Below are 56,170 nucleotides of genomic sequence, written 5' to 3'. Positions count from 1 at the left end.
TCGCGAAGAAGCGATAGGCGACATCAATGGTGATGCCCTGTTCGCGCTCGGCGGCGAGGCCGTCGACCAGCAGCGCGAAGTCGATCTCCTGCCCTTGCGTGCCCAGACGCTTGCTGTCGGCCTCCAGGCTGGCGAGCTGATCCTCGAAGATCATCTTGGAATCGTAGAGGAGGCGGCCGATCAGCGTGGACTTGCCGTCATCCACCGATCCGCAGGTGATGAAGCGCAGCAGCGACTTGTTCTGGTGCTGGTGGAGGTAGCTGGAAATGTCGGACGCGATCAGCGCGTCGGGGCGATAGGAGGCCATCAGAAATAGCCCTCCTGCTTCTTCTTTTCCATGCTGGCCGCTTGGTCATGATCGATCGCGCGGCCTTGCCGCTCGGAGGTAGTGGTGAGCAGCATTTCTTGGATGACCTGCTCCAGCGTCGAAGCTTCGCTCTCCACTGCCCCGGTCAGCGGGTAGCAGCCAAGGGTGCGGAATCGCACCGAACGCTCCACGGGCGTTTCGCCAGGCTGGAGGCGGAAGCGGTCGTCGTCGACCATCAGCAGCATGCCGTCGCGCTTCACCGTTGGGCGCGGAGCCGCAAAGTACAGCGGCACGATCTCGATCTGCTCGGCGAGAATGTACTGCCAGATGTCGAGCTCGGTCCAATTGGACAGCGGAAAGACGCGGATGCTCTCGCCCTTGTTCTTGCGGGCGTTGTACAGGCGCCAGAGCTCCGGGCGCTGGTTCTTCGGGTCCCAGCGATGCGAGGCAGTGCGGAAGGAAAAGACGCGCTCCTTGGCGCGGCTCTTTTCCTCATCGCGCCTGGCGCCACCAAAAGCTGCGTCGAAGCCATAGTGATCGAGCGCCTGCTTCAGCCCCTCGGTCTTCCACAGATCGGTGTGCAGCCCGCCATGGTCGAAGGGATTGATGCCGCGCGCGAGCGCGTCGGGGTTCTGGTGGACAATCAGGTCCATGCCGGCCGCCTGTGCGGCACGGTCGCGCAACGCATACATAGCCTGGAACTTCCAGGTCGTGTCGACGTGCAGGAGCGGGAAGGGGGGCGGCGCGGGATAGAAAGCCTTGCGCGCCAGGTGCAGCATGACCGCGCTGTCCTTGCCCACCGAATAGAGCATCACCGGACGCTCCGCCTCGGCGACGACCTCCCGCATGATGTGGATGCTCTCCGCCTCCAGCCGCTGAAGGTGGGTGAGGGCGGGTAAGGAAATCGGTTCGCGAGGGGCGCTATGCGCCGGAACGGCCTGGGACTGCAGCATGCCGCCGATCTAGGAACTGGCCCGAACAGCGGCGATCTAGTTTATGTTTAGCTGGCAATACTCGCAGGCAGTTCCGGCGCTTTGTCGCCTGTGCGCTCAGTCGCGCTTGGGCTTGCCTACCCCCACCAGAGTCAAACCAGCGCGCTCGGCTTCAGCGGGCGGATAGATGTTGCGCAGGTCGACCAGCAGCGGCGTCTTGAGGACGCCAGCCATGCGCTTGAGGTCGAGTGCGCGGAACTCGTCCCACTCGGTGACGATCACCAGTGCGTCAGCGTCCTTGGCGGCCACATAGGGGCTGTCGCAGAAGTCCACGTCGTTCAGCATCGGCCGGGCCTGCTCAACGCCTTCGGGGTCATAGGCGCGGACCTTGGCGCCCGCGTCCTGCAAGGCGGCGATGACCGACAGGCTGGGCGCGTCGCGCATGTCGTCGGTGTTGGGCTTGAAGGTGAGGCCGAGCACGGCAACGGTCTTGCCATGGGCGTCGCCCCCCATCGCCTTGATGACCTTGCGACCCATGGCGCGCTTGCGCGCGTCGTTCACTTGCACGGTCGCTTCGACAATGCGCTGTGGCGCTTCGAAATCTTCTGCAGTCTTGAGCAGCGCCAGCGTGTCCTTAGGGAAGCAGGAGCCGCCATAGCCTGGGCCGGCATGGAGGAACTTGCCGCCAATGCGGTTGTCCATGCCGATGCCGCGCGACACCTCCTGCACATCGGCGCCGACTGCTTCGCACAGGTCGGCAATTTCGTTGATGAAGGTGATCTTGACTGCGAGGAACGCGTTCGCAGCGTATTTGATCAGTTCGCTGGTGCGGCGGCCGACGAACACCACCGGTGCGTTCTGGTTCAGGCTCAGCGGACGGTAGATCTGGCGCATCACTTCGCGTGCGCTCTCGTCGTCGGTGCCGACAACGACGCGGTCGGGCCGCTTGAAGTCCTCGATCGCCGCGCCTTCGCGCAGGAACTCGGGGTTGGACACGACCTTGGCGCCGCTCTGGGGCGCAACCTCGGCAAGGATGCGTTCGACTTCATCGCCGGTGCCAACCGGGACGGTGGACTTGGTGACGATGACGCTGGGCTTGGTCAGGTTTTCGGCGATTTCGCGCGCCGCGGCGAACACATAGGACAGGTCGGCATGGCCGTCGCCCCGCCGGCTCGGCGTACCCACCGCGATGAAGATCGCATCGGCATCCTTGACCCCTTCGGCGAGATCGGTGGTGAAGGACAGGCGGCCCGCACGGACATTGGATGCGACCAGTTCGGCAAGGCCTGGCTCGTAGATCGGCATCACATTCTGATGCAGCAGCTCGATCTTGCGTGCGTCCTTGTCGACGCAGACAACGTCATGGCCGAAGTCCGAGAAGCAGGCACCGGAAACCAGGCCGACATAGCCCGTGCCGATCATCGCAATACGCAACGCAATTCCCCTTGGGGTGAAGGATCAGTGCGCCCTTAACGAACCGATGCCGCAGGGCAAGGGGAGGCGCAGGGCAGGAACCTGCCAACCTTGGATATCGTTGCACACGGGCAACAAAAAAGCGGCCTTTCGGCCGCTTTTCTCAAGCCCGGAATAGGACCGGTCGTCGAGGGGCTCCGTTAGGAACCACGACGCACCGGCCCGAGGCGTATGCTTCAGAACGGACGGATGTCGTCGCCGCCGCCGTCTTTGAAGAACGAGAAGAGGAATGCGAACATGAAATTTCTCCCATCGAGCGCCCCGTGGTGCGCAGGAACATCGTTAACGCGGCCTTAACCCTATTTCAATCAGGGTTTTTGCGGAGGAAGGGAGCGTTCGCCCGCTCCTTTGCGACTTAACGGTTCCTTCAACGCTGCGATTGTAGGGAGTGGGGCATGTCTCGCGGGCCGTGCACATCGTCAGACCTTGAGGAGGCCGATCCGGCAATTGGACGGCAAATCATGAAGTTGGTTGCGCCATGTCCGCCGGCGCAGATCGACGAGGGAAGCGCCGCAGCCATTGAACATGTGGATCGCCCTTTTGCCGAGACCGCTCCAAGCTGTCTTATACAGGGACCTGGGGCGGTGAAGAAAATCGCCGTGCCGCATCGTTACCGAGCGCTTTGCTTGTTCGAGATCACCAACTTTGTGATCCTGCGGCGGCATCTTGGCCGGGAAGAGGCCGAACGATTGATACCAAGTTTCATCCGAGTCATCGCGGATCAGAGTCCCGACATCCGTCTAACCGCCACCGGCCGTGCTACCGCCGAGCTGTCATTCGAGTGCGATGATCCCGAACATGCATCCCGGACGGTTGATCTGCTGAGAAGCTGCTTGCCCCTGATGGGGGTGGGCGGAGGATCATATCCGGTGAGCACTCGTTTCGGCCTGGCGGTTGCGCCCGGGCGAAACTGCGACGAATTGCGCCTGATCGAAGCCGCGGAAGCCGCGCTCGACGAAGCCCGATCGCAGGATCCCATTGTGGTGCGCGATCTCTCTTGTGCTGAGCTAGCCTTTGATCGCCTCGCGATGATGCGTGAACTGCCGCGTGCGATTGCGCGCGGGGAGATGTTCATCCACTATCAGCCAAAGGTGCATGTGCGGCGGCAGAAGGTTGCCAGCGCGGAAGCCTTGCTGCGTTGGCATCACCCCACGCACGGGCTGATCGCTCCGGGGGATTTCATCGGCGTCGCCGAGGAAGCGGGCGAGATCGGCGCGCTCACCCTTTGGACTATGCGGCGCGTTATCGAGGATCAGAAGCGGCTTGCCGCCGCAGGGCACGACATCCCGCTGTTCCTGAACATCTCCGGCATGCTGCTGGCGGATGCCGCCTTTGTCGCTGAGGCATGCGAGATCGTGTCAGGAAGCGACGCCAAGCTCGGCTTCGAAATCACGGAGACGGCTGTGATTCGCGATCCCGAAAGCGCCATTCGCCACTTGCAGAATTTTGCGCGCATCGGCGTGCAGCTTGCGATCGACGATTACGGCGCTGGTCTCTCGTCCCTTGCCTATCTCAAGCAGTTGCCGGCGCGTGAATTGAAGATCGACAAGATGTTCGTTCTGCAGCTCACCTCGAGCAATCGGGATCCGCTGATCGTCCGATCCACCATCGACTTAGCGCATGCTCTGGAAATGGAAGTGACTGCCGAGGGTGTGGAGACGCCATCGGCGCTGGCTCTTCTCAGTGTGATGGGGTGCGACATGGTGCAGGGCTTCCTGATTTCGCGGCCTGTGGCGCTCGATGCCCTGCTCACGTTCCTGCATGAAGACGCGCACCTGACGAGCGGGGTTGGGGGGCTGTCTCCCTTTGCGCGACCCGAAAGCTTCTGGAAGCGCGCGTGACGCGCTGGGGCTTGGTCCTCGCCCTGGTTGCCGCTGTTGTGGCAAGTCCCAGCCGCGCAGCGCCGGGCCAAGCCGAGAAGGCCGTGGAAGCCACCATCGCGGCGGCCAAGAGCAGCATGGTTGCCGACCCGCAGCAGGCACTGTCCCGAGCGCAGGAGCTGGAGTTGCAGGCGCGGGGTCTTGGTGACCGCCGGGAGCGTACCGTCGCGCTCGCAACCGCTCGGTGGCTTTCCGGCGAGGCCTGGCTGCGATTGAACGAAACCGAACGGGCGGGGCCTTTGCTGGCCGATGGACTACGCCTCCTCGAATCTTCTGGGGACTATCGAAAACTCCGTGGCGACTTGCTGATGAGCCAAGGGGCCTTTCTGGCTGGTTCTGGGAAAGCGGCGCAGGCGCTGATGAATTATCAGGCGGCGCACCGCATCTTCTCTGCTGCTGGCGAGGGCAGGAGTGCCGCGATCGCCTTGCAGAATATTGCGATGCTGTATTCTGCGGCGAACGACTTTGCCAGGGCTGAGCGCTACTATCTTCAGGCGGCACGGACCTATCAAGGCGATCCGCTGCTTTTGCTGTCGCTGCGGAATAATCTCGGCAGCTTGTTCCTTCGGGCAGACCGGTATGCGGATGCCGAAGCGCAGTTTTTGCGGGCCTTGGCCTCGGCGCGTACGCTGAAGGATAGCGCCCTCGAAGTGCGAGTCCTCAGCAATCTCGCCCGTGTTCAAATAGACCTGGGAAAGTTGAAGCCAGCACAAAGCACTATCGATCGGGGTCTGGCCCTCATCAAGAACGCGGACTCGGTAATGCGACGTCAGTTTCTCGTAAGTGCCGCATGGCTCTCTTATGGACGGCGAGAACCAGTCCGCGCTACCGAGCTCTTGCGTGAAGCGTTCGACGGTGTAGATATCACCACTACAAACGCCGATTACAGAGTTGCGCATAGCTACGCGCATAAGATCTTCAGAGGAGTCGGCGAACCGGCGCTGGCTTTAGCGCATCTTGAAGCGTTCAAGCGGCTGAACGACGAGGCTGCCAAGGTGGCGATCACGACCAGCGCGGCGCTGATGGCGGCCCAGTTCGACTATCAGGGGCAGCAGCTCACCATCGAGCGGCTGACCAGCGAGCAGTTGCGCAAGACCGCCGAGTTCCAGCGTACCTTGTTCCTCAGCCTCGGCGGGGCGACGCTCGCGGTGATCGCGATGCTGAGCTGGGGGTTGATCACCATCCGCCGCAGCCGCAACCAAGTGCGCAGGGCCAATGTGGTGCTCCACCACACCAACGTGGCGCTCGAAAAGGCGTTGGCAGCTAAGACCGAGTTCCTCGCCGCGACCAGCCACGAGATTCGTACCCCGCTCAATGGCATCTTGGGGATGACTCAGGTGATGCTCGCCGATCCGGCTCTCGCGAGCGACGTTAGGGAGCGGGTCGGGCTGGTGCACAGCGCGGGGCTGACGATGCGCACGTTGGTTGATGACATCCTTGATCTCGCCAAGATGGAAACCGGTAATCTCGCCGTCGATCTCCAGCCGATGGATCTTGGCGTTACGCTGCGGGAGGCCACCAGGCTCTGGGAAGAACAAGTGACTGCCAAGGGGCTGACGTTCCGTCTGGACCTTGGCAAGGCTCCGGGCTGGATTCTCTGCGACTCGGGCCGCGTTTCGCAGATGCTGTTCAACCTCCTGTCGAACGCAGTGAAGTTCACCGCCACTGGTAGCATCACCGTGCGTGCGCTGGACGACAGGGCGGGCAGCCTGCGGCTGGTGGTCGCGGACACCGGCATCGGGATTCCCGCGGATAAGTTCGAAGATGTCTTCGAATCCTTCCGCCAGGTCGATGCCAGCACGACGCGCAAGTACGGTGGCACCGGCCTTGGCCTCGCCATCTGTCGCAACATCGCGGAAGCCTTGGGTGGTAGCATCCAAGTCGAAAGCATCGAAGGCGAGGGGACGCAGTTTATTGTCACTTTGCCGCTGATCCCAGCTACGGCGCCTGCGCAGGAACAGGTGAAGCCTGCGTCTCCGGTACTGCTGGTCGACCGCAACCCTATCGCGCGCAGCATGATGCGTGCCTTGCTGCAGCCGCACGGCCTGCCTCTGGAATGTGCTGCCGGCTTGGAGGAGGCGCTGGCGGGGCTGCGAAACGGCAATGTCGTCGCGGTGGTGATCGACCAGGTGGTGCTGACGGCCCAAGCGGGCGGCGCCGTTGCCGCCGTCGGAACGCTGGCCGCAGCGTCGAAAGACCAGCCTATTATCGTTCTGCGATCGAAACTTGATCCCGACGCGGCGGAAAGCCTGATGCAGGCCGGCGCGAACCAAGTTCTTGAAAAGCCTATTGCGGCAGAGGCTTTGGTGGCGGCGCTTTTGCGGCAAGGCGGGCAGGGCGCGGATGGGGAAGCCCACGGCGCGCTTGTTTCGCGCGCCGCCTAGCGCAATAGCGTCCATCAAGACAATCAAGAACAAGGTCGCTTTCGTGAACGCTTCACCCGCTGTCGCCTGCCAATGAACATCCTTTTCATCGAGGATGATCCTATGAACCGTCGCGTCGTGAAGGACATGCTCGACGTGGCCGGCGCTACCATGGCCGAAGCGAGCTGGGCCGAGGAGGGACTCGGCATGATCGACGCCGAAACCTTTGACGTGGTGCTGGTCGACCTGCGCATGCCCGGCATTGATGGGTTTGAGACGATTCGCCGTATCCGGGGGCGCCCCGATGCCAAGGCCGAACTCCCGATCATCGTCGTGACGGCAGACACTGCGCCGGATCTGTGGGATCGTTGCATCGCGCTGGGCGCCGACGACATCCTGTTCAAGCCGGTTGCCATGGACGCGCTGTTCGACTCGATCGGGCGTGTGCTGGCGATCCGTGGCGGCGGCATGATCGCCTGATCTCGTCACGGGCCGGCGCGGCTGCGCCGACCTGCGTCAGAGGGCAGAGATCGCTGGAGATGGGCTCGATTGCGCCAGTCTTTTCTTGAAAACAACAGCGGGTGCTGTTACTTGCCCGCCCACGACGCCGGGGCCAAGGTTCCGGCGACCCTTGCTATTGGTTAAGATCGGAGCTGTACGGCCTCATGCAAATCATCGTTCGCGACAACAATGTCGACCAGGCGCTGCGGGCGCTCAAGAAGAAGCTGCAGCGTGAAGGCGTCTATCGCGAGATGAAGCTGCGCCGTCACTACGAGAAGCCCAGCGAAAAGCGTGCACGCGAGCGTGCAGCAGCTGTGCGCCGCGCGCGCAAGCTCGAGCGCAAGCGCGTCGAGCGCGACAGCGCACGGTAACATCGTTGCGCGTTCCCGCGGTCCCCATAAGGAGCCAGCGGGTAATGTGATGAAGTTGAGCGGCGGACGCCGTGTTGAGGAAATGACTCATGTCGGTGACCGCCGTTCCGCTCCAGCCCGTCAAGCGTGCTTACAAGGTTTGGCTGTGGATCGGCGTGCTCGCCGCCGTGTTGCTGGCAGCCGGCCTTGCCTGGGTCGGTACCCGGGAGCAGGTGGTTGCCAGGGGCAGCAATGAGCAGTTCCTCGCCTGGAACAAGAACCAGGCTGGCGTTCGCACCACTGCATCGGGTCTTCAGTATCAGGTGCTGAAGGCAGGTACCGGCCCTACGCCGGCGGACCAGGACGGCGTGTCGCTGACCATCCGTGGCAATCTGCGCGACGGCAGCGAGTTCCAGCCGAGCGCACCAATGCGCTTCCAGGTCGGGCAGCCTATGATCCCCGGTTTCACCGAGGGTGTGAAGCTGATGCGCAAGGGCTCGCATTATCGCTTCTGGTTGCCGCCCAGCCTTGGTTATGGCGCCGAAGCCGGTGCGCAGGGCCCTGGCAGCGAACTGGCGGACAAGGTGCTGATCTTCGACGTTCAGATGAGCGATCTGGTGCCGGCCGCTGTGATCCAGCAGATGATGATGCAGCAGATGATGCAGCAGCAGCAGCAGGGCGCGCCTGGCGCAGCTCCCGGTGCTGGAGCACCGGCAGGCCAATAAGACGTAGGTTACTTCAGAATGGCTTGGAGAGCCGCCGCTGCGAAGCGGCGGCTCTTCATTTTTGTACCGCGCTCAAGACCCAGCGCTGGCTGCCTTCAAATCCCATCGCGGTAAGCTTGCCGGAGCGATAGGCACCGGTGTCGAGGGCAATACGGTTTGGGAGTTCTTCGACATCCGGCACGATGGTGTGACCATGCACGATCACTTTTTCAAAAGGCGCTGTGACGTCCAGGAAACCTTCGCGAATCCAGCGTAGGTCCTTTGGCCGCTGCGCGGCAAGCGGCTCGGTCGAGCGGATGCCGGCGTGCACAAAGGCGTAATCACCCAGCACGATGATATCGTCAAAGGAGGTGATGAACGCCCGGTGTTCAACCGGAACGCGCGCTTGGAACTCCGTCAGCAGTTCGGGATAGTCGAGCGCGCCATAGCGCTCCTCCGAGATGCCATAGCTCAGGATCGTCTCGCGCCCGCCAATTTTGGTGAAGAAGCGCAGCGCCTTTTCATCGCCCGCTGCGGCCGCCAGGAAGACCTCCTCATGGTTGCCGAGCAAAAAGCGGGTACGCTCAGGCGCGCGCCGCTGCTTCAGGCCTAGGAGATAGCTTACGACCTGCGCCGACTCCGGCCCCCGGTCTACCAGGTCTCCCAGGAACAGGATCGTCGAGTCCATCGGCGCGCGTGCCGCATCGTCTTCCTCGATGGTACGGATCAACTGCTGAAGCAGGTCGAGCCGACCGTGGATATCGCCGATTGCGTAAAGGCGCTCGCCTGCAGGAAGGGAGGCTTGTGGCGCCTTTGTCGACGAAAGGCGTCGGGAGAATAGTTTTTTAAGCATCTGTAACAAGGACCGCGATCTGTCGATGCGTCATGACCATCTATATGGTGCGCAAGGTGCTTAAACGAAAAGTGGCGGCCGTTAGGCCGCCACTCATAAACTCGATGTGTCCGAGCGCTTAGTTGCTGTCGGAGTCGTCGTCGCCGTTGTCAGCTACGACAACCGCACCTGCAACAATCGCCACGGTGGCGATCACGCCGATGATGGCTGCGGAAGCAACGTTGCTTTCCTTCTCGCCCGCGGTCGAAGCGCGCGACAGCGAAAGCTTGGCAGCCGGAGCGGCCATGACGGGTGCTGCTGCCAGCGTAGCGACGGCAGCTGCCGTGAGAAGCTTAGTAAACATGATTCTACTCCCTCTTAGAGCTCCGGTGCTCTCGTTCGAGCCGCCTATGACATAGGCCTTCTCAAACAACAACACCTCTGTTTCCCAAGCCAACCAAGAATTAGCCTGCCGTGACTTAGGCGCAACACTGGTCCAGGCGCACAGAACGCAAGTTCAGGAACGAAGACCAGCATCACAGGCGTTATGCCTATAACGCAGTGCAGCATTAGCGCCAAGAGGCTTAACGGAAGATGTCTGATTTAGGCGGTGCTTGGTTGTCTCTGCAGGTCCGCTTTACTCGTAGCGGAAGCGGCGATGGGCGTAGTACAGCCGGCCAATGCTACCCTTGATCCTATTCGCGCCACTGCCCCTTCCCCTTGCTCCGCCTGGAAAGGCTGAGGTCGCGGTGCCTGTGGTCGCTCCACAGCAGATGGCGGACGCATTGGAGGCGGCGCGACAGGCCGACATGCAGCTGGCGAGGATCGGCTGGCGGCTGGCGCTCAGCAATGTCGCGCTGTGTGACAGGCGCGAAGCTGGACTGGGTCTGCAGCTTCATACGCTCGACCAATTCGAGGGCGGCGTTCGCGCGGCCGCGAAGACCCATTTCAAATTCGCGAGCGACGTAGCGGTTGAAGGGGTGGTTCCCGGGAGCCCTGCGGATCGTGCGGGGCTGCGGGAAGATGATTCGTTGGTCCGCGTCGGCACTGTGACGTTCGCTGGTTTGAACGGTGCGCCTGGCACTACCGATCGGCTGGTGGCGTCACAGCTTGCGGTTGGGGCCTTGCCGCAGGATGGACCGATTGAAGTTGAAGCGATTCGCGATGGCAAGCCTCTCCGCTTCACGGTGTACCCCGTGCCGATCTGCAAGTCTCGCTTCGAGCTTCGCCTGGCCAGCGACTTTCGCGCCTCCGCCGATGGCAGTATGGTGCAGATCAGCTCAGCGTTCTTCGATGCCTATCCTGAACAGAACGTCGCAGCGGCAATCGCGCATGAATTGTCCCACAACATCTTGCGTCATCGCGATCGGCTCGATGCGAGGGGCGTTGATTTTGGACTGCTTTCCGGCTTCGGCGGCAACGTGAAGTATTTCCGTCAAACGGAGATCCAGGCCGATCTACTTTCAGCCTATCTGCTTGCCAATGCTGGTTACGACCTCAAGGTGTCGATCGCGTTTTGGAAGGCATTCGGCCCGAGCAAGGCGGGGGGTATCTTCCGCACGCGATCGCACCCGCATTGGCGGGACCGAGTCGCGACACTAGAGGCGGAGATCGGGAAGATCGCGGCGCGTGGCGAACGGCCGATAGTGCCCGCGATGTTGGCCGAGCGCGAGCGCCCACTTGATGGTAATTGGCAGGCGCTGCTGATCCGGAACTAGGCTGGGCTCAGCTGGCGAGCCGCAACGGCTCGCGGGCGGTGGGGCGGGGTTGATCCTGCCAGATGCCGCGTGTGTCATAGACCTGCTTGTCGGCGCGTTCGTCGACCGGGATTGAGCGAAACACATCATGGTCGACCAGCACGATCAGGATGTCGCAGACCTCCAGCGCCGAATCGATGTCGATCAACTGTGCGCCGCTCGTTTGCAGCTTTGCCGGCAGTTCGCGCGCATAGGGCTCCACGATCGCGACTCGTTCGGCGTAGCGACCGGCCAATGCGCTTGCGACCTTCAGGGCTGGGCTTTCGCGGAAGTCGTCGATGTTCGCCTTGAATGCCAATCCCAGGCAAGCGACTCGCGCGCGTGGATCGGCGTCGACCAGCGCACAGGCATGATCGACGACATGCTCGATCTTGCCGTCATTCACTTCGCGCGCGGTGCGGATCAGCGGTGTCTTGTCGGGTGCCGCACTGACGAGGAACCATGGGTCCACCGCGATGCAGTGGCCGCCGACGCCAGGCCCTGGTGACAGGATGTTCACACGGGGGTGACGGTTGGCGAGGCGGATGACTTCCCAGACATCCACGCCCATCTTCTCGGCCACCAGCGAAAGCTCGTTGGCAAAGGCGATATTGACATCGCGAAACGCGTTTTCGCTGAGCTTCGTCATTTCGGCTGCCTTGGCCGATGTGGTCACGCAGGCGCCACGCACGAAGCGGCGATAGAATTGCAGCGCTTTCCGCGCGCACCGCGGTGTCATGCCGCCGATCACCCGATCATTGTCGATCAGTTCGACGAGGATCCTGCCGGGCAGGACGCGTTCTGGGCAATACGCCACGGCAACGTCGGCGGCACCGGTGCAATGCCCTGGGATCTTCAGGTCGGGTCGAAGCTGCGCCAGGAGTTGCGCGACCTTCTCGGTCGTGCCGACAGGGGAGGTGGACTCCAGGATGACCACGTCGCCGGCTTTGAGCACGATAGCCACGTTGGTCGCGGCTTTCAGCACATGGCCAATATCCGGGGCGTGATTATCGCCAAAGGGCGTGGGCACGGCGATCACGAACACGTCTGCCGGCACGATCTCGAGCGAAGCGCGCAGGTTTCCGCGTGCGACGACACCCGAGACGAGGCCATCCAGATCGATCTCTTCGATATGGACTTTGCCGGAATTCACGGTTTCGACGACGTGCGCATGGACATCGACGCCGACCACCTTGGCCCCGGTGCGGGCAATCACCGCCGCCGTCGGCAGGCCGATATAGCCGAGTCCGAGGACGCAGACGTTTAGTTCAGAGTCCGAAATCATGTGCGACGATCCCCGCAATCCGCCTGGCAGCATGGCCCTCCCCAAACGGATTGTGGGCGCGGGCCATGGCCGAATAGCGTTCAGGTACGTCGAGGAGGGTTGAGATTTCGGAAATGATCCGGTCGGGATCGGTGCCGACCAGCCTGGCGGTGCCGGCGGCGATGCCCTCGGGCCGCTCGGTGGTTTCCCGCATCACCAGCACCGGCTTGCCCAAGGCAGGTGCTTCCTCCTGCACGCCGCCGGAGTCGGACAGCACAAGGTGCGCCATGTCCAGCGCGCGGATAAAATGCGGATAATCGAGCGGATCGATGCGCGCGATGTTCGGCCTGTCCCCGAGTACCTGGTCCATGACCGAGACGACATTGGGGTTCGGGTGGATCGGGAATAGGATGGCGACATCCTCCCGTTCGGCCACGCGGCGCAGCGCTCGAGCGATGCCGGCCATGCCGCCGCCGAAATTCTCCCGCCGGTGCGTGGTCACCAGGATGATCCGCTTGCCGGCGAATCGTGCAAAGATGGGGTCGAGACCCGAAGCCAGCGACGCATCTCCCTCGATCCGCGCGCGCGTGAGGTGAAGCGCGTCGATGACGGTGTTGCCGGTCACATGCACTGTGGCAGGGGCAATATTCTCGCGCAGCAACGCGTCGGCCGCTGTCTGGGTGGGGGCGAAGTGCTGGTCGGCAATCGGCGCCACGATGCGGCGATTCACTTCCTCGGGCCAGGGCTGGAAGATGTCGCCGGAGCGAAGCCCGGCCTCGACATGGCTCACCGGGATCTTGCGGTAATAAGCAGCAAGCGCGCCGACCATCGCGGTGGAGGTGTCACCCTGAACCAGGACGCGGTCGGGCTTCTCGCGATCGAGGACCCCGCCCAGGCCGATCAATAGCCGGGCGGTCAATTGGTCGAGCGACTGCCCCGGCGTCATGATGTCGAGGTCGATATCGGGCGTCAGCCCGGCGATCGCCAGCACCTGGTCCAGCAGCCCCCGGTGCTGCGCGGTGACACAGGTACGCACCTCCATGCCGCCATGTGCCTGGAGCGCGCGAACGACGGGGAAGAGCTTGATTGCTTCGGGCCGGGTGCCGAAGACGAGAAGAACCCTGGGTGCAGCCATGGACCCCGTCCTAAACGATCAAGCTTAAGACGGGGTAAGGCGATCAGCTGGCCATGCGCATATTGCGTGCGAAGTTCAGCGAGCGAGTCTGCAGCGTGCCGTCGAAATACTCGATGGTGCGAGTCAGCCCTTCGCGCAGCTGTACCTTCGGCTCCCAGCCGAGCAGCTGCTTCGCCTGGTCGATGATCGGCTTGCGCTGCTTGGGGTCGTCCGCGGGAAGCGGCTTGTGGATGATCTCGACGCTCGATCCGACCAGCTCGCGCACCAGCTCGGCCAGCTCCAGCATGGTGAACTCGCCCGGATTGCCGAGATTCACGGGCCCGATCATATCGGCGGGCGTGTCCATCATCGCGATGATGCCGTCGACCAGATCGTCGACATAGCAGAAGGAGCGGGTCTGGCTGCCATCGCCATAGATGGTGATTGGCTCGCCGGTCAGTGCCTGGACGATGAAGTTGGACACCACGCGGCCGTCGCCGGGATGCATGCGCGGACCATAAGTGTTGAAGATCCGGATGACCTTGGTCTGGAGCTTGTGCTGGCGGTTATAGTCGAAGAACAGGGTCTCGGCGCAGCGCTTGCCCTCGTCATAGCAGGAGCGCGGGCCGATCGGATTCACATTGCCCCAATAGCTTTCCGGCTGCGGATGCACCGCGGGATCGCCATAGACTTCGCTGGTGGAGGCCTGAAGGATCGGCGCCTTCACGCGCTTGGCGAGGCCTAGCATGTTGATCGCGCCCATGACGCTGGTCTTGGTCGTCTGCACCGGATCTGCCTGGTAATGCACGGGCGAGGCGGGGCAGGCGAGATTGAAGATGCGGTCGACCTCCACATAGAGCGGGAAGTTCACGTCGTGGCGCAGCAGCTCGAATTTCGGTGAGCCGAGCAGATGCTCGATATTCTCGCGGCGGCCCGTGTAGAAATTATCCACGCACAGCACCTCGCAGCCTCGCATCAGCAAGCGGCTGCACAGGTGTGAACCGATAAAGCCGGCACCACCGGTCACCAGAATGCGATTAGGCTCCGTCAGGCTCATGCCCATCCCCCTTTTTTGTCGATGTGTTGGAGCCGTAACGTTCCACATGCGTATTAGCTCCACCGGCTTCTATATTCCTGATGAAGCTGATGCCCCGGTTGACGGTTGGATCCTCTTTGGGGAAGGCGTCGATCTGCCCGCGGGCGACCCAGAGTGGAGACGTTGATGATCAAGCCGTTGCGCAAGGCCGTGTTCCCCGTAGGCGGCCTCGGCACCCGGTTCCTTCCTGCGACCAAGGCGATGCCCAAGGAGATGCTGCCGGTCGTGGATCGCCCGCTGATCCAATATGCCGTCGAAGAGGCGATGGAGGCGGGCATCGAGCAGATGATCTTCGTCACCGGCCGCGGCAAGCATGCGATCGAGGATCACTTCGATATCGCCTTCGAGCTTGAGGCGACGATGAACGAGCGCGGCAAGTCGCTCGAGGTGCTCGACGCGACGCGGCTGAAGCCGGGCGCGATCGCCTATGTCCGTCAGCAGGAGCCGATGGGTCTTGGCCACGCCGTGTGGTGCGCGCGCGACATTGTCGGTGACGAGCCCTTTGCCGTGCTGCTGGCCGACGACTTCATGCTGGGGAAGCCCGGCTGCCTGAAGCAGATGGTCGAGGCCTATAACAAGGTGGGCGGCAATCTGCTCTGCGCTGAAGTGGTGCCGGACGACCAGACGCACCGCTATGGCATCATCACCCCAGGTGCCCAGGACGGCGCGCTCACTCAGGTGAACGGGCTGGTGGAAAAGCCCAAGCCTGGCACGGCCCCGTCCAACCTGTCGGTGATCGGTCGCTACATCCTTCAGCCCGAAGTGATGCGCGTGCTGGAAGGGCAGGAGATCGGCGCCGGCGGCGAGATCCAGCTGACCGACGCCATGGCGCGCATGATCGGCAACCAGCCGTTCCACGGCGTCACGTTCCAGGGCACGCGGTACGACTGCGGCGACAAGGCCGGGTTCATCCAGGCTAACATCGCCGTCGCGCTGGAGCGGGAAGAGCTTGCGCCGGCCATCCGGTCGTTCATCGATACGATGCGCTGAAAGGAGCGCGCGTAGCACGCCCCCTGCGGCGGCGTTACGCGCGCACCACTCTTTCGCTGTATGCGCCAGCGCGGGCGCAGGCATTGCGGGTGTCGATGACCAGCGCAGCCGAGGTGACAAGCTCGGTATAGTCGACGCTGTCATGGTCCGTAGCGATCAGCACGGCATCATAGCCGGCGATCGCATCGGCATCCCAAGCGACGCCCAAGCGATAGTTCAGGGTCGGGTGCTCACGGGTGCCGTTGATCTGGGCAACGTGCGGATCGAAGAAGTCGGCCTGCGCGCCGCGTGCCTCGATCATCTCCATCAGGCGAAGCGCTGGGCTTTCGCGGATGTCGTCCACGTTCTTCTTGTAAGCGACGCCGAGCACCAGCACGCGCGCGCCGCGCAAACCGCGGCCAAACCGCGCGTCCAGCGTGTCGGCCAGCACCCGGATCACATGGGCGGGCATGTCGGCGTTGATCTGCCCGGCGAGCTCAATGAACCGCGTATGCTGGTTATACTCGCGCGCCTTCCAAGTGAGATAGAACGGGTCGATGGGAATGCAGTGCCCTCCAAGGCCGGGGCCGGGATAGAAGGGCATGAACCCGAAAGGCTTCGACTTTGCCGCTTCGATCACTTCCCACACATCGATGTTCATCGCGGTGAAGATCAGCTTGAGCTCATTCACCAAGGCGATGTTGACTGCGCGGAACACGTTCTCGGTGATCTTCACGGCCTCTGCCGTTGCAGCGGAGGACACGGCAATCGTCTGAGGAACGACGTGGCGGTACATCGCCAACGCCAAATGCGTCGATTGCGGATCGTCCGCCCCCACTACCTTGGGGATCTGCGTCGTCGAGAAGTTCGGATTTCCGGGGTCCTCCCGCTCCGGGGAGTAGGCGAGGAAGAAGTCGGCGCCCGCCTTGAGGCCGCCGGCTTCCAGGATCGGCTGCATCACTTCGCGCGTGGTGCCGGGATATGTCGTGGACTCAAGGATGATCAACTGGCCTCGGCGCAGCGTCTTTGCGATGGCTGCGGTCGTCGCCTCGACATATCTGAGGTCGGGCTCAAGGTGGCGCGTGATCGGCGTGGGTACGCAGATCAGGATCACATCGGCTTCCGACAGCCGTTCAAGATCCGCCGTCGCATCCAGCTTTCCGCGTTCTGCCAAGAGACGCACGCGGTCGCCATCGACATGGTTGATATAGCTGCGGCCAGCATTCAACGCATCGACCTTGGCCTCGTCCAAGTCGAACGCGAGAACGGGACAGCCCGCCTCGCCAAAGGCGACGGCCAGGGGAAGGCCGACATAGCCCATGCCTACAATGCCGATCTTCGCCGACGCGGTTTCGATGCGGGCCTGGAGCTTCAGCCCGTGGGCCGGCAGTTCGATGCTCATTCAAAGTCCTCAGTGTGAATAGCAGCGCAACGGCGCTCATCACATGAGGAGGGTTTCAAGATTGATAATGATCCAGATACCATTTCACGAACGCCGGCACACCGACACTGGGAGGCGTTGCCGGAGCGGCACCGGTGAGTTGCTTCAGCAGGGCCGGTGAGGCTTCGGTGGCCGGGACGTCTCCCTGCTGCATCGGTAGGAAGTTCTTGATCGCTGTCTTGCCCAACGCACGTTCCAGTTCGCCGATATAGTCCATCAACTGGGTCGCGGTGCCGGCGCCGATATTTACCGTGCGGAATGGCGCTACCGGTGACAGGCTGTCTCCCGCAACCGGGCTGCTGCCCGGAACTGCTGCCACCAGAGCGATGATGGCATCTGCCAGATCCTCCACGTAAGTGAAGTCGCGGACCATGGCGCCGTTGTTGTAAACGTCGATCGGTTCGCCGGCGAGGATCGCGCGGGTGAACTTGAACAGCGCCATGTCCGGGCGCCCCCACGGCCCATAGACTGTGAAGAAGCGGAAAAAGGTCATCGGCGTGCCGAACAGGTGGCTGTAGCTGTGGCCGATCAGCTCCGTTGCGCCCTTGGTCGCGGCATACAGGCTAAGCGGCGTCTGCGTCCGCTGCGTTTCCTCGAACGGCATCTGCGTATTCGCGCCATAGACTGAGCTTGTGGAGGCCGCGAGGAAGTGACGCACCGGATTGTCGCGCGCCAGTTCGAGCAGGTTGAAGGTGCCGATTACGTTCGCGCCGATATACCCGCGCGGCTCTTCGATCGAATAGCGGACGCCTGCTTGCGCAGCGAGGTGGATGACGACGTCCGGCTGGAACGTGGTCCAAGCTCGCTCCAGCGCCGCCTGATCCTCGATCGAAATGCGCGCGAGCGAGAACCCGGGTTTGTCCGCCAGAATCGCGGTGCGCCGCTCCTTCAGCGATACGTCATAATAGGCACTGAAATTGTCGATCCCCAGCACCGTAGCACCGCGGTCGAGCAGGCGGGAACAGGTATGAAAACCGATAAAGCCGGCCGAGCCGGTCACCAGAACGCGCGGAGCATGGTCAGTCATGCCTGAACTCGTGGCCGAAGGGTTATGCCAAGTCTAGCGCTCAGTGGGCGCCGCAGGAGGGGCAGCCGGGGTCCTTGGGCAGACTCAGGGTGCGGAACCGCAGGGCGAGCGCGTCGACGAGCAGGAGCTTGCCCGCGCTGTCTTCACCGAACGGATAGCAGGCGCGGATCGCTTCCAGGGCGCCCAGGCTGCCCATCACGCCGGTCAGTGCGCCGAGTACGCCTTGTTCGGCGCAGCTGGTTTCGGCGCGTTCCGGATCGGCGCCCACGAAGCAGCGGTAGCAGGGCTTGTCGCTTTCCCACCCTCGGAACACGCCGAGTTGCCCCTCGAACTCAGCCACTGCCGCGGAGATTAGAGGCACCCGATTGGCCAGAGCTGCGTCGGCTATGGCCAGGCGGGTCGCAAAATTGTCGGAGCCGTCGAGTACCGCATGTGCCGAGACAAGCAGGTCGGCGGCTTGCTCGGCGTCGATACGTTGGTGAATGGTGCGGACCTGAACCGCGAGGTTCAGCCGGGCGACCGCGCTTGCGGCGGCGTTCACCTTGGCGGTGCCAATATCCTGCGTCCCGAAGATCGTCTGCCGCTGGAGGTTGGAGAGATCGACCTGGTCATCGTCCACGAGCGTCAGCGTGCCGATCCCCGCTGCTGCGAGATACTGGATTGCCGGTGAGCCGATGCCACCCGCGCCGATCACGACGACGTGCGAACCGCGCAACTTAGCCTGCCCCGCGCCGCCGATTTCCCGGAGCACGATGTGGCGCGCATAGCGCTCCAGCTCCGTGTCGGTGAGCGTCACGCCGGCCAAGTGAAGGTGACTGCGGTGCGGTACCACTGCTCGCCGGTGCCCGTACGCGGCAGCAGATTGTTGAGGGCGAAGCCGGCGATCAGGGCTGCGGCATATTGTTCGACCGTGGGGCAGCCGATCGCGCGTGGAACGGTGGTCCGGATGCCGCCCCGCTGGTCGACCAGCACCGCGACTTCCACGGTGATCGCGCTTGCCTGCGGACGCGGACATTTGCGGCTGACTGCTTCACGCTGAACGAAGCTGCTCATGTCTGGCGTGATTTGCGGCGCGGCGCGGTAGGGCAGCGCGGGAAGCGTGTCCCATTGCAACGTCACGGCCTGCGCCGCGGCAAGAACGAGCAAGGCGAGGATCATGTGCCGGTCGACCCGAAGCCGCCGCTGCCGCGCGCGGTCTCGTCCATTGCGGCGACTTCGACAAGGTCGGCGCGCTGTACCCGAGCGGGGACCAATTGTGCGATGCGGTCACCACGCGCGATCGCGAAGTCGCGGTCGCCGAGGTTGGCGAGGATTACCTTCACTTCGCCGCGATAGTCGCTGTCGATCGTGCCGGGCGTGTTCAGGCACGTGATGCCGTGCTTCAGCGCCAAGCCGGAGCGGGGGCGGACCTGAACCTCGTACCCTTGCGGTATGGCCATGGCGAAGCCGGTCGCGACGGCGTGGCGGCTGCCCGCGGCAAGCACCAGATCCTCGGCCGACACGATATCCATACCCGCGGCGCCCGCCGTGGCATAGGCGGGGAGCGGCAGAGCCTCGCCATGCGGCAGGCGCTGAAGAGCAATGCGGATCGGGGTGAGCATGTCAGCCTTTCCTGGGCAGGGCCGCGGCAAGCCGCTGCGTTGCTGCAAGCACTTCGGGATCGTCCAGCAACTCGTGCCCGCGGCCAGGAAGAATGCGATAGTCGGTGGCGACGCCGCGCAGCGTCAGTGCCTCGGCATAAGCACGCGAGAAGGCGACGGGCGTGATCTTATCATCGGCGCCCACCAGCACCGCAGCGCGCAGGCTAGGTTGGATGCCGCCGGCGGTCTTGAGCGGATCCAGGCTGGCGGTGGTCGCGGGGGAGGCCTGCATCTGCTGGCGCCATTCGCTGAGCGTGCAGGGGCAGCCGACCAGCACCATGCCGCTGATCAGCGAGGGCCGCACGCCGGCCAGGTTGGCGGCAACGGCAGCGCCGCCTGCATCGCCGACAACGATCGTCTGCGCACGCGGGTAACGGGCGTGCAGCGCCTGGATGGCATCGCCTACCGCTGCAATGCGGTCGGGGGTGTAATTGTCGCCTGCCGCGCCAGAGTCGCCGGGGGACCTGCGGCCCGTTTCGTCGGCATAGCCGGGGCGCAGGATCGCGATGGCGGCGGCGTCGGGGATCGCGCCGGCAGCAGCCTTGGCGAAGCCGTAATGGTTGGGCGCTGCGTCGCCGTGCAGTACGACAATCAGGGTGCGGACGTCGGCGCCGCGCTTGGGGCCGAACGTCTCGGCATGCAGCCTAGCGCTCGGGCGCGGGTCGTGCTGTGAGGTAGCGCAGCCGGCCAGGAGGAGCGGAAGCAGGGCGAGGCTAAAGCGCATGGGCGATCCGCTCTGCCAGCTTATGCGCGACCTGGTCCTTGGGCATCCGTTCCCAATCCTCGACGCCGTCGGCGGTGACGAGGTGCACCATGTTATCGCTGCCGCCCATCACATCGCCCGAGACGTCGTTGGCGACGATCCAGTCTGCGCCCTTGCGCAGGCGCTTGGCAGTGGCGTGCTCGATCACCCGTTCCGTCTCGGCAGCGAAGCCGACCACCAGCTTGGGGCGGCGCGGGCTGGCGGAGAGGAGGGCGAGGATGTCGGGGTTTTCGGACAGATGGAGCGTGGGCGCGGTCTCGCCTTTCTTGAGCTTCTGCTCCGCGGTTTCGGCGCGCCAGTCGCCGACGGCGGCGACCATGACGGCGGCGTCGGCGGGGAGAGCGGTGGCAACCGCGTTGGCCATTTCCTGCGCGGTTTCGATGTCGATGCGGGTTACGCCGGGAGGGGTGGGCAGGGTCACTGGACCGCTGACCAGAGTTACGCGGGCGCCGAGATTGGCGAGGGCTGCGGCGATGGCGAAGCCTTGTTTGCCAGAGGAGCGATTGGCGATGTAGCGGACCGGGTCGATGGGCTCATGGGTGGGGCCGGCGGTGACGAGGATGTGGCGGTTGGCCAGTATCTTGTCGACGCGGAAATGGTTGTGCAGATGATCGAGGATCGCGGCCGGTTCGGGAAGGCGGCCGGGGCCGTATTCGCCGCAAGCCATTGATCCTTCGTCAGGATTAAGGACCGTTACGCCATCGGAACGAAGCTGCGTCACGTTGCGCTGCGTGGCCGGGTGCAGCCACATGCGCACGTTCATCGCCGGCGCCGCGACCACGGGTTTGTCGGTGGCGAGCAGCAGCGTGGTGGCGAGATCGTCGGCGATGCCTGCCGTCATCTTGGCCAGCAGATCGGCGGTGGCGGGGGCGACCACGATCACATCCGCCTCTCGGCTGAGCTGGATATGGCCCATCTCGGTTTCGTCCTTCAGATCCCACAAGGTGGTATAGACCTGGTTTTCGGACAGCGCCGCGAGCGTCATGGGCGTGACGAAATGCTGCGCACCGTCGGTCAGCACGCACTTCACCGAAATGCCCGCCTTTCGGCACAGGCGCACGAACTCGCACGCCTTGTAGGCAGCGATGCCGCCGCCGACGATCAGCAGGATACGCTTCATCGCGTCACCCTTGTCACCGTTATGCGGCGTTTGTCGAGCGCCCGCGTAACGAGATCGCGCACCCCATCGGGTACGAACACCAGCCCGACGAGAAACACCGGCGCCACCATCAGCGCCCAGTAGAAATTGTCCGCCCGCGCGAACAGCGCGATCACTGCGCCATAGCCGAGCAGCGTCAGCAGCACGCGGAGGGCCAGCGGATCGTCCCAGCTGGCCCAGCCGAACAGCGCAAAGCCGACCAGCAGGGCGCCCATCCACAGCGGCAGCAATTGCAGCACGGTGGAAAGGCTGACGGCCTTTACATAGAAGCCGATGCCGAGCAGCCCGCTCCAGCCCTGCGACGTCGGGTCGAGCGGGCCGGTTGCGCCGGTGACGGCATAGGCATGGGCGGCAAGCGCGACGGCGAACAGCAGCAAGGCGGCGACCCAGCCGCGCGCTTCGGTACGCGCGCCTTCACGCCAGGCGAGCACGGCCATGATGACGGCATAGAGCGCGGCGGTCTCGCGGATCAGCATGGCGGCCAGCGCTAGTGCTGCGGGTTCCACCCAGCGGCCCGGACGTCGGAGCGCGAGCGACAGCGCGACCAGCAGCCCGGCCCAGATCTCGTGGAAAGGCCAGAGCGTCGCCTGGAGAAAGGCGAGCATCGATCCCAGCAGCAACATGCCGGCCACCACGCGCGGCAGCAGTCCGGGAAGCGCCTGACCGAGGCGCAGCGCCCAAGCGGTGGCGGTGACCACGGCGAGCAGCATCAGCAGCAGCGGTGGCGCCCAATTGGGAAGGGCGGCCTGGACGGTGGCAAGCGCGGGCATGCGCACGGTGATGAAGGGGCGCAGCGGGTAGCGCCCGGCGCGCAACGCGTCGGTGGCAACGGTGTAATAATCGCCGGCGCCGTTGCGGATTCCGGTGACGATCTTTTGGTACAGGATCAGGTCGGAATCCTGCGGCATGGTCGCGGCGCTGGTGGTGGCGGCGTCGGTCCGCGCGGTTGGCATTAGCGAGGGCGGCTGCTCGGCGAACAGCGCCGACAGCGACGCGAGCAGCAGCAGCACGAGCAGGACGAGGCCGAGCCGCGCCCGGCGACGGTCGAGCGCCGCGAAGCGAGACGGATGGGCGAGCCATCGAGGTGCGGTGCGAGCCATGCGGGCTTGGGCCTACACGGGATGCCGAACGGGTGTCGAGAGTGGGGGTGTGGTTGGATGCTAGGGAAGTGATGCCCCCTTCGTCATCCCGGTCTTGAGCCGGGATGCCGCTTCTTCTTCTGGGGGGCAAGGCAGCGGGACCCCGGCTCAAGGCCGGGGTGACGTGAAAGGGGGGGAGCCGACGGACGGGCTCCTAGTTCCCCGGCGGAGGCCGGGGCCTAGTTGCCGTGGTGCCGAGATGGCGGAATGCCGTTTCGGGGGATGCCGAAGCTGGGCCCCGGCCTTCGCCGGGGAACTGGTTGGTGAAATTGGTGGAGGGAGCGCTGGTCAGGTGGAGATGGTCTCTGTGGTTGCGGCGGTGCGTTCCTCGGTCAGGATCTCCCAGGCGGCGATGAACAGGGCGGCGGCGACGGGGCCGACGACGATGCCGCTCAGGCCCAGCAGGTTGATGCCGCCCAGCGTGGTCACCAGCACCAGCCAGTCGGGGATGCCGGTGTCGCGGCCGACGAGCCGGGGGCGCAGGATGTTGTCGGCCAGGCCGATGACGACCACGCCCGAGACGATCACCAGCACGCCTTCCCAGATCGCGCCGGTGGCGAGCAGGTAGATGGCGACGGGTCCCCAGATGATCGCCGGGCCGACGGCGGGCAGCAGCGCGGCGAGGACCATCAGCATGCCCCAGAGCAGGGCGGCAGGAAGACCGACCACCCAGAAGGTGATGGCGCCGAGCGCGCCCTGGACGAGCGCGACGACGCCCGACCCCTTGATGGTGGCACGCACGACCGATTCGAACTTGGCGGCCAAGCGGCTGGCGATGTCGGCGCGCAGCGGCAGGGCGCGGACCACTGCCGGGCCGATCCGGTCACCGTCGCGCAGCAAGAAGTAGGTGACGTACAGCCCGACGCCGAACGTCAGCAGGAACGCAGCGGCGTTTGCGCCGATCGATACCGCGCGTCCGGCCAACGTGCTGGCGCTGGCGCTGAGTGCCTGGGAGATGCGGGTCTGGGCTCGCTCGAAGCTGCCAAAGCCGAAACCATCGACCATGTGCTGAAGCCGGTCGGGCAGCGCATCATGAACCTGCTGGAAATAGACTGCGAAGTTGATCTGGCCGGTGCGAATCTGGGTGTACACGCCGGCGGCCTGATCAACCACCAGGCTGGCGATGATCGCCGCCGGGATGACCACGGAGACAGTGATGATCAGCAGCGTCAGCGCCGCCGCCCGGTTGCGGTGATCGGGCGCGCGCTCGAGCAGGCGGTGAAAGATCGGCTGGAACAGCAAGGCAGCCAGCGCCGCCCAGAGCAGGGCGCCGAGGAAGCTCCACGTCACCAGCGTCAGGCCGATGGTGAGCAGCGCCAGTGTGAGAATGAAGCCGCCATTTTCCACGCGTTCGCGGCGAACGGTCATGATCAAAGTGCCCCCTTTACCTGGCAATGTGGGTCGTTGAACGCACGTAACGAGGAAAAGTGGCGGTTTGGAAGTGGGGTGAGGTTTCGGGGTGGGGTAGGTTCCCCGGTGGAGGTCGGGGCCCAGTTGCGGTGGTGCCGAGGGGGCGGGATGCCGTTTCTGGGGACGCCGAGGCTGGGCCCCGGCCTTCGCCGGGGAACTGGTGGGGGACAAGTATCACGGAACGTCCGTCATCCCGGCCTTGAGCCGGGATCCCGCTTCTTCTTCTGTGGGGCAAGGCAGCGGGACCCCGGCTCAAGGCCGGGGTGACGAAGGAGGGGGGCGGTTGTTACTCAGGTCAGAGGGGATGCTGCGCGCCGGATAGGCCTACCTAGTTCCCCGGCGGAGGCCGGGGCCCAGTTGCGGTGGTGCCGAGGGGGCGGGGTGCCGTTTCTGGGGACGCCGAGGCTGGGCCCCGGCCTTCGCCGGGGAACTGGTCGGGGGCAGAGGTTGCACCACATTGCCTTTACCCCGGCTCAAGGCCCGGACGAGGCGTTAGCCAGTGCGGCTGACGGCGCTGCGTTCCTGGGCGATGATCTGGGCGATGCGGGTTGCGAATTCCTGCATCATCAGCACGGCCGCGCTGCCGCGTAGTTCGCGGCGGTGGGGGTCGATGGCGCACAAGGTTCCGAAAAAGCTGCCGTCCGGGAGCATGATCGGCACCGAGACATAGCTTTTGAAGCCATAGAGCTTGGGCGTGTGGTGGGTGCGCCATTGCTCGTCTTCGCCGGCATCGTTGATGACCACCATGGTGGTCGTCTTGCGGATGTCGTCGCAGATGGTGGTCGCCACCTCCAGCTCGTCGCCGGGGCGCAGGCCGAATTCGATCTTGTCGAGCACCTGGCAGGCGATCCAGCGATCTTCGGTGACGCGCGCGACGGCGGCGAAGCCCATGCCGGTCAGCCGGCAAACCTCCTGGAGGATCTGTTCGACGGTCTGATCGTCCGCAAGCGCAAGCGCTTCCTGATGCACTGGATCGGTCATGCCGCGCTTTTTCGGGGGACAGGCGCGGATTGGCAAGGGGGTGTCGGCTTTAGTGGTGCAGCGCCTGGTGGATCGCCTGGGCCAGTTCGGCTTCGGTGAACGGCTTGCGCAGCAGGGCGATGTCGCCCGGCGCTTCGCCTTCGAACAGGTGTTCGGGGGCATAGCCGGTGGTGAACAGCACGCCGATTTCGGGCCAGCGGCGGCGGACCTCGGCGGCGAGCGTGGGACCGTCCATGTCGGGCATGACCACGTCGCTGAACAACAGCTTCACGCCGGGATGGCGCTCCAGCATGTCGAGCGCGTCGGCGCCGCCGGTGGCGTGGAGCGCGGTGTAGCCCAGGTCGCGCAACAGCTGCACCGTCATGATGCGGACCTGATCGTCGTCCTCCACCACCAGCAGGATGTCCTCGGGACGGCCGGTGGGGGTGTCGCCGCGGGCGGCGGCTTCGGCGAGCGCTTCGCTGCCGGCATAAGCGGGCAGGAAGATGCAGATGGTCGTGCCCTGGCCCTGCTGCGTGTCGATCGTCACGTCGCCGCCCGACTGGCGCGCATAGCCGAGCACCTGGCTGAGCCCCAGGCCGGTGCCGCGGCCAACGCCCTTGGTGGTGAAGAAGGGATCGAAGGCGCGTTCCAGGACCTCCGGGCTCATGCCCGAGCCGGTGTCGGCGACGCAGATGCGCACCCAGCCTTTTGGTGCGGGCGAAAGGGCGAGGTGGTCCGGCGGCGTCACGCATTGCGCGGTGCTGATGGTCAGCGTGCCGCCCTTTGGCATGGCGTCGCGGGCGTTGACTGCCAGGTTCACGATCGCGCTTTCGAGCTGAGCGGCGTCGGCATGGAGACGCAGCGGCTCGGGCGCGAGGTCGGTGCGCAGGTTGACGGTCTCGCCCAGCGTGCGGGCGAGGAGGTCGGTCATGTCCTGGACCAGGCGGTTGGGGTCGAGCACACGCGGCACCAGCGATTGCTGACGTGAAAAGGCGAGCAGGCGCTGCGTCAGCTCGGCAGCGCGCGAGGCGCCGCTGGAGGCCTGTTCGATCAGCCGCGCGACGGTCGCCTGATCGGCGATGCGGCGGCGGGCGAGATCCAGGCTACCGATGATGACGGCCAGCATGTTGTTGAAGTCATGCGCGATGCCGCCGGTCATGCGGCCGAGCGATTCGATCCGCTGCATGTGGCGCAGCTGGGTTTCGGCATGTTCGCGGGCGGCGGCTTCGTCGCGCAGCTGCTGGTTGGCGCGGGCGAGTTCGGCGGTGCGTTCGCGGACTTCGCGTTCGATGCGGCCGGCGGCGCGTGCCTGCTGCCAGGCGAGCGCGGCGACGAGCAAGGTGACGACCAGCCCGCCCAGGCCGGCATAGAGGGGCGAGAGGAAAAAGGAGCGGCTGGCGAAATCGGCGGTGGCCGTGACGGCGACGGTGATCACGCGCCCGGCCGGGTTGATCGTGCGGGTCGCCCGCAGGGTATCGGTCTCGGTGCTGGGCTGGCTCTGGTAGAGCAGGTTGGCGGTAGTGGGCGCGCCGTCATAGACTGCGATGCTCACGTCCTGGGTCGCGCCCTGGCGGAAGGTCGAGGAGAACAGGTCGCGGGCGCGCAGGGGGCTGTAGACCCAGCCATAGAAGCCGGAGCGCGTCAGGGGATCACGGTAAAGCGGGGTGTAGAGCAGGAAGCCGGACTGCTTCTCGCTGTTGATCTCCTGGACCAACTGAACCTTGCCGCTCATGGTGGTGTCGCCGCTGGCGCGCGCGCGGAGCATGGCGGCGTGGCGCGTGGGGTCCGACGTCATGTCGAAGCCGAGCGCAGCCTGGTTCCGGCGGTTGAGCGGCTCGAGATACAGGATCGCCGAGCCGATGGCGCGGCCATCGCTGGGCCAGAGGCGGAAGTCCGAACCCTGTTCGGCGCGGCCGCGCGCTTCGATGCGGGCGATGTCGGCGGGACCGGCGGCGGCCTCGCTATAGCCCAGGCCCAGGACGCCGGGATAATTCTGTCCCAGCCGCAGCCGCGTGACATAGGCGCGGAAGGCGGCGCGATCGATGCTGGAGCTGGCGTTGAAGAAGCCGGCAAGGCCGCGCAGCAGCGTGATCTGAGTCGCGGCCTTGGCCTCCACGTCCTGAAGCGTGGCGGCGACGACGCTTTCGAAGCGGGCGCGGGCGCGGGCGTCCTCGGTCCGGTCGATCTGGACCGCGAACAGCAAGGAGGCCAGCGCGCCGATCACCAGGATCAGCAGCGGCAGCCCGGCGCGGCGAAAGCGGTGCATCATGGCGATGGTACCATATATGCTCGACGCAGGCGGGCGGCGCCGGTTCCCCGGTGCTGTGTCAGGCGAGGGTGACCAGCAGGGTCCCGGCGATCCCCGCCGCAGCCGCCGCCGCTGCCACCACGCCATAGCGCCAGCCGCCGCCGACGCGGACGACTTCGATCTCGCGCAGGGGCAGCGCAGGGGGCGCGCCGCCGGGCGTGGGGTAGCGCAGCTCGATGTTGCGGATCAACTCGGGCAGGCGCGCAAAAGTGCGCAGATCGGTGATCAGCCGGTCGGCGATCGCGGCCTCGGGGCCGAGCTCGGTGCGGATCCATTCGCGCACGAACGGGGCGGAGGTTTCCCACAGGTTGATCTCGGGATCGAGGCTGCGCGCCACGCCCTCGACCATGACCATGGTCTTTTGCAGCAGCAGCAGGTGCGGCTGGGTCTGCATGTCGAAGTCGCGGGTGATGTTGAACAGCCCGTCGAGCATCGCGCCGACGCTCATGTCCTTAACCGGCAGCCCGCGCATCGGCTCGCCGACGGCGCGCAGGGCCGTGGCGAACTCGGCGACATTGTGGTGCGCCGGGACATAGCCCGCCTCAAAATGGATCTCGGCGACGCGCTTATAATTGCCGGTGATCAGGCCGTAGAGGATCTCGGCGAGCCACACCCGCGCGCGGCGGTCGATCCGGCCCATGATGCCGAAATCGATCGCGGCGATGCGGCCATCGGCAAGCGCGAACAGGTTTCCCTGATGCATGTCGGCGTGGAAGAAGCCTTCGGCGATCGCCTGGCGCAGGAAGGCGCGGATCAGCTTGCCGGCGAGCGCGGTGGTGTCGTGGCCGGCGGCGATCAGCGCGTCCCGGTTGCTGAGCTTGATGCCGTCGATCCATTCGAGCGTCAGCACCTTGCCGGTGGTGCGCTGCCAGTCGATCGCGGGGACGGTGAAGTCCGGCTCGGCGGTCATGCCCTCGGCAAGTTCGGACGCGGAGGCGGCTTCGCGGCGCAGATCGAGTTCGCGCGCGGTCCAGCGCTTGAAATGGGCGATGATCAGGCGCGGGCGCAGGCGCGCGGCCTCGCCGCCCATGCCCTCGACCTGGGCGGCGGCCCATTCATAGGTGTCGATCGCGCGGGTGAAGTCGGCTTCGACGCCGGGACGGAGCACCTTGACCGCGACCTGGCGCCCCTCGGGCGTGACGGCGCGGTGGACCTGGGCGATCGACGCGGCGCCGACGGGCACTTCGTCTATCTGCGCGAACAGCGTTTCGAGCGGGCGGCCGAAGCTCGACTCGATCCGCTCGCGAATGATCGGGAAGGGGAGCGGCGGGAGCGCGTCCTGAAGGCGGAGCAGATCGTGCGCGGCCTCGTCACCGACCAGATCCGGGCGGGTGGCGAGCGTCTGGCCGAGCTTGATCGCAGCGGGGCCGATCGCCTGGAAGGCGTCGGCATAGCGGGGCACCGCGGGCACGCGTGCACCCAGACGCGCAAGCCGGGCGATGCGGCGAACCGGACGCGGCGTGTTGGGATCGCGCTCGATCCCGCGCAGTGCGCCGTGACGCGCGAGGATGCGGCCCCATTTGAGGAGACGCCAGAGATGGACGGCGGGTGCGGTCACTATGTTCAGATCTTCCAGCCGCTGTGGATCGCCACAAGCCCGCCGAGCAGCGGCTCGACCTTGGTCTGGCTGAAGCCGGCGTCGCGGATCATCGCTTCGAACTCGGGCATCTTGGGGAAGCGGCGGATCGATTCGACCAGGTAGCGATAGCTGTCGGCATCGTTGGCGAGCAGCTTACCGAGCTTGGGCACCAGATGGTGCGAATAGGCGTCATAGACTTCGCCGAAGCCCGGCCACTGGGTGGTCGAGAATTCGAGAACATAGAAGCGTCCGCCGCGCTTGAGCACGCGGTGGGCTTCCCGCAACGCCTTGGGGATGTCGGTGACGTTCCGGATGCCGAAAGCGATCGTGTAGGCGTCGAAGAACTTGTCGGGCCATTGCAGCGTCTCGGCATTGGCCTCGCTCCACACCAGCCCGTCGATGCCGCGCTCTGCGGCGCGCGCAATGCCCACTTCGAGCATCTGCGGGTTGATGTCGGCGACGGTGATCGACGCGCCGGACTTGGCCATGCGGAAGGCGATGTCGCCAGTGCCGCCAGCCATGTCGAGGATCTGTTCCCCTGCACGCGGTTTCACCCGGCGGACGAACAGGTCCTTCCACACCCGGTGGAGACCGCCCGACATGGCGTCGTTCATCAGGTCATATTTGGAGGCGACATTGGAGAAGACCGCGCCGACGCGGCGAGTCTTTTCCTCAGGGGCGACGTCTTCGTAGCCGAAGGAGACGGTGTCGGACATGAGGGGTGCTCTAGCGGGCGAGCGGCTATGGGGCTAGGGGGTCGGCATGCCTGAATTGCCCGAAGTCGAGACCACGGTTCGGGGCCTGCGCCCGGTGCTGGAGGGACAAGTGCTCGAGCGCGTGACGCTGCGGCGCGGTGACCTGCGGCGTCCCTTTCCCGAAGGACTGGGGCAGCATCTGACCGGCGCGCGGGTCACCGGGCTGGGTCGGCGGGCCAAATATGGACTGATCGACACCGACCGGGGCGACACGCTGATTTTTCATCTGGGCATGTCGGGGCGGTGGCGAATCGATCCGGAGGAACTGGGCAAGCACGACCATTTCATCCTGGAGACGGCCAAGCACCGGCTGGCGCTCAACGATGCGCGGCGGTTCGGGTCGCTGGACCTGGTGCCGAGCGCGGGGCTGGACGCCTGGCCGGCCTTCGCGGCGCTGGGACCCGAGCCGCTGGGGCCGGATTTCACTGCCGCGCACCTGCTGGCGAAGTTCAAGGACCGAGTCGCGCCGGTAAAGGCGCTGCTGCTCGACCAGCGCGTGGTGGCGGGGCTGGGCAATATCTATGTGTGCGAGGCGCTGTTCCTTGCCGGCATTGCCCCGACACGCGCGGCGGGGACGATCACGCGAGCCCGGCTGGCCAAGCTGGTCGAGGCGGTGCGCGAGGTGCTGGAGGCGGCGATCGCGGCGGGCGGGTCGACGCTGCGGGACTATGCGCGCCCTAGCGGCGAGCTGGGGTATTTTGCCAAGCAGTGGCGGGTGTACGGGCGCGAGGGGGAGCCTTGTTCCTGTGGCGGGCTGGTGGAGCGGCGGGTGGATGGGGGGCGGTCGACGTTCTGGTGTCCGCGGTGCCAGAAGTGATCCGCACGTGAATGGCTGAACGGGCTTCGATTGATGGTTGGCGGCGCTGAACCCTCACCCCGGCCCTCTCCCGCCTGCGGGAGAGGGGGAGGGGGCGGGCGGAGCAGCAAGAGATTTGTTGACCCGAATCGCGTGGGGCGGTAAGGGGCTCGCCTTTCCGGGGCTGGACGCGACGTTCTGGCGCCCTTTCAATTCGAGCTAGGAACTAGACGGCATGGCGAATACGCCGCAGGCGAAGAAGCGTATCCGGCGGAACGACCGCCGTGCGGAAATCAACGGTGTGCGCGTGAGCCGCATCCGGACCTTCATCAAGAAGGTCGAGTCGGCCCTGGACACGGGCGACAAGGCAGCGGCCACCGCCGCGCTCGCCGCAGCGCAGCCGGAGCTGCAGCGCGGCGTCGCCAAGGGCGTGCTTCACAAGAACACCGCTTCGCGCAAGTTCGCACGGCTGACCAAGCGCCTGACCGCGCTCGCTTAATCGTCACATATCCGTAACGATGACCCCGTCGGACCTGGTCCGGCGGGGTTTTTCGCGTGCGCTTTCGGCGCGCTGGAGCGCCCATCTGAGCCAACTCAGGTAAGTCTCGGAAAACCAACGATTCGGGCATCGGTTTGCCTGCAATAGCTGGTTAAAGTGCTGACATTGTTGATGAAAATCGGCGCACCCACGCATTTCCGCGGCCTAGGCCGAGTCAACAAAACTATTTCAGATTCTTTGCGGGGGCGGCTCTTGCTCGACTCACGAACCCGTTCCTAAAACAGACTACCGGCAGCGTTCGTTAGCCGGGTGTGCGTGCTCGAGAGCCAGCCTGGGGGCAAAGTCCGGCTGGCAGGGGCAACATGGTTTTGATGGATTAGCGCGCGGAAAGCAGTGGCTTTTCGCGATGGAGAGGTGCGTCGGCGTGACTCAGGTGCAGACTTTGGACCGGACCGAAACGGACGCAGTGGCGAAGGCCTGGACGCATGTCCGGGGCAATCTGCGTCGTTCGGCGGGCCAGCGCCTGTTCGACCAGTGGCTCAAGCCCGTGGTGCTGGTCGACGGTTCGACGCAGAACGCGGTGCGTCTGGGCCTGCCGTCGTCGTTCATGACCCAGTGGGTGAAGAACCATTATTCCGAGCGGCTGCTGCTCGAATTCCGCGCGGTGCTGCCTGAAGTGACCAGCGTCACGCTGGAGACGCTGACCGACGAGCCGCAGCGCGTGCTGAGCGTGGCGCCGGAGGCGCCGACGATGGTGCCGCCGCCGGCATCGGCCGAGCGCCCGGCGTTCGACCCGCGCTTCAGCTTCGAGCGTTTCGTCGTGGACAGCACCAACCGAGTCGCCTTCAACGCCGCCAAGGCGATGGCGCTGCCGGGCGTGCCGCAGTTCAGCCCACTCTACCTCCATGCCGGCACTGGGCAGGGCAAGACGCACCTGATGCACGCGATCGGCCAGACCTTCCTGGATGCCAATCCGGGTGCGACGGCGATCTACGTGACCGGCGAGCGGTTCATGTTCGAGTTCGTTCAGGCGCTGCGCAGCCGCGACACGCACGCGTTCAAGACGCGGCTGCGTTCGGTCGACCTGCTGATGATCGACGATCTTCAGTTCATCGGCGGCAAGGACGCGACGCAGGAAGAGTTCTTCCACACGGTCAATGAGTTCATGTCGGCCGGCAAGCGGCTGGTGATCGCGGCCGACCGCGCGCCCCAGGCGCTGGAAGGCTTCGAACCGCGGCTCGCCGGGCGTCTGGGCTCGGGGCTGGTGGCGGACATTCGCCCGGCGGAGCTGGAGCTGCGCCGCGCGATCGTCGCACGCAAGCTGGAGGATATGCCCGCAGTCGACATGCCGGCCGAGGTCGTCGACCTGCTGGCGGCGCGGATCACTGCCAACGTTCGCGAACTGGAAGGCGCGCTGAACCGGCTGGTGGCCTATGCCAACCTGTCGAATGAGACGATCACGGTCGACTTCGCCGTGAACACGCTGGGCGAAGTGCTGCGTTCGGCGCAGCGCCGGGTGACGATCGACGAGATCCAGCGCGCGGTGTCGACGCATTTCGACCTGAAGCAGCTGGACCTGATTTCCGAGCGGCGCGCCGTGGCGATCGCCCGCCCGCGCCAGATCGCGATGTACCTGGCCAAGCGGCTGACCACGCGCTCGTTGCCCGAGATCGGGCGGAAGTTCGGCGGTCGCGATCACTCCACCGTGATCCATGCGGTGCGTCGCATCGAGGATTTGCGTGGCAAGGATGTCGAGATCGACGGCGCGGTGCGCTCGCTGATGCGGACGCTGGAGGGGTAAAGGGCCTCTACCTGCTTCTTCGTCACCTTGGCCTTGAGCCGGGGTCCCGCTGTCTTCACTGGCAGAAGAAGAAGCGAGATCCCGGCTCAAGGACGGGATGACGGATTGGGTAAACCTAACTGGGTGTTTGCCGCCTAAGGCGTCAGCCGAAAATAATAGCTGTAATTCCGAGGCGTGCCCGCCACGCTGACATTCCCGATCGTCACGTCATAGGTGACGTTCGGCGCCAATCCTGCGACATTCCACTGGAGGTTGTTGGGCAGGCCGTAGCCGTCATTGTCATAAGCGATGTTGGACACCGCCAGCGTGCCGCCGTCGCGCTGCTGCACCGACACGGTCGCATTGGCATAGCTGACCTGGGCATTGCTGCCGAAGTTGCGGTTCTTGTCGGCGATCACCTCGAACGACAGCAGCGCGCCGTTTGCGTAATAGCGCGCGGGATAGTCCTGATACGGGTAGGCGACGAAATCGGGCAGGGGCCCGGCGGTGTTCTGCGTGCTGTTGATCACCTTGATCGACGCGCCATCAGCCCGGGCGTTGGTGACATAGGGACCGGCGACTCGGCCATAGGCGACGCTCGACAGGAACGGGTAGAGCAGCCAGCGGCGATGGCCGATATTGTTGGCGATCAGGTTGTCGACGTCGGTCAGCCAGCCGATCATGATATCGGCATCCTGCGAATAGCGCAGGCCGCCGCCATAGCCGAGATAGATGTTGCTGTTGCCAGCGGCAGTGGCGCCCAGGTTGGTATAGCAGAGCCAGCTGGCGGGCGGCGTGTGGCTGAGCTGGCCATTGGCGGCCATCATCAGCGAGGACTGCATCTCGGCGGCTTCCTCGGCGCTGGCATAGCTGACCGGCGGCAGGCCGTGGCGGGCGCGGATGTCGTTCAGCGTGGCGAGCACGCGAGCGCCGACTTCGGGCTTGAGCTGGCCCGGTTGGCAGGCGGCGATGTTGGGCTGGACGGTGTAGAGCTGCGCGACCGAGGTGAGGAAGTCGGACCCGGTCGCGGGCTCGTTGCTGGTGGGGGGCGGAGTCGGGGTGGGCGTCGGAACCGTGATCGGGCCGCCGATCGGTCCCGGAGTGGGAGTCGGCGTCGGTGTGACCACCGAGCCGCCTCCGTCGGAGCCTCCCCCTCCGCTGCAGGCTGGGACGAGGGCGAGGAGGAGCAGGGGGGCAAGGTTCCGCATGGCGGCATATTCAGCCGCCGCCATCCGATTGAAATTCCGGGAAAATACGGCCGGATGCTTACAGGGCGAGATAGTGGAGCTCGGCATCGTGCCACGTCACGCCGAGCTTCGTCGATCAGATTTGCAGACCGACCGCTTCCTTGGCAGCCTTGAGCGTCGGAGCGGCGAGTGCATTCGCGCGATCGGCACCCTTGGCGAGCTGGGCGCCCACTTCGGCGCGGTCGTCGAGCAATGCCGTCAACCGCTGGCGAATCGGGGAGAGCACGGAGACCGCCAGGTCGGCAAGCGCGGGCTTGAAGGCGCCGAAGCCCAGGCCGGCGAACTCCTCCACCACCGATTGCGGCGTGCGGTCGGACAGGGCGGCATAGATGGTGACGAGGTTCTTGGCCTCGGCGCGCTCGGCCAGTGCATCGAAGCTATCGGGCAGCGGCTCGGCGTCGGTGCGCGCCTTGCGGAATTTCTGGGCGATGGTGTCGTCATCGTCGATCAGGTTGATGCGGCTCATGTCCGAGGGATCGGACTTGGACATCTTGGCCGTGCCATCGCGCAGGGACATGATGCGCGGCGCGGCCTTGGAGATCAGCGGCTCGGGCAGCGGGAACAGCTCGACGCCGAAGTCGGTGTTGAACTTGGCGGCGACGTCGCGGGTGAGCTCGAGATGCTGCTTCTGGTCCTCGCCCACCGGCACGTGCGTCGCCTGGTAAACGAGGATGTCGGCAGCCTGGAGCACGGGGTAGGTGAACAGGCCGACGCTGGCGCTGTCGCGGTTCTTGCCGGCCTTGTCCTTCCATTGGGTCATGCGGTTGAGCCAGCCCATGCGGGCGGTGCCCTGAAGGATCCAGCACAGTTCCGAATGCGCAGGCACGCGGGCCTGGTTGAACAGCACCGAGCGGTCATCGATGCCGGCGGCGAGCAAGGTTGCGGCCATCTCGATGGTCGCGTTGGCGAGATCCTGCGGGCTGATATTGCCGGTCAGCGCATGCAGATCGGCGAGGAAGAACAGGCAGTCGCCGCCGTCCTTCTCGGCCGCGTCCTGCATCGCCACCCACTGCTTGATCGCCCCGAGATAGTTGCCGAGGTGAAGATTGCCAGTGGTCTGGATGCCGGAAATGACGCGCATCATGGGTCCTTGAGATTACGAGGTACGGCGGCGCCGCATTAGCGCCTTGAGGTCCGATAGGCGGAAGGCGCCGGTTAAGAAACAGGCAGCGCCATAGATCGCGCAGCCGGCGCCAACGAGGATGATCAGCGCGATGTAGCGCTGGACCATGGGACCGGTCAGCCAAGGGTCGAGCAGACGGTTGGAGGCGAACAGGGCCAGGCCCATCAGCATCGCGGCGATCGCGAGGCGGGGGAGGCGGCGCTTCAGCTGCGCATCGACCACGAAATGCCCGCGCTTGGCCAGCATGCGATACAGCAGCAACACGTTCACCGTGGAAGACAGCGCAGTGGCGAGCGGCGGGCCGACATGGCCGATCAAGGGGATCAGCGCGAGGTTGGCGGCGATGTTGACCGCGACCGATATGGTTGCGAAGCGCACCGGGGTGCGCGTGTCCTGCCGGGCGTAGAAGCCGGGGGTGAGCACCTTCACCAGCACATAGGAGGGCAGGCCGATCGAGAAGCCGGCGAGCGCGAGCGCGCAGGCATAGGTGTCGGCGGCGGTGAAGTGGCCGTATTGGAACAGCCCGCGCACGATCGGCTGCGCCGAGACGATCAGCGCGACCATGGCGGGGAGCGTCAGGAACAGCGCCAGTTCCATGCCGCGATTCTGCGTCTCCATCGCCTGCGCGTCCTCGCCCTTACCGAGCAGGCGCGAAATGGTGGGGAGCAGAATGGTGCCAAGGCCAATGCCGATCATGCCGAGCGGCAGCTGGTTCAGCCGGTCGGCATAATAGATGTACGAGATCGAGCCTTCGCCGAGCAGATAGCCCGACAGCGCAGTGGAGATCACGAGGTTCAACTGCACCGCACCGGCGCCGAGCGCGGCGGGCAGGATTAGCTTGAGCAGGCGCTTTACCTCAGGGTCTAGGCGGGGGCGGCGGGGGCGCAGCGACACGCCCGAGGCGCGGCAGGCAACCGCCAGCCAGACCAGCTGGAGCACGCCGCCGAGCGGCACGGCGATCGCCTGGGCGCGCGCGGTCTCCTCGGGCGTGCCGTGGAAGACGAACAGCGCGGTGACCATGGCGATGTTGAGCAGGATCGGCGCGGCGGCGTTGACCCAGAACTTGTCGAGCGAATTGAGAATGCCGCCCAGCAAAGAGGCCAGGCAGATCAGCATCAGGTACGGAATGGTGATCCGGCTGAGCTGCACGGCATAGGCGAACTGGTCGAGCGTTGGATTCTGCTTGGCAAAGCCACCCGAAAGCAACGCCGTCATCGGCCAAGCGGCGAGCAGCAGCACGCCTGTCATCACCGCCAGAAACGTGAACAGCACCGCCAGCGTGCGCTCGGCAAAGTCGAAGGCGGGACCGCGCTCGCCATGTTCGCCCAGCTTGCGGTTGAACATCGGGATGAACGCCGACGCGAACGCCCCCTCGGCGAAGAAGGCGCGGAACATGTTGGGCAGGCGGAAGGCGACGAGAAACGCGTCGGAGGCGAAGTTCGCGCCGACATAGCGCGCCTGAAGCGAATCACGGACCAGCGCGAGGACGCGGCTGGCGAGGGTCAGTCCGCCGATCGAGCCGAGCGTGCGCGCGAGCTTCATGCGCAAGATCCTGCCCGAACGGGTTCGGGGAAGAGGGCCAGTCGCAGGTTGGGGGAGGGTCGGACGCCGTCCGCCGGCTTTGCCGGCAGCCCCTCCACCACCGCTTCGCGGCGGTCCCCCTCCCCGAGCGTAGCTCGGGGAGGATCTGAGAAGGTCACCGTCTTACCCTCCGCTTAGGCGTCAGGCGTTGCCGGCCTGCGGGGTCGAAGCCAGCGCGTCCTGCTGGGCGCGCTGCTGAAGGTAGATGCCGCCGAAATCGATCGGCTCGAGCATCAGCGGCGGGAAGCCGCCGTCGCGCACGGCATCGGCCAGCACGCGGCGGGCGAAGGGGAAGAGGAGGCGCGGCGCTTCGCCGAGCAGGAAGGCGTCGAGCTGGTCGGCCGGGATGTTGCGGAGCGCGAACAGGCCGGCATAGGAAAGGTCGACCACGAACGCGACCTGGGTCTCAGCCTGGGCGCGCACGTCGATCTTGAGCACGACTTCGTACACGTCGTCGCCGACCTGGCCCGAACCGATGTTGAACTGCACGTCGATCGCCGGCGCGGTCTGCGACTGGTAGACGCCCGGTGCGTTCGGGTTCTCGAACGAGAAATCCTTCACATACTGCGACAGCACGTGCGCGGCAGGCGCATTGTCGGCGCCGTTGGTCTGGGTCTCGCCGAACTCGGCGCCGGTCTCGTTCTCGGCCATCGAAGATTCCTCTTTTTCCGGATAGTTTCACGCGTTCTACGCGTTGGAAGTGCGAGCGCGCCTAGCAGGGGCGTTGCGGCAGTTCAATCACGACGCCAGCGGCTATTTGAAACCCGCGGCGTCCGGCCCTATGTACAGGGCTTGAAGGCTCGGAGGCTCAGTGTTCTACGTCATTCTGTTTGCGATGATCGCCGGCTTCCTGGCCCTGCGGCTTTATTCGGTGCTGGGCAAGCGCACCGGGCATGAGCAGCCGCTGCCTAAGCCGGCGGAGGAGCGCATCGCGCCAGCGCCGATGCAGCGCACCATCGACATGAAGCCGGAGGTTCGCGAAGTCGCCAACCGCGCCGTCGATGCGCGCGCCGAGGCCGGGCTGCGCAGCGTGATCGCGGCCGATCCGACGTTCGACGTTGCCCAGTTCCTGGACGGTGCCAAGTCGGCCTATCGCATGGTGCTGGAAGCTTTCTGGAAGGGCGACGAGGAAACGCTGGCCTGGCTGGCCGAGGATGATGTGCGTGCAGGCTTTGCCGAGGCGATCGCCGCGCGTACGCAAGCCGGCCATGTGCTCGACAACCGTCTGGTCGCGGTGGAGCGCGCGTCGATCGTCGACGCGACGGTCGAGGGTAAGCTGGCACGGATCACCGTGCGCTTCGACGCCGATATCGCGGCAGTGACGCGCGACACCGACGGCAATGTGGTTGCCGGTTCGATGACCGACGCCGTCGAAACGCACGATGTGTGGACCTTTGCGCGCAAGCTGCGCAGTGACGATCCCAATTGGAAGCTGGTCGAAACCGACGAAGCCTAAAAGGGGTAGAAGAATGCGGGTTCTGGGGGCGACCGCGCTTGCGGTGTTGTTGAGCGCGTGCTCCGGCGGCCTGGTGCCGCCCGAAGCCGGAACCCGGCCTGTGTCGTCGCCGCCTCCCCGCGAGCGACCGGTGCGCGGAGGGGAATTTCCCGAAACACCGGTGCACCTCCCCGCGCGTCAGCCAATCGGCGCGACGCCGCTGCCGGCCATGCCGGCGCGTCCCGTTTCGGGCGCGGCCACCGCGGCTGCTGCCGGACTGGTCGCCGGCCCGCCGGTCGAGAGCCTGCCGATCACGCAGGAAAGCGCCGAGCGCGCGCTTGCCGCCTTCCGCCTGAGCTGCGGGTCGCTCCAGCGGCGCACCGACGGCAGCGGCCTGACGCGCGGCACCGATTGGGCGCCGGCATGCCAGGCAGTGCAGAACTGGCCTTCGCGCGACGCGCGCGACTTCTTCATTCGCCATTTCGAAGCCGTGCAGGTCGGCGACGGCGCCGCCTATGCCACCGGCTATTACGAGCCTGAGATCCGCGGGTCGCGTGAGCGCCGGCCGGGCTATGAGGTGCCGATCTATGGCGTGCCGCGCGACCTGATCGAAGCCGATCTCGGCCTGTTCAGCGACAGCCTGAAGGGCAGGCGGGTGCGCGGGCGTGTCGATGGGCAGAAATTCGTACCCTATTACGATCGTACCCAGATCGAGCAGGGCGCCCTTGAGCGTAGCGCCGAGGTGATCGCCTGGGCCGCGGATCCGGTCGAGATCTTCTTCCTGCAGGTGCAGGGTTCCGGGCGGCTGCGGCTGCCCGATGGCGGGGTGATGCGGATCGGCTATGCCGGGCAGAACGGGCGCGATTACACTGGCATCGGCAAGCTGATGAAGGACCGCGGGCTGCTCGGCCCCGGCCAGACCTCGATGCAGGGAATCATGGCGTATCTGCGCGCAAACCCCGAAGAGGGCCGCGCGATCATGCGCGAGAACAAGAGCTTCGTGTTCTTCCAGGAACTGACCGGGGCAGGGCCGCTCGGCGCGCTTGGCCTGCCGGTGACAGGATGGACCAGCGTGGCGGCGGACCCTAAGTTCGTGCCGCTGGGCGCGCCGGCCTTCCTGTCGATGGATCGCACCGATGCCACGGGATTGTGGGTAGCGCAGGACACCGGCGGCGCGATCAAGGGCGCTAACCGCTTCGACACCTTCTGGGGCGCGGGCGACGACGCGCGCGCCATCGCCGGCGGCATGTCGGCGCGCGGCACGGCGTGGCTGCTGCTGCCGCGCGGCGTGCTGGGGCGGTTGCAGGGAAGCGCAACGGGGCAGTGAGCCGACGACGGCTTTCGCCGGAAGAGGCGGCGTTGTGGGAGCGGGTGATCGCTTCGGTGGCGCCGATGAATGCAGGCAGGCCCAAGCCAAGAACTCCCCTCCCTGAAAGGGAGGGGTTGGGGGTGGGTGCGAGCCGTAAGGCGAGCAGCTCGGCTTCCACGAGCAAACCGGCTGCTAGGGGTGCACCCCAGCGCGGAAAGTCTTCTGGGCGCGCAGACGCGCGCACCCACCCAGCATCAGGTGAACAGCGCCCCGCGCTGTTCAGGCCATCCTGGGGGGATGGCCGACCTGATGCTCCCCTCCCTGCCAGCAGGGAGGGGGGTGATGTGGAGCTTTGGGCGCAGGTGGCGGCTTCGGTGAAGCCGTTGCGACCGACTGCTGCCCGCGTGGAGCCCGCCAAGCCAATTGCTCTGATGGTAAAGCCGGCTGTCGCGCTGAGGGCTCCGTCCGCACCACCGCCAGCGCCGCTTCTGCCGTCGGCAAAGCAGCCTCGCCCCAACACCCTAGACGCGTCCTGGGACCGCAGGCTCTCGCGCGGGCTGGTGGCGCCCGAATCCTCGATAGACCTCCACGGCCACAGCCTCGCCTCCGCCTATGACCGCCTCGACCGCGGCCTGGATCACGCAATCCGCCGCGGCGACCGCGTGCTGTTGCTCGTCACCGGCAAGCCGCCGCGGCCCGAGTCCGAGCGCCCCCACGCCCGCGGGGCCATTCGCGCAGCGGTGGGCGACTGGCTGGCTTCCTCGCGTCACGCCGACCGCATCGCAGCAGTGCGCGGCGCGCATCCGCGGCATGGCGGGGCAGGGGCCCTCTACATCGTCCTGCGCCGGCCAAGGGGTGTGGAAGCCGCGCCCTGACCAGTTCCCCGGCGAAGGCCGGGGCCCAGCCGCAACGAAGCTGCGATGGTAGTCTGCATTCGTCAAACCATCGCAACTGGGCCCCGGCCTTCGTTGGGGAACTGCTTCTCGCGTGCCGCTCTTCTTCTTCGTCACCCCGGCCTTGAGCCGGGGTCCCGCTTTTTCGACCGCAAGAAGAAGCGGGATCCCGGTTCAAGGCCGGGATGACGGCTGCCTCTACCTCGAAACCCGCTCCAACACCCCTGCATAAACATCGGCAAGTGCGTGCAAATCCGCCACCGCCACCGCCTCATCCAGCTTGTGCATTGTCGCGTTGAGCAGCCCGAACTCCACCACCGGGCACAGCTTCACCAGGAAGCGTGCGTCGGAGGTGCCGCCGCTGGTGGAGAGTTCGGGGCGGATGCCGAGGCGTGCTTCGATCGCGTCTGCGACCAGCGTGGAGAGCGCACCGGGGTGGGTGAGAAAGGCGTCGCCGAACACCCGGCCTTCAACGATCGCCTCCGGGGCATGTCCATGGACCGCCGCCCGCACCCGCTCGATCAGCTCGGGCCCCTGCTGGAGGTCGTTGAAGCGGATGCTTACGCGCGCGCTCGCCTTGCCCGGAATGACGTTGCTTGCGGTATTGCCGGTATGCACGTCGATGATCTCGAGATTGGATGCCTGGAACCAGTCGTTGCCGGCATCGAGTGCGATGGCATCGACGGCGGCGAGCGCGCGCAGGAAGCGGGGGATCGGGTTGTCGGCCAGATGTGGGTAGGCGACATGCCCCTGCCGCCCGGGAACGTCGATGGAGATTACCACCGAGCCGCGCCGGCCGATCTTGATCGTGTCGCCGAGGCGCTGCGCAGAGGTGGGCTCTCCCACCAGGCACAGGTCCGGCTTCACGCCGCGTTCCGCCATGCGCTCCATCAAACGCGGGGTTCCGTACGTCGCTGGACCTTCTTCGTCGCCGGTGATGAGGAGACTGGTGGTAGCTTCCGGCACGCGCGCGGCGGCGGCGGCGAAGGCGGCGATCGCACCCTTCATGTCTACCGCGCCGCGGCCGTAAAGCAGGTCGCCGCGGATCTCCGGTGTGAACGCGCCGGCGGTCCAGCCCTCGCCGGGCGGGACCACGTCCAGATGGCCGGCAAATGCTAGATGGGGGCCGATCCCCCCTCTAGTTGCGAGCAGGTTCTCGACCGGCCCATCGGGTGCTTCACCCTCTACGAAACGCTCTACTTGGAAGCCTAGCGGCACCAGTGCGGCCTCCAGCACGTCGAACACGGCGCCGCGTGCGGGGGTGATGCTCTCGGCAGCGATCAGTGCTTTGGTGAGTTCGACGACGTCGTGCAAGCTAGGCTCCATCTTCAAGGGAGGTGGCATTGCCCAAGCTCGATCTCGATACAATCCCGCAAACCAATGCGACCGGTTATCCCGCGCCGTTCGACGCGCCGGTGCAGGGGCGCTGGTACCGCCGCCTGGCGCCCCCGAGTGGGCTGACCGAAATGGGCGCGAGCCATGTGGTGCTGAAACCCGGTGCCTGGTCGTCGCAGCGGCACTGGCACCAGGATGAAGACGAGCTGGTGGTGATGCTCGCGGGCGAGGCGGTGCTGGTCGAGGAGGACGGCGAGACGGTGCTGCGCGCTGGTGACCTCGCGGCGTTCCCCAAGGGGGAGAAGAACGGCCATCACCTCCAGAACCGAAGCGACGTGGACTGCGTGTTCGTGGCCATCAGCGCAGGCGTACGCGGGTCGGGCGATTACCCCGACATCGACATGCGCTTCACGCCAGAGGGCTACTTCCACAAGGACGGCACGCCCTATACGACACAGCGGCTGCGCTGAACTCCCTCAGGCGGTGGGCAGTTCGTACTGCTCGATCACCCAATCCTCGGCCTGCGCGCCGGCGATCCAGTCCTGCATGAAGGGATGCTGGAGCACCGAAAGCATGTAGGCCTGGGCGAAGCGGGGGGCGGGCAGCGAGTAGGTCACCAGACGGGTGACCACGGGGGCGAACATGATGTCGGCCGCGCCGAATTCGCCGAACAGGAACTCGCCATCGCCGCCGAAGCGGGCGCGCGCCTGGGCCCATAGCTCCATGATCCGGGCAAGGTCCTGGATCACGTCGCCGTCCGGCGTCTGGGCCGGGTAGACCTGGCGGATGTTCATGCTGTGCTTGCGGCGAAGCGCGGTGAAGCTGGAGTGCATCTCTGCCGCCATCGAACGCGCCATGGCGCGCGCGGCGAGTTCCTCCGGCCAGAACAGCGTGTTGCCGGTCTTGTCGTTGAGATACTCCACGATAGCGAGGCTGTCCCAAACGACCGCGTCTTCGTCCCACAGGATCGGCACTTTGCCCGAGGACGGCGCGAACTCGGCGCCCTCTCGCGTCTTGTCCCAATTCTCATCGTAGAGCGGCACCACGACTTCCTCGAAGGAAAGCCCCGACTGCTTGCACGCGAGCCAGCCGCGCAGCGACCAGGAGGAATAGGCCTTGTTGCCGATGATGAGCTTCATGGGAGCGGGGATAGCGGCGAGGATGTGACGCGGCAACAGCGACTCTGATCCGTCGGCAGCAGCAAGGGCTGAGCAAAACGAACTTGCGATGGGCCGGAAAAGGCATGACCATGTCTTCGGGCAAGTTACTTGGGGGGGGAATTGATGTTGCGTTGGAGTATGGGCCTGCTCCTGGCAGGTTCGTTGGGGACGGTGGCATCGATGTTGCCGGCGCAGGAGCAGCAGCCACAGTCTAAAGCTCCGCAGAAACGAAGCGGGCCGTACAGCACCGCAGCCTTTGCCGAGGTGCCCGCGTTCGAAGGCCCCGACCTGTCGCCCAACGGTAAATTGATCGCTGCCAAAGTGGCGGTGGGAGGGACGCAGTATTTCAGCATTCTGCCGCTAAACGGAGGCGAACCGCGCTATGTCGCCTTAGGCGAAACGGATTTGAATTGGTGGCGCTGGGTAAATGACGACTGGCTGGTAATCGGCATCGGCCAATTGCAGCCGGTCGAAGGCCAGGATTGGTATGTAAGCCGCGCACTCGGCCTCAATGCGACGACGGGTAAGATCGTCCGGCTGGCGAGCCGTGAGGCGGCGCAGGACGCGGATGACGTGATTTGGGTAGCGAGCGACGGTAGCCCAAGGATCCTGATGGGATCGCAAACTTCGATCTACACGAACGAGGCAGGCTTCTGGCCGCAGGTTGACGAGATCGACGTTTCCACTGGTCGCCGCAGGATGGTGGTGTCCGGCCGTGAAGGAGTGATGTCGTGGTTTGCCGATGGCAGCGGCACGGTTCGCATGGGTATCGGCATGTCACTGGACGGGCGCAATCGCCGGCTGCTGTATCGCGACGACGCGAAGGCAAGCTTCAAAACGGTCGATCGCGCGCGCACGCATCAGGATACGCTGAGCGTGCCGGCCATGTTCCTGAAGGAGCGTGGCAAGGCGGTGATGATCGCCGACGACGCCGAAGGCTACTCCGCGCTGTATGAGATGGACCTTGCCACACTGGAACGGGGCAAGCAGCTCTTCGCCACCAAAGGCTATGACATTGGCGGGCTGGTCAGCGACGCCGATGGCTTTGATTATCTCGGCGTGCGGGTGAATGAGAACAAGCCCGGCGTTCACTGGCTCAACCCGGATTTGGAAGCGTTGCGCAAGAACATCGCGGCAAAGATCAAAGGCGGCGAGCCGAGGATCATTTCGCTTAGCCGCGACCGCTCAGTGGCAATCATCCAGGTTGGCGGCGCCGACGCACCCGGGGGTTATTTCCTTTACCGCGCTGCCGATGATTCGATGCAGTTCCTGCGCGTCAACAACAGCGTCATCGAAATGGGCCGGCTGCACCCGGTGCGCACGATCCGCTACAAGGCGCGCGACGGGCTGGAGGTCGCTGCGGTGCTCACCCTGCCGCGCGGCAAGAACCGGAACCTGCCGTTGATCGTGATGCCGCATGGCGGGCCCTTTGCCCGCGATACCGAAGAATGGGACTGGTGGACGCAGTTCCTCGCGGACCGAGGTTATGCGGTGATCCAGCCCAATTATCGTGGATCGTCAGGCTACGGCACGCCGTTTACGGAAAAGGGACAGGGGCAGTGGGGCCTCGCGATGCAGGACGACCTGAACGACGCGGTCTCCGCACTCGCGACGCAGGACGTTGCCGACCCTAAGCGAGTCTGCATGGTGGGCGCCTCCTATGGCGGCTATGCGGCGATGCGCGCGGCGCAGCGCGACGGCACGCTGTACCGCTGCGCCGTGTCCTATGCCGGCGTCTCGGACCTCAATCGCATGCTGACTCACAACAGCGGCTTTCTCGGCTCCGGCGCGCGGCAAGACTGGCTGAAGATGCAGGCCCCAGATCTCAAGAGCGTCTCACCCGTGAACTATGCCGGGCAGTTCTCCATCCCGATGCTGCTGGTCCATGGCAAGAAGGACCGCGTCGTACCGATCGCGCAATCGCGTTCGCTGGCGCAACGGCTGAAAAGCGCAGGCAAGGACATGATCTATATCGAACAGCCGCTGGCCGATCACCACTTCACGCGCAGCGAAGACCGGCTGGAGTTCCTGAACGCACTCGAGGCGTTCCTGGCCAAGCACAACCCGGCCTGAGGCATGATCGGCTGCGGCCCGCGCAAGCGGGCCTCAGCTGACTGCTTCGAATACCGCGGCGCGGAGTTCGGGGAGGCCCATGCCCTTTTCGCTTGAGGTGGCGATGATGTCGGGGTGGGCGGCAGGGCGCTTGCGCGCCTCGGCTTCGGTCTGCGCGCGGACCTGGGCGAGTTCGGTCGCCTTGATCTTGTCGGTCTTGGTCAGGACGATGCGGTAGCTGACCGCCGCGGTGTCGAGCATGTCGAGGATCTCGCGGTCGACATCCTTGATGCCGTGGCGCGAATCGATCAGCACGATGGCGCGCTTGAGCGCCTGGCGACCGCGCAGGAAGTCGTTCACCAGATAGCGCCACTTGCGCAGCAGGTCCTTGGGCGCCTTGGCAAAGCCATAGCCAGGCATGTCGACGAGGCGAAAGCGCAGCGGCTCGCCCACATCGAAGAAGTTGAGTTCCTGGGTACGGCCCGGGGTGTTCGACGTGCGCGCCAGGCCGTTGCGGTTGGTCAGCGCGTTGAGCAGCGACGACTTGCCGACATTTGAGCGGCCTGCCACCGCGACCTCAGGCACCACCGGATCGGGGAGATGCTTGAGCTCCGGCGCCGACTTCAGGAAGCTGACCGGGCCGGCGAAGATCTTTCGCGCGGCCTCGATCTGTTCGGGGGTGAAGGTGTCGAGGGTTTCCTCGCTCACTTGGCCTTTGCCTCTTTCTTCACCGGCTCCTTGAGCGCGGGATGCTTCGAATACAGCCATTGCTGCTGCAGGATGGTGATCACGTTGGAGGTGATCCAGTAGACCTGAAGGCCGACCGCGAACGGCGCCATCATGAACATCAGCAGCCACGGCATGAGCGAGAAGATCTGCTTCTGCATCTCATCCATCGGCGCCGGGTTCAGCTTCATCTGGAAGTACATCGACACGCCGAGCAGGATCGGGATCACGCCGATCGCCAGGAAGGTGGGTGGCGAGAAGTCGAGCAGACCGAACAGGTTGAGCGGCGTCAACGGATCGGGCGCCGACAAGTCGCGGATCCAGGCGACGAAGGGCTGGTGACGCATTTCGATCGTCAGCAGCAGCACCTTGTACAGCGCGAACATGATCGGGATCTGAAGCAGCATGGGCAGGCAGCCCGCAAGCGGGTTCACCTTTTCCTGCTTGTAGAGCTTCATGATCTCCTGCTGCTGGCGCTGCTTATCGTCCTTGTAGCGTTCCTGCAGCGCCTTCATCTTGGGCTGGATGGCCCGCATGCTGGCCATGGACGCGAACTGCTTCTGTGCGATCGGGAAGAGCAGCGCGCGGATGGTGAGCGTCAGCAGGATGATCGCGACGCCGAAATTACCGACCAGGCGGAACAGCCAGTCGAGATAATAGAAGATCGGCTGTTCGATCACGCCGAACCAGCCCCAGTCGATCGCGCGGTCGAACTGAACGATGCCGAGCTCGTCCTGGTAGCCCTCGAGCAGCTTCACTTCCTTCGCGCCGGCGAAGAAGCGGCTGGAATAGGTGACCTTCTTGCCCGGCTCGAGGCTGAGCGGCTGGGCGAGCTGGTAATCGGCTTGATAGGCCTGCGCGGTGGTGCCGCGATGCTGGAGCTGCACCGGTACCCGCTGGTCGGGAACCAGCGCGGTCAGCCAGTAATGGTCCGAATAGCCAACCCAGCCACCGGTGGTGGCGAGTTGCTCCGGCGTGCTCTCGATATCCTTCCAGTTGATGTAGTTAGCCGCGCGGTCGGCGACAGCCACCGGCCCGACATGTGCGGCCCACTGGTCGGCGTCGAGCGAGCGGTTCGCGCGCGACAGGAGTGCGTAGGGCGTGACCGATACGGGCGTGCTGCCGACGTTCGCCACGGTCTGGCGGATGCCGAACATGTAGTTCTGGTCGACCGACAGCTCGATACGGAAGATCTGACCGGTCGGGCTGGTGCTGGTGAGCATGACCGGGGTGGTGGGTGTCAGCTTGGTACCGCTGGCCTGCCAGATGGTATCCGGGCCGGGGGCCTGGACGCCGGCGCCCTGCCAGCCGAACTGCGCGAAATATGCGCCCGCAGCGCCGCCCGGCGAGAGCAGGCGGATCGGCGGCGAGTTCTTGTCGACAGTTTCGTCGTATTTCGTGAGCACGAGATCGTCGAGGCGCGCGCCCTTCAGGTTGATCGAGCCGCGCAGCGCGGGAGTTTCGATCTGCACGCGCGGGCTTTCGGCTAGCACGATCTGACGGTCGCGCAGCGCCTTGGGCGAATTGGCCGTGGGATCGGCGCCGGGCTGAGGCAGGACCTTGGTCTCGCCGCCCTGGATCTGAGTCGGGGCCGGGTTTTGCTGCGGGAAGATCCAGTGCTGGATCGTTGGCCATCCGAACAGGATCACCGCCGCCAGCAATGCAAAGATCACGAAATTCTTGTGGTCGTCTTTCACCGATCAGTCCCCGGAAAACCCGTCATGGCACGGGGTCATAGCCGTGCCCGCCCCATGGATGGCAGCGGCCGATGCGCCGAAGCGCAAGCCAGCTGCCCTTGGCAGCGCCATAGCGGCGAACCGCCTCGATTGCATAGGCCGAACAACTGGGCGCGTAGCGGCAGCTGGGCGGCAAAATGGCGGAAGGCCCGACCTGCCAGGCGCGGGCGAGAAGAATAAGAAGGCGGGCGATCACGCCTGTCCTGCCGGTGTCGCTCACCGCTTCACCTTGGCGAGCGCCTTGGCAAGTTCAGCCTTGAGCGCGTCGTAATCGCGCTCGATGCCGCTGTTGCGGCCGATCAGGACATGATCGGCACCAGCAATCCCAGCGGTCGGCAGCACTTCGCGCACCAGCGCGCGAAAGCGGCGCTTCATGCGGTTGCGGATCACCGCGTTGCCGACTTTCTTGGATACGGTAATGCCGACCCGGATGGCCGGATCGGCATCGTTCCGTTCGCGCACGAGCAGGACAAAGCCGGGCATGGGCGCCCGTTTGCCCGCATTCGCGGCGAGATAGTCCTTGCGCTGCGTTAGCCGAGAAACGGCTACGGCAGTTACGCCGACAGCTTCTTGCGGCCGCGCGCGCGGCGGGCGCGGATCACGTTGCGGCCGCCGACGGTTGCCATGCGGCTGCGGAAGCCGTGCCGGCGCGCACGCACCAGGTTGCTCGGCTGAAAAGTCCGCTTCATCGCTCATCCTCGAGTATCTAGAACGTAAAAGGGCCACCACTGGGGCGGCCGCGTGTCGGGAGCCCATACGGGCGGCAGGCGCTCGAGTCAACGCCCGTCCTGCATGGTGGAGGAGCCTCGCCGGCGTCGTTCTCGCCGTCACGCGCTGGCTGCGGGCGAGCATCCGGGACATGAAAGCGGATGTGGGGGCGTGTCCCTGCTTTGCAATACGCACGTGGGACTGAGGGTCTGGACGTTGCCATTTCACATTGAAGAAAAGCCGCTAAGCTCCCCTGTGTTCTTGGGGGAGGCGGGCTTGGTCGCGAGCGTTTCGACGGTGGCGTATCTGGGGTTGGAAGCTCGGGCGGTGGAGGTGCAATGCAACCTTGTCGCCGGGTTGCCCAAGTTCGTGGTGGTGGGCCTGCCCGACAAGGCCGTCGCGGAGAGCCGGGAGCGGGTGCGCGCGGCGATGGCGGCAATCGGGCTGGCGCTGCCACCCAAGCACATCGTGCTGAACCTGTCGCCGGCCGACCTGCCCAAGGAAGGATCGCATTTCGACTTGCCGATTGCGCTGGCGTTACTGGGCGCGATGGGGGTGGTCGATGCCGAGACGCTGGCCGGCTATGTCGTGGTGGGCGAGCTGGCGCTGGATGGGCGCATCGCGCCGAGCGCGGGCGTTTTGCTGGCGGCGCTGCATGCGTCGGAGATCGGCAAGGGGCTGGTGTGCCCTGCCGCGCAGGGGCCGGAGGCGGCCTGGGCCGGGCAGATCGAGGTGATCGCGGCGCCTGACCTGATCGGGCTGCTCAATCACTTCAAGGGCCAGCAGCTGCTGGCGATGCCAGTGGCGGGCGAGGCGGAGCCGCCAGGGCGCGGGCCGGACCTGCGGCAGGTAAAGGGACAGGAGACCGCCAAGCGCGCGCTGGAGATCGCTGCGGCTGGTGGGCACAACATGTTGATGTGCGGTCCGCCAGGGGCGGGGAAGTCGCTGCTCGCCTCCTGCCTGCCGGGCATATTGCCGCCGCTCGACGCTGCCGAGGCGCTGGAGGTGTCGATGGTCGCCTCGGTAGCGGGGACGCTTCAGGGGGGGGCGGCTGACGCGAACGCGGCCGTTCCGCTCGCCCCATCATTCCGCCTCCATGGCGGCGCTGACCGGCGGGGGGCTGAAGGTGAAGCCCGGCGAAGTGAGTCTGGCACATTTGGGCGTGCTGTTCCTGGACGAGTTGCCCGAGTTCCAGCGCGCCGTGCTCGACTCGCTGCGGCAGCCGCTGGAGAGCGGCGTGGTTAGTGTGGCGCGGGCCAACGCACATGTTACGTTTCCTGCGCGCGTACAGCTGATGGCGGCGATGAATCCGTGCCGGTGCGGGCATCTTGGCGACCCGGCGCTGGCGTGTGCGCGGGCGCCCAAATGCGCGGCGGATTATCAGGCCAAGGTGTCCGGGCCGCTGCTCGACCGCATCGACCTGCATGTCGAGGTGCAGCCGGTCACCGCCGCCGACCTGGTGCTGCCGCCTCCCGCCGAAGGATCAGCCGAAGTAGCGGCGCGCGTGGCCGCGGCGCGGGCGGTGCAAAGCGCGCGCTATGCCGGAACTCCGGCGCGGACCAATGCCGAAGCGGATGGCGACGCGCTGATGGCAGTGGCGGCGCCTGACGAAGCCGGCCGCACGCTGCTGGCGCAGGCCGCCGAGGCGATGCGGCTGTCGGCGCGCGGCTATACGCGCGTGCTGCGCACCAGCCGTACCATCGCGGACCTGGCTGGGGCGGAGCAGGTCACGCGCATCCATGTCGCCGAGGCCCTCAGCTATCGCAGGCGGGCGCCGACCAACTGACGGACATGCGAGAGCCGGCTTGCAGCCGGCGCCCGCTTCGTCTAGCCACACCCGCTCGCTGCCCCTGTGGCGAAATTGGTAGACGCGACCGACTCAAAATCGGTTGCCGCAAGGCATGCTGGTTCGAGTCCGGCCAGGGGCACCAACAATCTCGTGGAAAACGGCTGATTTCTGCCGATTTTTTCGGATCGCTGACTAACCCTAGAAGTTCCATCTTTTGTCGGCCAGCCGAGATCTGAATGTTCGAGGTTGGGTGGTTTGCGGCTTGGCAGCTTTCGGGAGGGCGAGTGGCGAAAGCTGCCTTTCCTGGAAACGATGCTATGTTGAGAGTCTCATAGCGGTTCTCACGTCCGTCATGTCGATGACAAATGCGTCCAGGTTGCGGACAAACTTCGATGCCGCTAACCGTTGTATATGAGCAATACAGCTAGCGGGTTGAGATGGGGAGTTCGCGTCGGCATCGCCGCGTTGTTAGCTTGCGCCTCGATGGCAGCCGCCAAGGCGAGCACCGCGCTGCCGGATATGACCATGACCCTCCGCGAACAGCGCGTGGAAAGCGCGTCGGTCGCCGTGATCCGCGACGGACAGATCGTCTCGACTGAGGCCTGGGGCATGGCGGGGCCGAACCGCGCGGCGACCGTCTCCACGCCCTACAATCTCGCTTCGCTGACGAAGCCGCTGACGGCGGAGGTCATTCTGCGACTGGCGGCGGCCGGCAAGCTGTCCCTTGATGAACCGATGGATCCCTACTGGAGCGACCCCGACCTATCGCGCGATCCCCGGCGGATGAAGCTGACAGTTCGCATGGCGCTAAGCCATCGCACTGGGTTGCCGAACTGGCGCGATGCGAAGGGGCTGGTGTTCGATCATGATCCCGGCACGAACACCGGCTATTCGGGCGAGGGGTATCAATATGCGGCGCGTTACGCCGAGCACCGCACCGGGCAATCGTTCGAGACGCTCGCTGGGCGCTGGCTGTTCGCACCCGCCCACATGCGCGCCTCGGGCTATGTGTCGGCGCAAGGCGAGACGGTGCCGATCGCCGTGCCACACGACGACGCAGGCAAGCCGCTGCCGGTCGAGCGGGTGACGCAATACAACGCAGCCGATCTGGCGCACGCGACAGCGCGAGATTATGCGCGCTTCCTCATTGATGCCCGCAACGACCGGGGCCTGGTGGCGTCTTTAGCGGCGGAGCGCAGCAAATCGCAGGCCGACCTGACGCCCGATATATGTGCCGGATCGAAAGCGGCGACCTGTCCGCCCTGGACTGGCTTCGGACTGGGCTGGCAACTCCTCGGCTTTCCCGAAGGCACAACGATGCTCCACACCGGCAAGGATGCAGGGGCTTTCACCTTCGCCGCGATTGATCGCGCGAGCGGCGACGGCATCGTCATCCTGACCAACAGCGACAACGGGTGGCGGGTCATCCTGCCCATCCTCGAACGGACGGGGAGCGATCCGAAGCTGATCGCCTTCCTCCGCGGCCAGATGAACTGACAGGACTATGAGCATGATGACCGCCATCGCAGTTGCCGCAGCTTTGCTCGCGACGTCCGTGCCGCCCCCGGCCGATCCGTTGACGACGGAGATCGGCGCGCTCGATGCGAAGGTGTTCGACGCCTACAACCGCTGCGACCTGCCGACCTTCTCCGGCTATTTTGATCCGAAGGTCGCCTTCTACCACGACACCGGCGGTGCGACGTTCGAGCGTGAGGCGATGGTCGACGGCGTTCGCAAATACATTTGCGGGAAGGTGAAGCGCGAACTGATCCCGGCAACGTTCCGAGTTTATCCGATCAAAGACTATGGTGCCATTGAGGAAGGCGAACACCGCTTCTGCGAACTGGCGACGGGGCGATGCGAAGGGATCGCCAAATTCGTGATGGTCTGGGCGAAGCAGGATGGCGCCTGGCGGATCACCAGCGTCCTCAGTTACGGGCATCGCGCCGAGACGTCTGCGGAGCAGCGAAGCGCCACTGACAGATAGCTCGTGGGCTGCTTCCCGATTGAGAACCCACAGCGGGACAGTCGCCCCAAGCGATCGTGCCGAGAACCGTCTGGAGCAACCCCCTTTCCCAAAACTGTTCCCGATTGCTCTCCCCGAAATGGCCAGACGGAGACGGAGAAACGGGAAAGATCGCGCTTAACGTAGGACCGTTATCCGGCGCCAAGATCGCCAGCTTAGATGTCCGCTACTGGGCGGAAGCGGACGTGCGGAGGCAGGGGAGGGGTTAGACATTATAGGCTGAGCGCCGCAGGAACCCGTGGGGGGCTTTCGAGCAGGTTAGACACCGCAAACCCGCAGAAAAGGTGGATTTGTACTTCCCGGCCAGGGGCACCATTTCCGGTTGAGTCGGCCATCAGATGGCGCCGACCGCGGTTGGTTCGTTTTCTGAAGCTTTGCTCCTGGCCGGTGCGCGGCGGGCGCGCATGCGGCGCTGCCAGTGCAGGATGCCGGTGACGAACAGCAGCGCGGGTACCAAGCCAAGTATCACGGCAAGGATGCGGGTGGCCATGCCGCCGACCGATCCGTCGTGAAGCACGCGTACCCATTTGGACACGGTCATCGCGCCGTTGCCGCGCCGGGCGTCCTGCATTGCCAGGACTTGGCCGGTATATTGGTCAACAAAGACGAAGCTGCTGGGGAAGCGGGGGTGCGGATCGCCTGGCACCTGGATGCGCAACCTGAACGGGTCGGTTCCGGCGGCCGGCACGTCGATAAAGGCGAGGCGCCCTTCGGGAAGCGCGCGGTGCGCTGCGTCCACGGCTTGGCGGATGGTGATCCGGGTTTGCCCAGTTGCGCGCGAGGTCGGGCTCGGTAGCGGTTCGGGTGTTGCGACCGTCCAAGTGAGAAGCTGTGTCTTGACCTCTGGCAGGGCCAGCAACACGCCGGTCCCCGCCAGCACGAACAGCAGTGCGGCACTCCACAGCCCCGATAGCTTGTGAATGTCCCGCAAGCGGCGCAGCGGGACGGCGCCCCGCTTGAAGGCCAGTGCCTTGCGCCAGCTGCCGCGCGGCCACCATGCCGCCACGCCGCTGATCAGCAGAACCAGTACTGCGACGCCGCTCCAGCCGACGACCTGAAGGCCCAGGTCTCCGGCGAGCAGGTGCATGTGCAGGTCGTACAGCCACGTCATCAGATAGCCGCCCCAGGGCTCCGCGCGTAACACCTGCGTACCGTCCGCTGAGAACCACACCATTTCGCGTGCGGCGTGGTGCCCCTGGTGCGGCGACGGATAGTAGCGCGCGGGAATCGAGCCCTGAGAACCGTGCACGTCGAACGACCACTTGCCGGTGGGGTCGTGCCATCGCGCACGGCCGGTCGCCAGCGCGCGGTCCCACATATCGGGATCCGCTGAAGCGAGGGGCGGCGACGGGGTGGCCGGGTGCACCTGCGGGTGCAGCGCCCTGTCGATCTCGACATAGAAGACCAACGCCGAGCCGGACAGGCTGATCACGGCGAACAGCCCCCCCAAGCCGAGGCCGAGCCAGAGGTGCAGCCGCCGCATCCAGGTTCGAACCGGCGAACCCGCGTCGTCGCGCCGCCGGGCCGGCGGGCATTCCTGGAGGGATGCCAGTGATCGGGTCCCGAGCTTTGCTGTGTCGCCCATCAGAGACGCGTCGACAATGCGATCTCGAATGATCGCGGTGCGCCGATATAGACGTTGGTCGAAGGGTACCCTGAATACTCGCCGTAAAACGCATTGGTAAGATTGCGCCCGCGCACGGTGATCGTCGCCTGCTGGGCGATGCGCCATGCGACGCTGGCGTCCAGCACGGTGTGGCCGGCGACCTGAATGGTGTTCGCAGTGTCGGTGTAGAAGTCGCTGGCGTGGCGGAGAAAACCGCCCAGCGTCACGCGGCCGCCGATTGTGTAAAGCGCCGACGCGTTGAGCGTTGTCGAGGGCACGTTGATCGGCCGGTTGCCGGCACGGTCGACACGAACGCCGCCGATGGTCTCGCCCAGCTCGTCATAATTGGCATCGGTATAGGAGATCCCGCCCGACAGCCTGAGTGCCTTCACCGGCACGACCACCGCCGAAAGCTCGACCCCCTGCGACGACTGGCGACCGCCTTGTACCGCGAGCGCGGGATTGGCGGGATCGCGGGTGAGGATGTCGCGCTGTTCAATCCGATAGGCGGCGCCGGTAAGGCTCAGCCGGCCGCTGCCGTCGCTCGCCTTGAAGCCAGCCTCATAGGCGCGTCCTGAGGTAAGCTTGAAGCGGGTATTGGCGATCGAGGCGAGCAGGATCGAAGACACGGGCGAGACCGCAGTGGTGTATTGCGCATAGAGCGCGAGGCCTGGCGTCAGGTCATAGGTGGTGCCGAGCCGCCACGAGATCGGATCATAGCTGGGCCGATTACGATCCACTGCGCCGCTGGCGTTGCTGCGCGTCGCACGATCGAGTTCGATATGGTCCCAGCGAACGCCACCGACCAGCAGCCAGTTCTCGGTAACGTTCAGCGCATCCTCGGCGAAGACCGACAGCTGGTTCAGCCGCGAATTGAACGTCACGTCCAGGCTGTTGAAGATCCGCGGGCCGCTCGGCAGTGCAAACGGCCGGGGAGCGAAGGCGTCGGCCGGCGCCAGTATGTCGGTGCCGGTTTGCTGGCGCAGCGTTTCGAAGTCGGTGTGGTTGTATTCGGCGCCCAGGCTGAAGCGGTTGCGCAGGCCGGCGATCCGGCTGTCGTTGCCGAGCACGGCGCGGGCGTTCCAGAACTGGTGATCGTGGCGAAAGTCCTGGAAGATCTGGCGAAAGCTGCCGCTGGGGAAAGCAGCGTTCGGCGCCACGAAGCTTTGCGAGTCGGTCAGCACGAAGGCGCGGTCGGCCGTGTAGCCGGTCAGGTCGAGTGCCGCGGTCCAGCCGCTGCCGATCCGCCAGTCCAGCCGCGCCCGCAGCGTCGTTTCGTCGGCGCTGGAGAAGCCACCCTGTGGGTTGTAGTTCCGCCGGCGAAGCGCCTTGTCGGCGACCAAACCGGTGGCGCTCGTCACCGCATTGCTGGCGTCGCGGGCATATTGCTGCGGGATCAGAGGAAGCCCCTGATAGGTGGCGTCGTAGCGATCTTCGAAATGGTCCAGCGCGACGAGCAGCGAGAGGTCGTCGCTGGGGCGGAAGAGGAGGCTGGCGGTCAGGCCGGCGGAGAAGGTGTCATTGTTCTCCACATCATACAGGCTGTCCGAACGCTGGTAGCTTGCGTCGGCGCGGACCGCGACGGTGGAGGAGACCGGCAGGTTTACGCCGGCTGCCGCGAAGACGGTGTCGAAGCTTCCTGCGGACAGGAAGCCGTCCATGTGCCGCTCGCCCAGGACGGGCTTGCGAGTCACCTTGTTGATTACGCCGGCGAGCGCGCCTTCTCCGTACAGCACCGAGGCAGGGCCCTTGAGCACCTCGACGCGGTCATAGTGCCAGTTGTTGGTGTCGCGCTGGACCACGGTCGATGCCGATACGCGCACGCCGTCCTGCAAAATCGACACGGTGTTGCCGGCAAAGCCCCGCAGCGACACGACCGCCGGGTTGCCCGGCACGTTGCCCGCGACCGCACCGACCACGTCGTTGAAGGTTTCGCGCGCGGTGCGCAGGCCGCGAAGTTGCAGCTCGGCCTGAGTCAGTGTCTCGACGCTGGCGGGCGTTTCGCGCGCGGTGAGGCCTAGGCGGCTGCCCGCCTCCGTCGTGGTGTCGAGCTGAAGCGGGTCGCGCTGGCCGGTGACGACGATGGTGGCCGGCCTGTCCTCGGCGGATTGCGCCCAACATGGCGTGGCGATGGCGGACGCAAGCAGCGCGGCCGCATAGGTCTTGAACATACATTCCCTTTCACGCCGCTGCGCGCTCCGCAGTGCGGCGTTCCTGATCCTTGAAGCGGCCAAGCCCTGGCCGGCACGCGAGCGCGCGACCGCCAGGCAGGGCCAAGGCTGCGCCCGCAGGCGCAGGGTCAGGCGGGGAGGGGTGGCCCGCGTAGCGGCGGACGCAGGCGCGGCGCGGTGTGACGCGGCAGATGCGCCCGGAAGAACAGGGCTGCCGCGATGATGAAGAATATCGCCGCCAGCAGCTGGATGGGGTCGGCGTTGGGCATGAGCGGCACCGCCAGTTCAGCGAACGCGCAGCCGCTTTGTGCCTGTGCGTCGCCCTGTTCGGCGTGCTTTGCTGGCGCGTGCGGAGCCGGCTCGCCATGACCGGCATGCGCTTCGGAATGGTGATCGCCTGATATGGTGTGCGGGTCCGAGGCGGGTGCGAGTGGCATCGTGCCATAGCCCGAGCAGGGCACCAGCCGCAGACCCTGTGCGCCCACCATCGGCA

51 protein-coding genes, 1 tRNA gene and 2 pseudogenes (2 of these 54 only partly in view) are annotated in these 56,170 nt (G+C 65.4%); 19 read left to right on the top strand and 35 right to left on the bottom strand.

Annotated elements, in window-relative coordinates; translation table 11 throughout:
• The 3 genes from cysN to LQ953_RS00575 form a co-directional block, all read right to left on the bottom strand.
• A protein-coding gene (gene cysN / locus LQ953_RS00585) for a sulfate adenylyltransferase subunit CysN (RefSeq protein ID WP_231028517.1) crosses the window boundary here: on the bottom strand, window positions 1-307 show its 5' end (the start). 1,607 nt of this gene lie to the left of the window's left edge; 307 of the gene's 1,914 nt are visible here — the first part of the coding sequence; it begins with the start codon at window positions 305-307; its stop codon lies beyond the left edge, outside the window.
• A complete protein-coding gene (gene cysD, locus LQ953_RS00580) occupies window positions 307-1,260 on the bottom strand; it encodes a sulfate adenylyltransferase subunit CysD (RefSeq protein WP_231028516.1) in 954 nt (317 codons plus the stop codon). Before cysD ends, cysN begins: the two co-directional genes overlap by 1 nt.
• A 96-nt stretch (window positions 1,261-1,356) precedes the next feature.
• Window positions 1,357-2,673: a UDP-glucose dehydrogenase family protein gene (locus LQ953_RS00575; protein ID WP_231028515.1), complete on the bottom strand. Its 1,317-nt coding sequence runs from the start codon at window positions 2,671-2,673 to the stop codon at window positions 1,357-1,359.
• Between the two features lie 500 nt (window positions 2,674-3,173).
• Here LQ953_RS00575 and LQ953_RS00570 point away from each other — a divergent pair, with 500 nt between their 5' ends.
• The 5 genes from LQ953_RS00570 to LQ953_RS00550 all read left to right on the top strand — a co-directional run bounded on the left by LQ953_RS00570 (window position 3,174) and on the right by LQ953_RS00550 (window position 8,531).
• Window positions 3,174-4,553 (top strand): EAL domain-containing protein, encoded by a 1,380-nt coding sequence (locus tag LQ953_RS00570; protein WP_231028514.1) that lies wholly within the window; start codon window positions 3,174-3,176, stop codon window positions 4,551-4,553.
• Window positions 4,550-6,976: an ATP-binding protein gene (locus LQ953_RS00565; RefSeq protein WP_231028513.1), complete on the top strand. Its 2,427-nt coding sequence runs from the start codon at window positions 4,550-4,552 to the stop codon at window positions 6,974-6,976. The genes LQ953_RS00570 and LQ953_RS00565 overlap by 4 nt, the downstream gene beginning before the upstream one ends.
• A 72-nt stretch (window positions 6,977-7,048) precedes the next feature.
• The gene (locus LQ953_RS00560) at window positions 7,049-7,435 is read left to right on the top strand and encodes a response regulator (protein WP_231028512.1); all 387 of its coding nucleotides are present in this window, start codon (window positions 7,049-7,051) and stop codon (window positions 7,433-7,435) included.
• A 185-nt stretch (window positions 7,436-7,620) separates the two neighbouring features.
• Entirely contained in the window at window positions 7,621-7,827 is a 207-nt protein-coding gene (gene rpsU, locus LQ953_RS00555; protein ID WP_019368605.1) for a 30S ribosomal protein S21, read from the top strand.
• 89 nt (window positions 7,828-7,916) lie between these two features.
• On the top strand, window positions 7,917-8,531 hold the full coding sequence (locus LQ953_RS00550) for an FKBP-type peptidyl-prolyl cis-trans isomerase (RefSeq protein ID WP_231028511.1): 615 nt from the start codon (window positions 7,917-7,919) through the stop codon (window positions 8,529-8,531).
• Window positions 8,532-8,586: 55 nt separating this feature from the next.
• Here the strand turns inward: LQ953_RS00550 and LQ953_RS00545 are convergent, their stop codons facing one another.
• Entirely contained in the window at window positions 8,587-9,363 is a 777-nt protein-coding gene (locus LQ953_RS00545; protein WP_231029213.1) for a metallophosphoesterase family protein, read from the bottom strand.
• A 118-nt stretch (window positions 9,364-9,481) separates the two neighbouring features.
• Window positions 9,482-9,706: a hypothetical protein gene (locus LQ953_RS00540; protein ID WP_231028510.1), complete on the bottom strand. Its 225-nt coding sequence runs from the start codon at window positions 9,704-9,706 to the stop codon at window positions 9,482-9,484.
• A 409-nt stretch (window positions 9,707-10,115) separates the two neighbouring features.
• Between LQ953_RS00540 and LQ953_RS00535 the strand changes: the two genes are divergently transcribed.
• The gene (locus LQ953_RS00535) at window positions 10,116-11,060 is read left to right on the top strand and encodes a M48 family metallopeptidase (RefSeq protein WP_231028509.1); all 945 of its coding nucleotides are present in this window, start codon (window positions 10,116-10,118) and stop codon (window positions 11,058-11,060) included.
• Between the two features lie 7 nt (window positions 11,061-11,067).
• Here the strand turns inward: LQ953_RS00535 and wecC are convergent, their stop codons facing one another.
• From wecC to LQ953_RS00520, 3 genes are read right to left on the bottom strand one after another with little or no spacing between them, the layout of a single operon-like run.
• Window positions 11,068-12,363, bottom strand: a complete 1,296-nt coding sequence (gene wecC / locus LQ953_RS00530) for a UDP-N-acetyl-D-mannosamine dehydrogenase (protein WP_231028508.1) — start codon at window positions 12,361-12,363, stop codon at window positions 11,068-11,070.
• The gene (gene wecB / locus LQ953_RS00525; RefSeq protein WP_231028507.1) at window positions 12,347-13,477 is read right to left on the bottom strand and encodes a non-hydrolyzing UDP-N-acetylglucosamine 2-epimerase; all 1,131 of its coding nucleotides are present in this window, start codon (window positions 13,475-13,477) and stop codon (window positions 12,347-12,349) included. The genes wecC and wecB overlap by 17 nt, the downstream gene beginning before the upstream one ends.
• 43 nt (window positions 13,478-13,520) lie before the next feature.
• A complete protein-coding gene (locus LQ953_RS00520) occupies window positions 13,521-14,513 on the bottom strand; it encodes a UDP-glucuronic acid decarboxylase family protein (protein WP_231028506.1) in 993 nt (330 codons plus the stop codon).
• 162 nt (window positions 14,514-14,675) lie between these two features.
• Here LQ953_RS00520 and galU point away from each other — a divergent pair, with 162 nt between their 5' ends.
• Entirely contained in the window at window positions 14,676-15,542 is an 867-nt protein-coding gene (galU, locus tag LQ953_RS00515; RefSeq protein WP_231029212.1) for a UTP--glucose-1-phosphate uridylyltransferase GalU, read from the top strand.
• 34 nt (window positions 15,543-15,576) lie between these two features.
• Here galU and LQ953_RS00510 read toward each other — a convergent pair whose 3' ends face one another.
• From LQ953_RS00510 to LQ953_RS00445, 13 genes are all read right to left on the bottom strand, one after another.
• Window positions 15,577-16,923, bottom strand: a complete 1,347-nt coding sequence (locus LQ953_RS00510) for a nucleotide sugar dehydrogenase (RefSeq protein WP_231028505.1) — start codon at window positions 16,921-16,923, stop codon at window positions 15,577-15,579.
• Window positions 16,924-16,978: 55 nt separating this feature from the next.
• Window positions 16,979-17,989, bottom strand: coding sequence for an NAD-dependent epimerase/dehydratase family protein (locus LQ953_RS00505; RefSeq protein ID WP_231028504.1), 1,011 nt, complete (start codon window positions 17,987-17,989; stop codon window positions 16,979-16,981).
• A gap of 40 nt (window positions 17,990-18,029) precedes the next feature.
• Window positions 18,030-18,785: a HesA/MoeB/ThiF family protein gene (locus tag LQ953_RS00500; RefSeq protein WP_231028503.1), complete on the bottom strand. Its 756-nt coding sequence runs from the start codon at window positions 18,783-18,785 to the stop codon at window positions 18,030-18,032.
• Entirely contained in the window at window positions 18,782-19,147 is a 366-nt protein-coding gene (locus tag LQ953_RS00495) for a hypothetical protein (protein ID WP_231028502.1), read from the bottom strand. Before LQ953_RS00495 ends, LQ953_RS00500 begins: the two co-directional genes overlap by 4 nt.
• Window positions 19,144-19,590 carry a dUTP diphosphatase gene (dut, locus tag LQ953_RS00490; RefSeq protein ID WP_231028501.1) on the bottom strand — a complete coding sequence of 149 codons (447 nt, stop codon included), beginning with the start codon at window positions 19,588-19,590 and terminating at the stop codon, window positions 19,144-19,146. The genes LQ953_RS00495 and dut overlap by 4 nt, the downstream gene beginning before the upstream one ends.
• A 1-nt stretch (window position 19,591) precedes the next feature.
• Window positions 19,592-20,353, bottom strand: coding sequence for a hypothetical protein (locus LQ953_RS00485; RefSeq protein WP_231028500.1), 762 nt, complete (start codon window positions 20,351-20,353; stop codon window positions 19,592-19,594).
• Window positions 20,343-21,512 (bottom strand): bifunctional phosphopantothenoylcysteine decarboxylase/phosphopantothenate--cysteine ligase CoaBC, encoded by a 1,170-nt coding sequence (gene coaBC, locus LQ953_RS00480; protein ID WP_231028499.1) that lies wholly within the window; start codon window positions 21,510-21,512, stop codon window positions 20,343-20,345. Before coaBC ends, LQ953_RS00485 begins: the two co-directional genes overlap by 11 nt.
• On the bottom strand, window positions 21,509-22,651 hold the full coding sequence (locus tag LQ953_RS00475; protein ID WP_231028498.1) for a hypothetical protein: 1,143 nt from the start codon (window positions 22,649-22,651) through the stop codon (window positions 21,509-21,511). Before LQ953_RS00475 ends, coaBC begins: the two co-directional genes overlap by 4 nt.
• A gap of 327 nt (window positions 22,652-22,978) precedes the next feature.
• Window positions 22,979-24,058 carry an AI-2E family transporter gene (locus LQ953_RS00470; RefSeq protein ID WP_231028497.1) on the bottom strand — a complete coding sequence of 360 codons (1,080 nt, stop codon included), beginning with the start codon at window positions 24,056-24,058 and terminating at the stop codon, window positions 22,979-22,981.
• A 534-nt stretch (window positions 24,059-24,592) separates the two neighbouring features.
• Entirely contained in the window at window positions 24,593-25,081 is a 489-nt protein-coding gene (locus LQ953_RS00465; RefSeq protein ID WP_231028496.1) for a GAF domain-containing protein, read from the bottom strand.
• A gap of 49 nt (window positions 25,082-25,130) precedes the next feature.
• On the bottom strand, window positions 25,131-27,332 hold the full coding sequence (locus LQ953_RS16140; RefSeq protein ID WP_269141212.1) for a CHASE domain-containing protein: 2,202 nt from the start codon (window positions 27,330-27,332) through the stop codon (window positions 25,131-25,133).
• A 58-nt stretch (window positions 27,333-27,390) separates the two neighbouring features.
• Window positions 27,391-28,929: a 2-polyprenylphenol 6-hydroxylase gene (gene ubiB / locus LQ953_RS00450; protein WP_231028495.1), complete on the bottom strand. Its 1,539-nt coding sequence runs from the start codon at window positions 28,927-28,929 to the stop codon at window positions 27,391-27,393.
• 5 nt (window positions 28,930-28,934) lie between these two features.
• Window positions 28,935-29,666: a class I SAM-dependent methyltransferase gene (locus tag LQ953_RS00445; protein WP_231028494.1), complete on the bottom strand. Its 732-nt coding sequence runs from the start codon at window positions 29,664-29,666 to the stop codon at window positions 28,935-28,937.
• A gap of 46 nt (window positions 29,667-29,712) precedes the next feature.
• Between LQ953_RS00445 and mutM the strand changes: the two genes are divergently transcribed.
• From mutM to dnaA, 3 genes are all read left to right on the top strand, one after another.
• Window positions 29,713-30,522, top strand: a complete 810-nt coding sequence (mutM, locus tag LQ953_RS00440; RefSeq protein WP_231028493.1) for a bifunctional DNA-formamidopyrimidine glycosylase/DNA-(apurinic or apyrimidinic site) lyase — start codon at window positions 29,713-29,715, stop codon at window positions 30,520-30,522.
• A gap of 214 nt (window positions 30,523-30,736) precedes the next feature.
• On the top strand, window positions 30,737-31,000 hold the full coding sequence (gene rpsT, locus LQ953_RS00435) for a 30S ribosomal protein S20 (RefSeq protein ID WP_184086493.1): 264 nt from the start codon (window positions 30,737-30,739) through the stop codon (window positions 30,998-31,000).
• 424 nt (window positions 31,001-31,424) lie between these two features.
• Window positions 31,425-32,801, top strand: a complete 1,377-nt coding sequence (dnaA, locus tag LQ953_RS00430) for a chromosomal replication initiator protein DnaA (RefSeq protein WP_231028492.1) — start codon at window positions 31,425-31,427, stop codon at window positions 32,799-32,801.
• Between the two features lie 134 nt (window positions 32,802-32,935).
• Here dnaA and LQ953_RS00425 read toward each other — a convergent pair whose 3' ends face one another.
• The 4 genes from LQ953_RS00425 to secB all read right to left on the bottom strand — a co-directional run bounded on the left by LQ953_RS00425 (window position 32,936) and on the right by secB (window position 37,382).
• The gene (locus tag LQ953_RS00425) at window positions 32,936-33,907 is read right to left on the bottom strand and encodes a CAP domain-containing protein (protein WP_231028491.1); all 972 of its coding nucleotides are present in this window, start codon (window positions 33,905-33,907) and stop codon (window positions 32,936-32,938) included.
• Window positions 33,908-34,103: 196 nt separating this feature from the next.
• Window positions 34,104-35,108, bottom strand: a complete 1,005-nt coding sequence (gene trpS, locus LQ953_RS00420) for a tryptophan--tRNA ligase (protein ID WP_231028490.1) — start codon at window positions 35,106-35,108, stop codon at window positions 34,104-34,106.
• 15 nt (window positions 35,109-35,123) lie between these two features.
• The gene (gene murJ, locus LQ953_RS00415; protein ID WP_231028489.1) at window positions 35,124-36,692 is read right to left on the bottom strand and encodes a murein biosynthesis integral membrane protein MurJ; all 1,569 of its coding nucleotides are present in this window, start codon (window positions 36,690-36,692) and stop codon (window positions 35,124-35,126) included.
• Window positions 36,693-36,872: 180 nt separating this feature from the next.
• On the bottom strand, window positions 36,873-37,382 hold the full coding sequence (gene secB, locus LQ953_RS00410) for a protein-export chaperone SecB (protein WP_231028488.1): 510 nt from the start codon (window positions 37,380-37,382) through the stop codon (window positions 36,873-36,875).
• A gap of 184 nt (window positions 37,383-37,566) precedes the next feature.
• Between secB and LQ953_RS00405 the strand changes: the two genes are divergently transcribed.
• The 3 genes from LQ953_RS00405 to LQ953_RS00395 all read left to right on the top strand — a co-directional run bounded on the left by LQ953_RS00405 (window position 37,567) and on the right by LQ953_RS00395 (window position 40,350).
• On the top strand, window positions 37,567-38,187 hold the full coding sequence (locus LQ953_RS00405) for a Tim44/TimA family putative adaptor protein (protein ID WP_269141233.1): 621 nt from the start codon (window positions 37,567-37,569) through the stop codon (window positions 38,185-38,187).
• 13 nt (window positions 38,188-38,200) lie between these two features.
• Window positions 38,201-39,493 (top strand): murein transglycosylase A, encoded by a 1,293-nt coding sequence (mltA, locus tag LQ953_RS00400; protein WP_231028486.1) that lies wholly within the window; start codon window positions 38,201-38,203, stop codon window positions 39,491-39,493.
• Between the two features lie 326 nt (window positions 39,494-39,819).
• Entirely contained in the window at window positions 39,820-40,350 is a 531-nt protein-coding gene (locus LQ953_RS00395; RefSeq protein ID WP_231028485.1) for a Smr/MutS family protein, read from the top strand.
• 216 nt (window positions 40,351-40,566) lie between these two features.
• Here LQ953_RS00395 and dapE read toward each other — a convergent pair whose 3' ends face one another.
• Complete coding sequence (gene dapE / locus LQ953_RS00390; RefSeq protein ID WP_443026523.1) at window positions 40,567-41,712, bottom strand: succinyl-diaminopimelate desuccinylase; 1,146 nt, start codon at window positions 41,710-41,712, stop codon at window positions 40,567-40,569.
• On the opposite strand from dapE, the gene LQ953_RS00385 reads away from it, so the two are divergent.
• Window positions 41,712-42,173, top strand: coding sequence for a cupin domain-containing protein (locus tag LQ953_RS00385; protein ID WP_231028484.1), 462 nt, complete (start codon window positions 41,712-41,714; stop codon window positions 42,171-42,173). The two genes, dapE and LQ953_RS00385, sit on opposite strands and share 1 nt — an antisense overlap.
• A 6-nt stretch (window positions 42,174-42,179) precedes the next feature.
• On the opposite strand, the gene LQ953_RS00380 is transcribed toward LQ953_RS00385, so the two are convergent.
• Window positions 42,180-42,842: a glutathione S-transferase family protein gene (locus LQ953_RS00380; protein ID WP_231028483.1), complete on the bottom strand. Its 663-nt coding sequence runs from the start codon at window positions 42,840-42,842 to the stop codon at window positions 42,180-42,182.
• Window positions 42,843-42,986: 144 nt separating this feature from the next.
• Here LQ953_RS00380 and LQ953_RS00375 point away from each other — a divergent pair, with 144 nt between their 5' ends.
• Entirely contained in the window at window positions 42,987-44,936 is a 1,950-nt protein-coding gene (locus LQ953_RS00375; RefSeq protein WP_231028482.1) for an alpha/beta hydrolase family protein, read from the top strand.
• 33 nt (window positions 44,937-44,969) lie between these two features.
• Here the strand turns inward: LQ953_RS00375 and yihA are convergent, their stop codons facing one another.
• From yihA to rpmH, 5 genes and pseudogenes are all read right to left on the bottom strand, one after another.
• Window positions 44,970-45,623 carry a ribosome biogenesis GTP-binding protein YihA/YsxC gene (gene yihA / locus LQ953_RS00370; RefSeq protein WP_231028481.1) on the bottom strand — a complete coding sequence of 218 codons (654 nt, stop codon included), beginning with the start codon at window positions 45,621-45,623 and terminating at the stop codon, window positions 44,970-44,972.
• The gene (gene yidC / locus LQ953_RS00365; RefSeq protein ID WP_231028480.1) at window positions 45,620-47,338 is read right to left on the bottom strand and encodes a membrane protein insertase YidC; all 1,719 of its coding nucleotides are present in this window, start codon (window positions 47,336-47,338) and stop codon (window positions 45,620-45,622) included. The genes yihA and yidC overlap by 4 nt, the downstream gene beginning before the upstream one ends.
• 22 nt (window positions 47,339-47,360) lie before the next feature.
• Window positions 47,361-47,573, bottom strand: coding sequence for a membrane protein insertion efficiency factor YidD (yidD, locus tag LQ953_RS00360; protein WP_231029209.1), 213 nt, complete (start codon window positions 47,571-47,573; stop codon window positions 47,361-47,363).
• Window positions 47,574-47,593: 20 nt separating this feature from the next.
• Window positions 47,594-47,905 (bottom strand): annotated as a pseudogene (rnpA, locus tag LQ953_RS00355) (ribonuclease P protein component); the annotation flags it as partial.
• A 26-nt stretch (window positions 47,906-47,931) separates the two neighbouring features.
• Window positions 47,932-48,066 (bottom strand): 50S ribosomal protein L34, encoded by a 135-nt coding sequence (rpmH, locus tag LQ953_RS00350; protein ID WP_029724273.1) that lies wholly within the window; start codon window positions 48,064-48,066, stop codon window positions 47,932-47,934.
• 295 nt (window positions 48,067-48,361) lie between these two features.
• Here rpmH and LQ953_RS00345 point away from each other — a divergent pair.
• The 4 genes and pseudogenes from LQ953_RS00345 (at window position 48,362) to LQ953_RS00330 (ending at window position 51,861) form a co-directional block, all read left to right on the top strand.
• Window positions 48,362-49,871: pseudogene (locus LQ953_RS00345) on the top strand (YifB family Mg chelatase-like AAA ATPase).
• Between the two features lie 60 nt (window positions 49,872-49,931).
• Window positions 49,932-50,016: transfer RNA gene (locus LQ953_RS00340), tRNA-Leu, on the top strand.
• 341 nt (window positions 50,017-50,357) lie between these two features.
• Entirely contained in the window at window positions 50,358-51,371 is a 1,014-nt protein-coding gene (locus LQ953_RS00335) for a serine hydrolase domain-containing protein (protein WP_231028478.1), read from the top strand.
• 13 nt (window positions 51,372-51,384) lie between these two features.
• Window positions 51,385-51,861: a nuclear transport factor 2 family protein gene (locus tag LQ953_RS00330; protein WP_231028477.1), complete on the top strand. Its 477-nt coding sequence runs from the start codon at window positions 51,385-51,387 to the stop codon at window positions 51,859-51,861.
• 373 nt (window positions 51,862-52,234) lie between these two features.
• Here LQ953_RS00330 and LQ953_RS00325 read toward each other — a convergent pair whose 3' ends face one another.
• The 3 genes from LQ953_RS00325 to LQ953_RS00315 all read right to left on the bottom strand — a co-directional run.
• Complete coding sequence (locus LQ953_RS00325) at window positions 52,235-53,485, bottom strand: PepSY-associated TM helix domain-containing protein (protein WP_231028476.1); 1,251 nt, start codon at window positions 53,483-53,485, stop codon at window positions 52,235-52,237.
• Window positions 53,485-55,677, bottom strand: coding sequence for a TonB-dependent receptor (locus LQ953_RS00320; RefSeq protein ID WP_231028475.1), 2,193 nt, complete (start codon window positions 55,675-55,677; stop codon window positions 53,485-53,487). Before LQ953_RS00320 ends, LQ953_RS00325 begins: the two co-directional genes overlap by 1 nt.
• 128 nt (window positions 55,678-55,805) lie before the next feature.
• A protein-coding gene (locus LQ953_RS00315; RefSeq protein WP_231028474.1) for a hypothetical protein crosses the window boundary here: on the bottom strand, window positions 55,806-56,170 show its 3' portion. The gene runs 100 nt beyond the window's last position; 365 of the gene's 465 nt are visible here — the last part of the coding sequence; the start codon falls outside the window, past its right edge; it ends in the stop codon at window positions 55,806-55,808.

The sequence above is a fragment of the Sphingomonas sp. IC-56 genome (assembly GCF_021043375.1).
In the GTDB taxonomy this organism is placed as follows: domain Bacteria; phylum Pseudomonadota; class Alphaproteobacteria; order Sphingomonadales; family Sphingomonadaceae; genus Sphingomonas.
This window is presented reverse-complemented; position numbering and strand designations above follow the sequence as displayed.

Excerpts from the sequence above, each read along its gene's own strand:
- LQ953_RS00335 (WP_231028478.1), top strand. The coding sequence starts at position 50,358 with ATGGCAGCCGCCAAGGCGAGCACCGCGCTGCCGGATATGACCATGACC.
- LQ953_RS00485 (WP_231028500.1), bottom strand. The coding sequence starts at position 20,353 with ATGCGCTTTAGCCTCGCCCTGCTTCCGCTCCTCCTGGCCGGCTGCGCT.
- LQ953_RS16140 (WP_269141212.1), bottom strand. The coding sequence starts at position 27,332 with ATGATGCACCGCTTTCGCCGCGCCGGGCTGCCGCTGCTGATCCTGGTG.
- LQ953_RS00375 (WP_231028482.1), top strand. The coding sequence starts at position 42,987 with ATGTTGCGTTGGAGTATGGGCCTGCTCCTGGCAGGTTCGTTGGGGACG.
- wecB (WP_231028507.1), bottom strand. The coding sequence starts at position 13,477 with ATGGCTGCACCCAGGGTTCTTCTCGTCTTCGGCACCCGGCCCGAAGCA.
- coaBC (WP_231028499.1), bottom strand. The coding sequence starts at position 21,512 with ATGAAGCGTATCCTGCTGATCGTCGGCGGCGGCATCGCTGCCTACAAG.
- wecC (WP_231028508.1), bottom strand. The coding sequence starts at position 12,363 with ATGATTTCGGACTCTGAACTAAACGTCTGCGTCCTCGGACTCGGCTAT.
- LQ953_RS00570 (WP_231028514.1), top strand. The coding sequence starts at position 3,174 with ATGAAGTTGGTTGCGCCATGTCCGCCGGCGCAGATCGACGAGGGAAGC.
- LQ953_RS00540 (WP_231028510.1), bottom strand. The coding sequence starts at position 9,706 with ATGTTTACTAAGCTTCTCACGGCAGCTGCCGTCGCTACGCTGGCAGCA.
- LQ953_RS00505 (WP_231028504.1), bottom strand. The coding sequence starts at position 17,989 with ATGACTGACCATGCTCCGCGCGTTCTGGTGACCGGCTCGGCCGGCTTT.
- mutM (WP_231028493.1), top strand. The coding sequence starts at position 29,713 with ATGCCTGAATTGCCCGAAGTCGAGACCACGGTTCGGGGCCTGCGCCCG.
- rpsU (WP_019368605.1), top strand. The coding sequence starts at position 7,621 with ATGCAAATCATCGTTCGCGACAACAATGTCGACCAGGCGCTGCGGGCG.
- LQ953_RS00325 (WP_231028476.1), bottom strand. The coding sequence starts at position 53,485 with ATGGGCGACACAGCAAAGCTCGGGACCCGATCACTGGCATCCCTCCAG.
- rpmH (WP_029724273.1), bottom strand. The coding sequence starts at position 48,066 with ATGAAGCGGACTTTTCAGCCGAGCAACCTGGTGCGTGCGCGCCGGCAC.
- mltA (WP_231028486.1), top strand. The coding sequence starts at position 38,201 with ATGCGGGTTCTGGGGGCGACCGCGCTTGCGGTGTTGTTGAGCGCGTGC.
- dut (WP_231028501.1), bottom strand. The coding sequence starts at position 19,590 with ATGCTCACCCCGATCCGCATTGCTCTTCAGCGCCTGCCGCATGGCGAG.
- LQ953_RS00470 (WP_231028497.1), bottom strand. The coding sequence starts at position 24,058 with ATGACCGTTCGCCGCGAACGCGTGGAAAATGGCGGCTTCATTCTCACA.
- LQ953_RS00475 (WP_231028498.1), bottom strand. The coding sequence starts at position 22,651 with ATGGCTCGCACCGCACCTCGATGGCTCGCCCATCCGTCTCGCTTCGCG.
- dapE (WP_443026523.1), bottom strand. The coding sequence starts at position 41,712 with ATGCCACCTCCCTTGAAGATGGAGCCTAGCTTGCACGACGTCGTCGAA.
- secB (WP_231028488.1), bottom strand. The coding sequence starts at position 37,382 with ATGGCCGAGAACGAGACCGGCGCCGAGTTCGGCGAGACCCAGACCAAC.
- LQ953_RS00560 (WP_231028512.1), top strand. The coding sequence starts at position 7,049 with ATGAACATCCTTTTCATCGAGGATGATCCTATGAACCGTCGCGTCGTG.
- LQ953_RS00520 (WP_231028506.1), bottom strand. The coding sequence starts at position 14,513 with ATGAGCCTGACGGAGCCTAATCGCATTCTGGTGACCGGTGGTGCCGGC.
- LQ953_RS00495 (WP_231028502.1), bottom strand. The coding sequence starts at position 19,147 with ATGATCCTCGCCTTGCTCGTTCTTGCCGCGGCGCAGGCCGTGACGTTG.
- LQ953_RS00545 (WP_231029213.1), bottom strand. The coding sequence starts at position 9,363 with ATGCTTAAAAAACTATTCTCCCGACGCCTTTCGTCGACAAAGGCGCCA.
- LQ953_RS00510 (WP_231028505.1), bottom strand. The coding sequence starts at position 16,923 with ATGAGCATCGAACTGCCGGCCCACGGGCTGAAGCTCCAGGCCCGCATC.
- LQ953_RS00405 (WP_269141233.1), top strand. The coding sequence starts at position 37,567 with ATGATCGCCGGCTTCCTGGCCCTGCGGCTTTATTCGGTGCTGGGCAAG.
- murJ (WP_231028489.1), bottom strand. The coding sequence starts at position 36,692 with ATGAAGCTCGCGCGCACGCTCGGCTCGATCGGCGGACTGACCCTCGCC.
- LQ953_RS00380 (WP_231028483.1), bottom strand. The coding sequence starts at position 42,842 with ATGAAGCTCATCATCGGCAACAAGGCCTATTCCTCCTGGTCGCTGCGC.
- rpsT (WP_184086493.1), top strand. The coding sequence starts at position 30,737 with ATGGCGAATACGCCGCAGGCGAAGAAGCGTATCCGGCGGAACGACCGC.
- LQ953_RS00465 (WP_231028496.1), bottom strand. The coding sequence starts at position 25,081 with ATGACCGATCCAGTGCATCAGGAAGCGCTTGCGCTTGCGGACGATCAG.
- trpS (WP_231028490.1), bottom strand. The coding sequence starts at position 35,108 with ATGCGCGTCATTTCCGGCATCCAGACCACTGGCAATCTTCACCTCGGC.
- LQ953_RS00330 (WP_231028477.1), top strand. The coding sequence starts at position 51,385 with ATGATGACCGCCATCGCAGTTGCCGCAGCTTTGCTCGCGACGTCCGTG.
- LQ953_RS00550 (WP_231028511.1), top strand. The coding sequence starts at position 7,917 with ATGTCGGTGACCGCCGTTCCGCTCCAGCCCGTCAAGCGTGCTTACAAG.
- LQ953_RS00445 (WP_231028494.1), bottom strand. The coding sequence starts at position 29,666 with ATGTCCGACACCGTCTCCTTCGGCTACGAAGACGTCGCCCCTGAGGAA.
- cysD (WP_231028516.1), bottom strand. The coding sequence starts at position 1,260 with ATGCTGCAGTCCCAGGCCGTTCCGGCGCATAGCGCCCCTCGCGAACCG.
- LQ953_RS00535 (WP_231028509.1), top strand. The coding sequence starts at position 10,116 with ATGGCGGACGCATTGGAGGCGGCGCGACAGGCCGACATGCAGCTGGCG.
- LQ953_RS00320 (WP_231028475.1), bottom strand. The coding sequence starts at position 55,677 with ATGTTCAAGACCTATGCGGCCGCGCTGCTTGCGTCCGCCATCGCCACG.